The organism is Candidatus Hydrogenedentota bacterium (assembly GCA_016791475.1).
Taxonomy (GTDB): Bacteria; Hydrogenedentota; Hydrogenedentia; order Hydrogenedentales; family JAEUWI01; genus JAEUWI01.
In genome coordinates, this window is record JAEUWI010000015.1 from 1 (window position 1) to 57,671 (window position 57,671).

General features: G+C 61.4%; 39 protein-coding genes (1 of these 39 running past the window's edge). 14 read left to right on the top strand and 25 right to left on the bottom strand.

Annotated features, from left to right (window positions below; translation table 11 throughout):
- Positions 1 to 367 precede the first annotated feature (367 nt).
- The 4 genes from JNK74_09925 to JNK74_09940 form a co-directional block, all read right to left on the bottom strand.
- Complete coding sequence (locus JNK74_09925; GenBank protein MBL7646492.1) at positions 368 to 1,603, bottom strand: hypothetical protein; 1,236 nt, start codon at positions 1,601 to 1,603, stop codon at positions 368 to 370.
- Between the two features lie 109 nt (positions 1,604 to 1,712).
- On the bottom strand, positions 1,713 to 2,987 hold the full coding sequence (locus JNK74_09930) for a hypothetical protein (protein ID MBL7646493.1): 1,275 nt from the start codon (positions 2,985 to 2,987) through the stop codon (positions 1,713 to 1,715).
- The gene (locus JNK74_09935; GenBank protein MBL7646494.1) at positions 2,984 to 3,985 is read right to left on the bottom strand and encodes a hypothetical protein; all 1,002 of its coding nucleotides are present in this window, start codon (positions 3,983 to 3,985) and stop codon (positions 2,984 to 2,986) included. The genes JNK74_09930 and JNK74_09935 overlap by 4 nt, the downstream gene beginning before the upstream one ends.
- A gap of 122 nt (positions 3,986 to 4,107) precedes the next feature.
- On the bottom strand, positions 4,108 to 5,328 hold the full coding sequence (locus JNK74_09940) for a PQQ-binding-like beta-propeller repeat protein (GenBank protein MBL7646495.1): 1,221 nt from the start codon (positions 5,326 to 5,328) through the stop codon (positions 4,108 to 4,110).
- Positions 5,329 to 5,595: 267 nt separating this feature from the next.
- Here JNK74_09940 and ispG point away from each other — a divergent pair, with 267 nt between their 5' ends.
- Genes ispG through JNK74_09955 form a run of 3 tightly spaced genes read left to right on the top strand, consistent with a single transcriptional unit; the run spans position 5,596 to position 8,804 of the window.
- The gene (ispG, locus tag JNK74_09945; protein MBL7646496.1) at positions 5,596 to 6,822 is read left to right on the top strand and encodes a flavodoxin-dependent (E)-4-hydroxy-3-methylbut-2-enyl-diphosphate synthase; all 1,227 of its coding nucleotides are present in this window, start codon (positions 5,596 to 5,598) and stop codon (positions 6,820 to 6,822) included.
- A gap of 36 nt (positions 6,823 to 6,858) precedes the next feature.
- Entirely contained in the window at positions 6,859 to 7,857 is a 999-nt protein-coding gene (locus tag JNK74_09950) for a PmoA family protein (GenBank protein ID MBL7646497.1), read from the top strand.
- A 38-nt stretch (positions 7,858 to 7,895) separates the two neighbouring features.
- Positions 7,896 to 8,804 carry a PmoA family protein gene (locus JNK74_09955; protein MBL7646498.1) on the top strand — a complete coding sequence of 303 codons (909 nt, stop codon included), beginning with the start codon at positions 7,896 to 7,898 and terminating at the stop codon, positions 8,802 to 8,804.
- A gap of 39 nt (positions 8,805 to 8,843) precedes the next feature.
- Here the strand turns inward: JNK74_09955 and JNK74_09960 are convergent, their stop codons facing one another.
- The 11 genes from JNK74_09960 to JNK74_10010 all read right to left on the bottom strand — a co-directional run bounded on the left by JNK74_09960 (position 8,844) and on the right by JNK74_10010 (position 22,769).
- Positions 8,844 to 10,187 carry a Gfo/Idh/MocA family oxidoreductase gene (locus tag JNK74_09960; protein MBL7646499.1) on the bottom strand — a complete coding sequence of 448 codons (1,344 nt, stop codon included), beginning with the start codon at positions 10,185 to 10,187 and terminating at the stop codon, positions 8,844 to 8,846.
- A 33-nt stretch (positions 10,188 to 10,220) separates the two neighbouring features.
- The gene (locus JNK74_09965; protein ID MBL7646500.1) at positions 10,221 to 11,387 is read right to left on the bottom strand and encodes a mandelate racemase; all 1,167 of its coding nucleotides are present in this window, start codon (positions 11,385 to 11,387) and stop codon (positions 10,221 to 10,223) included.
- A 134-nt stretch (positions 11,388 to 11,521) separates the two neighbouring features.
- A complete protein-coding gene (locus tag JNK74_09970) occupies positions 11,522 to 12,382 on the bottom strand; it encodes an oxidoreductase (GenBank protein ID MBL7646501.1) in 861 nt (286 codons plus the stop codon).
- Entirely contained in the window at positions 12,379 to 12,585 is a 207-nt protein-coding gene (locus JNK74_09975) for a hypothetical protein (GenBank protein ID MBL7646502.1), read from the bottom strand. Before JNK74_09975 ends, JNK74_09970 begins: the two co-directional genes overlap by 4 nt.
- Positions 12,586 to 12,589: 4 nt before the next feature.
- Entirely contained in the window at positions 12,590 to 13,171 is a 582-nt protein-coding gene (locus JNK74_09980; protein ID MBL7646503.1) for an RnfABCDGE type electron transport complex subunit A, read from the bottom strand.
- Positions 13,161 to 13,805, bottom strand: a complete 645-nt coding sequence (locus tag JNK74_09985) for an electron transport complex subunit E (GenBank protein MBL7646504.1) — start codon at positions 13,803 to 13,805, stop codon at positions 13,161 to 13,163. Before JNK74_09985 ends, JNK74_09980 begins: the two co-directional genes overlap by 11 nt.
- Positions 13,802 to 14,509: an FMN-binding protein gene (locus tag JNK74_09990; GenBank protein ID MBL7646505.1), complete on the bottom strand. Its 708-nt coding sequence runs from the start codon at positions 14,507 to 14,509 to the stop codon at positions 13,802 to 13,804. Before JNK74_09990 ends, JNK74_09985 begins: the two co-directional genes overlap by 4 nt.
- Positions 14,502 to 15,554 carry an RnfABCDGE type electron transport complex subunit D gene (locus JNK74_09995; GenBank protein ID MBL7646506.1) on the bottom strand — a complete coding sequence of 351 codons (1,053 nt, stop codon included), beginning with the start codon at positions 15,552 to 15,554 and terminating at the stop codon, positions 14,502 to 14,504. Before JNK74_09995 ends, JNK74_09990 begins: the two co-directional genes overlap by 8 nt.
- Positions 15,551 to 16,894, bottom strand: coding sequence for an electron transport complex subunit RsxC (gene rsxC, locus JNK74_10000; GenBank protein ID MBL7646507.1), 1,344 nt, complete (start codon positions 16,892 to 16,894; stop codon positions 15,551 to 15,553). Before rsxC ends, JNK74_09995 begins: the two co-directional genes overlap by 4 nt.
- Before the next feature lie 34 nt (positions 16,895 to 16,928).
- Positions 16,929 to 21,803 (bottom strand): 2-oxoacid:acceptor oxidoreductase family protein, encoded by a 4,875-nt coding sequence (locus JNK74_10005; GenBank protein MBL7646508.1) that lies wholly within the window; start codon positions 21,801 to 21,803, stop codon positions 16,929 to 16,931.
- An 84-nt stretch (positions 21,804 to 21,887) separates the two neighbouring features.
- Positions 21,888 to 22,769, bottom strand: coding sequence for an RnfABCDGE type electron transport complex subunit B (locus JNK74_10010; protein ID MBL7646509.1), 882 nt, complete (start codon positions 22,767 to 22,769; stop codon positions 21,888 to 21,890).
- Between the two features lie 532 nt (positions 22,770 to 23,301).
- Here JNK74_10010 and JNK74_10015 point away from each other — a divergent pair.
- Entirely contained in the window at positions 23,302 to 23,910 is a 609-nt protein-coding gene (locus JNK74_10015; GenBank protein ID MBL7646510.1) for an isoprenylcysteine carboxylmethyltransferase family protein, read from the top strand.
- A gap of 12 nt (positions 23,911 to 23,922) precedes the next feature.
- On the opposite strand, the gene JNK74_10020 is transcribed toward JNK74_10015, so the two are convergent.
- The 4 genes from JNK74_10020 to JNK74_10035 all read right to left on the bottom strand — a co-directional run bounded on the left by JNK74_10020 (position 23,923) and on the right by JNK74_10035 (position 28,749).
- Positions 23,923 to 25,452, bottom strand: coding sequence for a DUF342 domain-containing protein (locus tag JNK74_10020; protein MBL7646511.1), 1,530 nt, complete (start codon positions 25,450 to 25,452; stop codon positions 23,923 to 23,925).
- A gap of 184 nt (positions 25,453 to 25,636) precedes the next feature.
- Positions 25,637 to 26,371: an NYN domain-containing protein gene (locus tag JNK74_10025; GenBank protein ID MBL7646512.1), complete on the bottom strand. Its 735-nt coding sequence runs from the start codon at positions 26,369 to 26,371 to the stop codon at positions 25,637 to 25,639.
- Positions 26,372 to 26,488: 117 nt separating this feature from the next.
- Positions 26,489 to 27,076, bottom strand: a complete 588-nt coding sequence (locus tag JNK74_10030; protein MBL7646513.1) for a hypothetical protein — start codon at positions 27,074 to 27,076, stop codon at positions 26,489 to 26,491.
- 17 nt (positions 27,077 to 27,093) lie between these two features.
- A complete protein-coding gene (locus JNK74_10035) occupies positions 27,094 to 28,749 on the bottom strand; it encodes a methyl-accepting chemotaxis protein (GenBank protein MBL7646514.1) in 1,656 nt (551 codons plus the stop codon).
- Between JNK74_10035 and JNK74_10040 the strand changes: the two genes are divergently transcribed.
- Positions 28,741 to 29,010, top strand: coding sequence for a hypothetical protein (locus tag JNK74_10040; GenBank protein MBL7646515.1), 270 nt, complete (start codon positions 28,741 to 28,743; stop codon positions 29,008 to 29,010). The genes JNK74_10035 and JNK74_10040 overlap by 9 nt on opposite strands.
- 155 nt (positions 29,011 to 29,165) lie before the next feature.
- Here JNK74_10040 and JNK74_10045 read toward each other — a convergent pair whose 3' ends face one another.
- Positions 29,166 to 30,686, bottom strand: coding sequence for an alginate export family protein (locus JNK74_10045; GenBank protein MBL7646516.1), 1,521 nt, complete (start codon positions 30,684 to 30,686; stop codon positions 29,166 to 29,168).
- 593 nt (positions 30,687 to 31,279) lie between these two features.
- Between JNK74_10045 and JNK74_10050 the strand changes: the two genes are divergently transcribed.
- The 9 genes from JNK74_10050 to JNK74_10090 all read left to right on the top strand — a co-directional run bounded on the left by JNK74_10050 (position 31,280) and on the right by JNK74_10090 (position 53,572).
- Positions 31,280 to 32,902 carry a PfaD family polyunsaturated fatty acid/polyketide biosynthesis protein gene (locus tag JNK74_10050; GenBank protein MBL7646517.1) on the top strand — a complete coding sequence of 541 codons (1,623 nt, stop codon included), beginning with the start codon at positions 31,280 to 31,282 and terminating at the stop codon, positions 32,900 to 32,902.
- A gap of 41 nt (positions 32,903 to 32,943) precedes the next feature.
- Positions 32,944 to 39,780 (top strand): KR domain-containing protein, encoded by a 6,837-nt coding sequence (locus JNK74_10055; protein MBL7646518.1) that lies wholly within the window; start codon positions 32,944 to 32,946, stop codon positions 39,778 to 39,780.
- Positions 39,781 to 40,061: 281 nt separating this feature from the next.
- Positions 40,062 to 46,967, top strand: a complete 6,906-nt coding sequence (locus JNK74_10060; GenBank protein ID MBL7646519.1) for an acyltransferase domain-containing protein — start codon at positions 40,062 to 40,064, stop codon at positions 46,965 to 46,967.
- Positions 46,968 to 47,254: 287 nt separating this feature from the next.
- Complete coding sequence (locus JNK74_10065) at positions 47,255 to 48,301, top strand: 3-oxoacyl-ACP synthase III (GenBank protein MBL7646520.1); 1,047 nt, start codon at positions 47,255 to 47,257, stop codon at positions 48,299 to 48,301.
- Between the two features lie 138 nt (positions 48,302 to 48,439).
- Positions 48,440 to 48,820 carry a GxxExxY protein gene (locus JNK74_10070; GenBank protein ID MBL7646521.1) on the top strand — a complete coding sequence of 127 codons (381 nt, stop codon included), beginning with the start codon at positions 48,440 to 48,442 and terminating at the stop codon, positions 48,818 to 48,820.
- Positions 48,821 to 48,936: 116 nt separating this feature from the next.
- A complete protein-coding gene (locus JNK74_10075; protein MBL7646522.1) occupies positions 48,937 to 49,821 on the top strand; it encodes an alpha/beta fold hydrolase in 885 nt (294 codons plus the stop codon).
- A 194-nt stretch (positions 49,822 to 50,015) separates the two neighbouring features.
- Entirely contained in the window at positions 50,016 to 51,683 is a 1,668-nt protein-coding gene (locus JNK74_10080; GenBank protein MBL7646523.1) for an AMP-binding protein, read from the top strand.
- Positions 51,683 to 52,687, top strand: coding sequence for an NAD-dependent epimerase/dehydratase family protein (locus JNK74_10085; GenBank protein ID MBL7646524.1), 1,005 nt, complete (start codon positions 51,683 to 51,685; stop codon positions 52,685 to 52,687). The genes JNK74_10080 and JNK74_10085 overlap by 1 nt, the downstream gene beginning before the upstream one ends.
- 78 nt (positions 52,688 to 52,765) lie before the next feature.
- Positions 52,766 to 53,572, top strand: a complete 807-nt coding sequence (locus JNK74_10090) for a 1-acyl-sn-glycerol-3-phosphate acyltransferase (protein ID MBL7646525.1) — start codon at positions 52,766 to 52,768, stop codon at positions 53,570 to 53,572.
- 6 nt (positions 53,573 to 53,578) lie between these two features.
- On the opposite strand, the gene JNK74_10095 is transcribed toward JNK74_10090, so the two are convergent.
- From JNK74_10095 to rplT, 5 genes are all read right to left on the bottom strand, one after another.
- Positions 53,579 to 54,793: a TlpA family protein disulfide reductase gene (locus tag JNK74_10095; GenBank protein MBL7646526.1), complete on the bottom strand. Its 1,215-nt coding sequence runs from the start codon at positions 54,791 to 54,793 to the stop codon at positions 53,579 to 53,581.
- A gap of 166 nt (positions 54,794 to 54,959) precedes the next feature.
- On the bottom strand, positions 54,960 to 55,802 hold the full coding sequence (locus JNK74_10100; GenBank protein ID MBL7646527.1) for a ChaN family lipoprotein: 843 nt from the start codon (positions 55,800 to 55,802) through the stop codon (positions 54,960 to 54,962).
- Positions 55,803 to 56,041: 239 nt separating this feature from the next.
- Positions 56,042 to 56,482, bottom strand: coding sequence for a universal stress protein (locus tag JNK74_10105; protein MBL7646528.1), 441 nt, complete (start codon positions 56,480 to 56,482; stop codon positions 56,042 to 56,044).
- 181 nt (positions 56,483 to 56,663) lie between these two features.
- Positions 56,664 to 57,389 (bottom strand): 1-(5-phosphoribosyl)-5-[(5-phosphoribosylamino)methylideneamino] imidazole-4-carboxamide isomerase, encoded by a 726-nt coding sequence (locus tag JNK74_10110; protein ID MBL7646529.1) that lies wholly within the window; start codon positions 57,387 to 57,389, stop codon positions 56,664 to 56,666.
- On the bottom strand, positions 57,389 to 57,671 hold the 3' portion of the coding sequence (rplT, locus tag JNK74_10115) for a 50S ribosomal protein L20 (GenBank protein ID MBL7646530.1). Its footprint extends 83 nt past the window's final position; only the last 283 of its 366 coding nucleotides appear in the window; the start codon falls outside the window, past its right edge — the gene reads right to left on this strand; its stop codon occupies positions 57,389 to 57,391. The genes JNK74_10110 and rplT overlap by 1 nt, the downstream gene beginning before the upstream one ends.

Consider the following 57,671-nt stretch of genomic DNA (forward strand, 5'->3'; position numbering starts at 1 on the left):
CCTCCAACGGCGCCCCCGGCTTTCCGCGCCCGCCCGGGGGGGGGGGCGGGCTTTTTCTTCACCCCCCCAGGACTCGCTTCGCTCGCGCCTGGGCTACGATATGCCGCTCCTTCGGAGCTAATACTGCGGAAGTATATACTGTCAACGGCGGTTAGCCTCCCGCATTATCGTCACAAAGATTGACGTTGGAACGGCGGGGCCTGATGAATTCTCACCGGCAAAGCCGGTGGTTTAGCTTGGATTAAGTCGTCATCAATGAGGTAGACCGCTCGAAAGAATTATCGACTCGAAATCCAGTTCCGCCTCTTTCAACATGGTCAACTTGGTCCACATAGTCCATTTGCCAACTCGGTCCAAGAAGCCCTTTTCACAGCCCCACATCAACCTTCACCGCTTCGGGATGCGCGTCCGTCACGGAGTGGGTATGGACATGAACCGCGCCGGTGGCGATATCCACAGACACGAGGCGCTGGGGCGAATCGCGGAGGGCATCCGAAATGTCGGGGTCCCCTTCGAGGTATTCGTGTCCGAAGATTAGAATGTTTTTCTCCATTTTCTTCACCGATTGAACATTCGTGAGCGGCAGGGCGGCTTCCCACTGCACCTTGCCCACCGGTCCCGTAACGCGGGCGAGCCGGAGTTTCCCGGCTTGCCCCAGACGCTCCCGGTGCAATACGAAAACGCTGGCGGGATCGGTGGCCCACAACGCGGGAAGCTGCTGCGCCTGGGAATACTCGCGGAGCAGACCCGCGTCCAGAAACTCGGGAGCTTCGGGCAATGGTTTGAGCTCGGTGTAATTGCGGTACATCGGGATCGTCTCGTCGGGCGTGTGCGCCTTGGCGCCCCACACACGCCGGCGGACTTCCGGCGTGAGTGCGGTCGGCCTGTTGCTGGTTTCGAGGACCTTGGCCTCCTCCTCCGTCAACAGGCCGATGTAACTATCCGTCAGTTCGACGCCGCGCACCAGATGGAGCCCCGAACCGCCGGGGGTGATGAATTCGGGCGGATACGCGCCCTCCTTCGGAGGCTGGGGAACGGACTCGACTGCGGTGACTTTGAAGGTGGCCGGATCGACCCGCCACTGGCGGGCATCCGCAGCCGTGATGCACAAGCCCCGGTGGTCGAATATGATATAGCGCGAATCCGTCGGCATCAGCCCCTTCAATTCCGGGTTCAGCGCCTCCACCTTACCCACCGGCGCGATTACCGAGCCGTCGGACGCGGCGAGCGCCACGAGTTTGTCATGGAGCAAGAGCCAGACCGCGTTCCCATCCACGCCGAGGAATTCGCGATCAATCATGCCGCCGCCCCGCTCGGTTTCCAACCGATTGCGCCAGATCGGCTGTGCCGTGGCCGCGTCCACCGCCCACATGTCGACGTAGAACTCGGTATATTCGTAGCCGGAACTGTGGCGGCCCGGCTGGCGGATCCTGCGCCATTGTCCCGTGAGGAGGTAGGCCCGCTCCCCTTCGGCGGTCTTCGCGAAGACAGGCGCGCCAAAAAGCCCGAAAGGACTGTAGCTGGCCTCGTTAAAGGACTTCGAGATCAAATAGATGGACAAAGGCAACAGGGCGGCGACGCATAAACCAACCAGGAAACGCAACCCGACACCGCCAGAATTTGCCTGGGAAAGAGGGTTGACTGCTGAAGATATTGGCGCGGGACTTGTCACGATGCTGTCTCCCTGTGGGGTAACTTACCAAGTAAACATTTCACAAGCCTGCATTGATTTTCGCCGCTTCCGGGTGGGTTTCCAGCGCGGAAAAGCTGAAGTGACGCACCGCGCCACTCGCGAGGTCGAGCGCCACGAGTCGCCGCGGCGAATCCCGTAAAGGATCGGTCACCTCGGGGTCGCCCTCGGTGTACTCAATCCCAAGAATCACCACCGTACTGTCCAGACGGCGCACCGACTGAACTTCCGTCAGGGGCAATTGGGTATCCCAGAGAACCCTGCCGTCGATCACCGACAAACGGGCCAGCCGGAGCTTTCCGGCTTGGCCCAGGCGCTCGCGGGAAAGGAGCAGCACGCTGTCGGGCTCGCCGATCCGTATGGCCGGCAACTGGGATGCCCTGTCGTATTCGCGGAGGAATTTACCCCCGAGATAATCCGCCGTACCGGGCACCGGCGAGACATCAACATAATCCGGCTGCTCGCCGAAGAACGTGGACTGCTTTACGATCCGCGCGCTCCATATTCTTCGACGGTCATCGTTATAGGAGTCGCCGAGGTTGTTGTGCTCCTCAAAGAACTTCGCTTCATTGTCGGTCATCATCCCAAGCCATCGCTCCGCCGTCTCAACGCCCCGGACCATGTGCAATTGCGTGCCATTCGGGGTGTAGTAGACGGGTGGATAGGCCCGCGGATCGGGTGGGGTGTCGGGGGCAACGGGGAGGGCTTTAAAGGTATCCGGGTCGATTCGCCACTGGCGCGCGTCCGCGGCCGTAATCAGGAGGCCGCGACCGTCGAAAGTGAAGTAGCGATCTTCCGTCGGCATGAGCCCCCTCAATTCCGCATTGCCTTCCTCCAACTTTCCCGACTTCAGCAGCACGGAGCCGTCCAGGGCCGAAACCGCCACGATGTGCCGCCTTATCTTCAGCCACACGGTGTTTCCGTGAACCCCCATGAGACTGCGATCACCATAGCCGCCACCGCGCTCCGATTCGAGGCGCTTTCGCCAAAGGGGCTTTGCCGTTGCGGCGTCGATGGCCCAGAGGTCGACGTGAAAGTAGGTGGTCATTCGTCCGCTGCGGCCCTGCCCCCTGGGGGTGTAGGTCCGCCACTGTCCGGTCAGCAGGTAGACCCGATCACCCTCCGCATATTTCGCCACCACCGGGGCGCCGAAATTGCCCAAGGGGGTGTAGCCGGCCTCGAAAAAGAAGCTGAGCGCGTAGTAGACGGCCATGGCAATGAGACACAGGGTGCCCAGTGTGTAGATTGCCTTGTGCGCGGCCCCACCGAAGCTCCGGCGTTTAGCGTCCGCACTCATGGCTTGGCGTCCATCATGGGAAAGCGATGTATGGCGTAGAGCGGCGGTGAATTGGAGATCGCGCCGGCATTGATCCGCACCGTTTCCGAAGATTCAAAAGACTTCAGGGTAAACTGCTCCCAGTTCGTGCGGTTCTTCTTGCGCTTCCAGTAGGTGGTCTCCTGTCGCTCTTTGACGAGGCCCGTGGACACATCCGCGTAGATCGAGCCGCGCTTGCCGCCTTTGTAGCTGGCCCAATCGGATTCCGGTGGCGGGGCAAACTCACCCGCCGTCTGGATATACCAGAGATCATCCCGCCGACTGATCAGGCGAATCGACTCCTTCGCAGGCAGATAGGGCCATGGTGAATCGGCTTGCGGCGCGGACCACATATCGCCGAGACGCACGGGGCCCTTCGGCAGGTATCCATAGGTCTCCAGCAAATGGCGCCGGATCGGCCGGTCGTCAATGTGCGCCATGAACACACGCCGCCAGGCGTGCCGCAAAACCGGATCCAGTTTCGCGAATTGAAGATCGCTGCGCGAAACGACGGCCGCCACTGAATTCTCCAGCGCCGTCAATCCGTCAATGTGACAGATACCGCCGTCCGCATTTACGGTGAACGTGAACGGATGAAGCAGAATCGCCTGCTCGAGGTCCTTGAAGAGGGACTCCATTTCGGGAGGACGGAGGCGATCACCTCGGGGCGTCACCACCCAGTCGTCCATGGCGTAGATTCGGGGAGTGACGGAGAACTCCGTGTCCCCCGCGCGGCTGCGCTGGAGGCTGCGCAATTCATAGACGAAGCGGGTGAAGCCCTCAATGCGGATCTCTTCCCCCATGAACCCGTAACGCCCGGTACTGCGCCGGGATGCTTCCACCCAGTGGGGGGTGTTCGACGGCACATTCAAGCGCAACGAAAGGGGCTCGCCCTTGCGCAGGGGCACCTGCTCCGCTGTTCGGCAGGCGGAGAGGCCCGCGACGGAGAAAATCAGGAGGGTGGCCAGTGCTGCTTTCAATCGGGTTTTCCTCGGGGCCAAGTGCCAGGGCAACACTACCCAAGGGCAGGCGCGCGGATCAAGCCGGGGGTGACCGTCGGATGGAGCCGTACCTGGCAAAATGGGTATGCCAGGCGTGACGCCTACTTTGCGTCCTTCACGTCGTAGGCAATCAACACGTCGCCGTGGCGGATATAGAGCCGACCATCCGCGATGGAAGGGTGGGCCCAGTGGACACCTTCCCCCAGCTCCACCTCAAACTCGCTTATCGCCTGGAAGCGATCCGGCGACATGCGGGCAAGTCCGAGGGTTCCCTTCTCGCTGTAGCAATAGGCGAGACCGTCGGCCACCGTGATAGAGCCTTTGCCCACGCCGCGCTCTTCCCACTTCACCACGCCGTCCGAAGCAGACAGACACACCCACCGGCCGTTCATGGTCGAGCCGTACAGATGGCCACCCTGAAATATCACTCCACCATGATGATTGTTGAGGGTCTCGTCGGCCCAGCGCTGCGTAATTGATTTGCCATCCGCGGAAAGCTCATACATGACACCGCCTTTACGGTGGCCACTGGTGGCATAGAGAAAACCATCCGCATAGACGGGCGCCACCGCATGGTTCTGCAGCTCCTCCGTCTCGTCAAAGGGCGTCCGCCACACCACCGCGCCCGTCTCCGGATCCAGCCCGGCGAGGGTTGTCGTCACCAGCGTAACAATCAGGCGGGTCCCCCCGCGTTCGATGAGAATGGGCGAACAGTAGGCCGATTGATCACTGAGTCCCTTGCTGGCCCAAATCGTCTCGCCGTTCGATTTGTTCAGCGCGACCACACTCGCATCCGGGCCGCCCGGCGTCACGATCAAGCGATCACCGTCGAGCAGGAGCGACTCGGCGAAGCCCATGGCCGGCGCCGTGCCTCCGAAATCCTTTGCCACATCACGCTGCCAGAGCAAGGCGCCCGTTTCCGCGTCAAAGGAGCACACCACGCCATGACTGCTGATGAGATAGGCCCGGCCCTCATTGATGGTGGGCGTGTAGCGGGTACCGGGATAGGTCTTCTCCCATTCCGGACCATAGGGCGTGGACCAGAGTTTCTTCCCGTCCAGATCGAAAGCGTGAAGATGGCCCTGCTTGTCACTGCCGAGCATGCCGGTGAGGTAAATCCTCTCTCCCGCGATCACCGCCGACGAGTAGCCCTCGCCCAATCCCTCGGCAACCCAGCGCGGCTTCAGTCCCTCAGGGGGCCACGCTGTCAGAAGGCCTGTATCGGGCGAAATTCCATTGCGATCTGGTCCGCGAAACTGGGGCCACTCTCCCCCATGGGCGCTCGCGCCGATAACCAATAACAGGCCTGTCAGTAAACTCATGGAACTACCATACCACTGCAACGGATTAACCTCCTTTGTGAACCCGGCCCTGCGGTCACTACCGCGCCCAACCGCAAACGGCAGACGCCCATCATAACGGGAGCACTTTCAATACGCAACGTGACTCCCGGCTTGCGCGGTTCTCGGGCGGGGGCGTATCATTCCCCGTCACCATTTTGCGGGTGCTGCGGGAAAATGAGGTTCCCGAAGGGCCGCCGCAACGAAGCACTTCTTTCAACATTCACCCTCACAATGAGTTTACATCGAATGACATTGCAGGCAAGAAAAAACACCATCGGCGTCAATGTGGGTGGTGTACAGGTCGGCGGAGGAGCCCCCGTCGTCGTCCAGTCCATGACCAACACCGACACGGAGGACGCCCCCTCCACTGCCCGGCAAATCGTGGAATTGGCCGAGGCCGGGTCCGAGCTGGTCCGCATTACGGTCAACACGCCCAAAGCCGCCGCAAGCGTTCCTGAAATCATGGAGCGCGTTCGGGATGCCGGGGTGAGTGTTCCCGTGATTGGCGACTTCCACTACAACGGTCACCGGCTCCTTACAGCCCACCCGGCCTGCGCGGAAGCTCTGGCGAAATACCGGATTAATCCCGGCAACGTTGGCAAAGGTGACAAACGGGACGAGCAGTTCGCAACCATCTGCAAAATCGCCAGAGACAACGACAAACCGGTACGAATCGGCGTAAACATGGGCTCGTTGAACCAGGAACTGGTGATCGAGCAGATGCAGATCAATACCGATGAAAACCTCGGCAAGTCATCGGAAGACATTATTAACGACTGCATGATTCTCTCCGCGATACAGTCCACCGACCTCGCGCTGGAGGCCGGATTGCGCGAGAACCAGATCATCATCTCCTGTAAGACCAGCGTCCCGGTATACCTCATCGAGCTTTACCGTAAGCTCAGTGCCCAGACCCGACAGCCCCTCCACCTCGGCCTCACCGAAGCCGGCATGGGCATGAAGGGCCAGATCTGGTCCGCCGCCTCCATGGGCCTCCTGCTTGGAGAAGGCATCGGAGATACCATCCGTGTCTCCCTCACCCCCCAGCCGGGTGGCGATCGACGCGAAGAAGTCTACGCGGCGCAAGAGATATTGCAGTCCCTCAACATCCGCCAGTTCGCCCCCAGTATCACCGCATGCCCGGGCTGCGGGCGGACCACCAGCACGACGTTTCAGGAGCTGGCCGCCGAGACACAGGATTATGTCCGCCTTCGCATGCCCGCCTGGCGCAACGAGTTTGAGGGCGTCGAAACCCTCAAGGTGGCGGTCATGGGTTGCATCGTGAACGGCCCCGGCGAATCGAAGGCCGCCAATATTGGAATCAGCCTGCCCGGCAACGGAGAAGACCCCGTCTGCCCGGTCTTTGTAGACGGTGAGAAGTATGCCAGCTACTCGGGGACGAAAGACGAACTGGCAAACCAGTTCCGGCTGCTGCTGGAAGAATATGTGGGGCGGACCTACAGCAGGAAGTGACGGACGCGACAGCACGTGCTTCCAGGGAGACGTTGGATGAACAGCATCGTACCAGCCAATCAGACTTTCGCTCGCCCCAGGACGATCAGGATTCGGCTGATTATTTCCGCACTGGCGCTCACCTGTTGCGTGGTCTTTCGTACGGACGCTGCGGGCTTCACGCTGGAGGAGTCCGATCGCCAGCTTACCATTCTGGAAGCTGGCAAGCCGGTTTTGACGTACAACTTCGGTCGCGTCGATCCACCCGCAGGCGTGGACGTGGAACGCTACTGGCGCTCCAGCTACATTCATCCCCTTTACGGTCTCGATGGCGAGATCATGACGGACGATTTTCCCGAAGATCACTATCACCATCGGGGCGTTTTCTGGACCTGGCCTGAGACCATGGTGGGCGAACGCAAGATAGACGTTTGGACCATCGTCGGCGCCCACCAATTGTTTCAGCGCTGGCTGAAGAAAGAAGCCTCACCGGATCGCGTCGAAGTCGGCGTGGAAAACGGCTGGTTCTTCGATGGCGATCCGAAGCCGAGGGTACTGGAGACCATATTCTTCACCGCCCACCCCGCACAGGATACGTTTCGCGCCCTGGACTTCCACCTCAAGTTCACGAATGTGTGCGAAGAGAACGTTACGTTCGAGGGAGCCAAGGACAAAGGCTACGGCGGCTTTTCTTTCCGTCCCAATGCGGACAACAAGCCTTTCTCCTTTCTGACCGCCAAGGGGATCGTGCCGGAGGACGCGCTGAGCTTTGAAACGCCCTGGGCCAGCATAAGCTGGAAGCAAAAAGACGGTGCGGGTACTTCCGGAATCGCCATGATGCAGCACCCGTCCAATCCAGGGTTCCCCCACCCTGGCTGGATTTTTCGGCACTATGGCTTCCTCGGTGTCTGCTGGCCCCACGAGCAGACCCACGTCCTAAAGCCGGGCGAATCCTTTGAATTGAAGTACCGCCTGCTGGTGCAGCACAACCTCGACGGTGAAAATGCGCTAAGCGACTTGTTCAAACAGTATTTGGACGAATCCACAAAGCATTGACGCGTCTGCGTGCCGCCTTTTCACCGAAGGAGTATCCCATGGAGCACATCGGTCGCTCGATCCTGTTTGCGGCGCTTCTTAGCTTACCGATGCTTCCCGGCGTCTTTGCAGTTGAATTAAAGCTTCAGGCCCGTGCTGGTCAAGATCAAATTGAGGTCATTACCGGCGCTGAACTGATCACCGCGTACAAATACGCGCCCGCACAGAAGTATCCCTATCTTTTTCCCGTAAACGGGCCCGTATCCGGGCAATCCGTCACTACGGAAAGCGCCGATCCCTATCCGCACCATCACTCCCTCTTCTTCGCCTGTGATCGCGTTAACGGCGGCAACTACTGGCAGGAAGGCAACGAGCGCGGACAGATTCTTTCACAGGGACCGGTGATCGAAGTGGCTGAAGGCGCGCGCGTCGTTATTGTGGATGAATGCCTTTGGAAATTGCCGGAGGAAGACGCGGTCATGAAAGACCGGCGGCGCATTTCCGTGTCCGCCCCCTCCGAATCGCTCCGGCTGATTGATTTCGAAATTGCTCTGGAACCGCTGGTGGATATCACCATCGAAAAAACCAACCACTCCCTTTTCGCAGCGCGGATGACACCCGAACTGAGCGTTCAGTCCGGCGGGGTACTGGTTAACGCGCAGGGCGATGTTGCGGAGGCTGGCACGTTCGGCGTGGCGTCACCCTGGTGTGATTACTCTGGCTCCCGAAACGACATCCGGGAAGGGCTTGCCATTCTCCAGCACCCCTCCAACCGATGGTATCCCGCCAAGTGGTTCACCCGGGATTATGGCTTCTTTTCACCCACGCCCATGTACTGGCCCGAGGGCGATGCAATCATGCTGCCGAAGGGCGAAGTGGTAACCTTGCGCTATCGCGTCATCGTGCATTCAGGCGAGCTGTCGAAAGCAGACCTTGCCTCCATGCACCAGCGCTATGCCGCCGAGTAGCAACGCAGCCTGGCAATCAGGTTCAGCCTGAGCCGGGTGCTACGTTTCGTAGCCCCTGCGCTGGGCGCGCTTGAGATAGGCATTGGCCTCGGGATCGTTAACAAACTCTTCCTTCTCCGGGTCCCAGGCAAGTTTCCGACCGGTCCAGCGCGCGATGTTACCCAGGTGGCAAACAGTGGTTGAACGGTGGCCCGTTTCCATTTCGGCCGAGGGCCATTCGCGGGTGCGAACGCACTCCAGCCAGTTCCTCAGGTGTTCCAGCGTGTCATCGCGACCTTTGGGCTCGTCCACGCGCGTTTTTTCCGCGTCGCCATCGCGCTTGATTTCGTATACGCCCCGGGAGATGCTCATGGCGCCCTTTGTTCCCACGAAAAACCCGCCCCCGGCCGGCCCCTTACCGTCCATGTGCACGGTGACGCCGTTTGCGTAGCGGAAGACCACGGGACAGGCCAGTTTCGCGGCTTCGGGCCATGGGTGTTCGCCCTTGAGGGGAGTACCTTGAAAAGATAGTTGTCCCGGACCGAAAGGCTCTGGCCAAATTTCCACCGGGCCGCTGTCCCCCATGCCCAGTCCCCATTGGATCATGTCCAGGCTGTGAGCGCCCCAGCCGGTCATCTCACCACCCGAATAGGGGCGATAGGAAATCCAGCCGTAGGGACGTCCATCTTCGTAGGTCTTGCCATCGCCGCGCGGCGCAAACAGCAGCGGATGAAATGGGCGTACTTCCGCCTGTCCGCACCAGCGGTCCCAGTCCAATCCCGCGGGCGCGTCTTCCCCGCCCAGTTCACATTCCCAGGGACTCGGCAGATTCGCCGTATGCACTTCCGTGATCTCGCCGATCTCGCCATCGTGAAGCCGCCGCATACCCTCCCGGCAGGCGACCATGGTACGTTGCTGGCTGCCGGTCTGGGCAATGCACCCATGCTTACGCACGGCGCGCACCATTTGCCTGCCTTCATCGATGGTGAGGGTCAGCGGTTTTTCGCAGTAGACGTCCTTGCCCGCGCGGCACGCGTCAATCACCGGTCTTGCGTGCCAGTGATCCGGCGTCGCGATAACCACGGCGTCGATTTCGGGTGAATCCAGAAGTTCACGATAGTCATCGTAGAGTGCCGCACCCGGAAAGCGCTTCCCCACTTCTTCGAGACGCGGACGGTAGAGGTCGCAGAGCGCCACAAGCTTTCCCTCTTCCGGAAGTCCGTATAGACTGTTCGCGCGCCGTCCGCAGCCGATGTAGCCCACGCGAATGGGACCGCTCGCGGGCAGGCGACGCGTGGGAGTGGTCGCGCAGGAAGTGAGAAGCGTGGGCGCGGCGGAGAGCGCCAATGCCGCGCCGGATTGCTTGAGGAATGTGCGGCGTGGGATGGATACGGGACTTTTCATGGCGTCAACCTCGCTGGTTGCGAATGCGTAGCCCTATTGAACCTTGGACTGGTCCATCAGAGCCCGCAGTTTTTCTTCATCGACCTCGATACCCAGTCCCGGCCCCTGCGGAATGGGCACCTTGCCCCCCTGGGGAACAAAAGGCTCTTTGATCACGCTTGCCCCGAGAAACTGCGGACCATTCAGTGCCGCCGGATACTTGAGACCATAGGCCCCATACAGAATCAGCGACGCGGCTAGCGAAACGTCGGGATCGGTCAGGCCGCTGCCGAGGAAGAGCAGTCCCTCGTTTTCAAGGATTTCCACCTGTTGAGAGGCCGAAACGAGACCTCCGCAGCGGGCAGGCTTCAGGGCCGCGCCATTGCAGCAGCCCAGCTTGACGAATTCAATCAGATCCGTTGGCGAGACGACGCCCTCATCCAGAATAATCGGCAGCGCGCCTTGCCGTATCAGTTCCTGGTATCCGGTCAAGCGGTTGGAGGGCAGCGGCTGCTCCAGAACGGCGACACCGGCATCAGCCAGGCGCGGCGCGGCGTCCAACGCGGTCGCCAGATCATATCCACCATTGGCATCGGCCCAGAGAAAGCCCTCGGGCACCAGACGCTTCAGCGTGCGGCACATTTCGATGTCAAACTTGATGTCAGGCGCCACCTTGACGTTGAAGTTCTCGAAGCCCCGCTCCCGGCCCTTCTCAATCAGAGGCTCCAGCTCGTCCAGCGTCTTGGGATTCAGGGTCCAGCTCAGCACGAGCTCCTTCCCCGCCTCGCGACCCCAGAGTTGGGCGATGTTCAACCCGGACGCCTTTCCGATCAGGTCATGAAGCGCCATATCGATACCGCTCTTGGTGATGGGCGCGCCCGTGGAAAAGGAATTCGCCACTTCCCGGTTCATGGCATCGTGGGCGCCCTTGAGATCGAAGGGATCGCGCCCGAGGAGTACCGGGGTAAGGTAGCGCTCGATAGTACTGACCGCGCTTTCCAGCGTCTCGTAGCTCCAGCGGGGCACGGGCACGCTCTCCCCCCAGCCCACCGTGCCGTCGTCCGCCGTAATTTTGACCAGTACCGAGGGACGCCCCGTGCCCGTTGGGCCTTCGAAGAACTTGAAGCGCATTACGGTGGGATAGATGACCGGGAAGGTTTCAATACGCTCAATGCGCAGGACCCGCCCCCCCACCGCCAATACGTTTTCGCTCAGTGCCATGCCAGCAACTCCAAACAGCCCCGCCCCGAGAAAGCTCCGGCGACTCCAGGCGCGCTGTTTTCCGCGTTCCGACTGCATGTCCTTACCCTGTCCGAGGGTTGCGTTTCCACGTCGTGGCAAACAGGTTTCACCTGTCAGTATATCAGCTCCGCCCAGCGACCGCTTGATTCGAGGCCCTGCCGGATGGCCGACCAGGCCGCTTCGGAATCCGCGATCTTTATCATGGTCTTGTTGAAGCTCTCCAGCGCGGGTTCGAGCCCGGCGATGTAGACGTAGGTATTGGGATCCTGCATGAGGTTCCATACCTCTTCGCCGTAGTCGTTCATGTGGGCTTCCCAGGTAACGGGCGCCTGGAGATGCGGGCGGGGACTCACGGCCTCGAATGCCTTGAAGCTGTCGTCGTCGTAGTACAGATTGAAGTCGTTGACGACGTCGTTCATGTAGAGCAATTCCAGACCATGATTCGCGCCGTAGAAAAGCCTCACCTGGCCGCGCCAGTAGCCCTTATCGTGGAAGATGCGCTTCACAAAGGCACGGAAGGGCGCGATACCGGTTCCAACGCCGACCATGATCATGTTGGCGTCGGGCGAGCTCGGCATGGTGAAGTGGTTACCATAAGGACCCGTAATCGTGATGGCGTCGCCGGGTTTACGATCGCAGAGGTAGTTGGAGGCCACCCCCGGATACTCTTCGCCGTTTACCTCGTCGATATAGGAGCAGCGCCGCACGCAAATGGCGATTTCGGTGCCCTTGCCGTCTTCACCCAGCCGGGTGCTCGCGATGGAGTAGAGCCGCAAATGGTGCGGGTTGCCAAACTCGTTCTCATGAGAGATCAGCACGCCGATGCTCTGTCCTTCGACAAAGGAAAGGCTCCCACCCGGTACGAGCAGGGTGATGTGGCGCACTTCCACCGGCGATTCTTCCGGTGTTATGCGGCGGGTATCCTTGACGACGGCCGTATGGGGATGGTTGGTGTCATAGTAGGAAAGCTTCATGACTTGATCTCCTGATTCGTGCGCCGTGCCGGCGCCGGTTGTGCGGTGTGGCACGCCCCCGACGAGGGGCAATACCGGCAGCCTTGACCGTCTGTATCGGGTGTGCCGGGCCCGTGCTCGTGCGGGGTCGCGCCGCAGCGATGCAGCACGGCCAGCGCCGCAGCGACGGCGAGCCAGGCAACGAGTAACTTCAACATAATCATCGTATCAATTCCCCAATCCGGCAAAGCCCATGAAGGCGAGGGATAGAATGCCCGCAACCATGAGCGCCAGCCCGGAGCCCCGGGCGATACCGGGGAGATTGTTCAGCGCCAGTTGCTCGCGCAACCCCGCCATGATCACGAGCGCGAGGGTGAATCCCGCACCGGAACCCAGGGCGTAGGCGATGCACTGGAGGAGGTTGTAACCCTTGAACGTCTGGAAAAGGGCAAGTCCGAGAATCGCGCAATTGGTGGTGATAAGCGGCAGGTAGATACCCAGCGCGCGAAAGAGTCCCGGGCTGTGTTTCCGCAACGCCATTTCAACGAGCTGCACCGCCGAAGCAATGACGGCGATGTAGCAGATCAGGCGGAGATATTCCATCCCGACGCTGACCAGCAGCGCGTTAATGGCGTAGGCGCAGACCGAGGTAACCACCATGACAAACACGACCGCGAGCCCCATGCGGCTTGCAGTCTCGAATTTTCCCGATACGCCAAGAAAGGGACAGATACCGAGAAAGGCGCTCAGCACGAAGTTGTTGATGATGCAGGAATTCAACAGAATGAAGGTCAGTGAATCATCCGACATGACGGGTTGCCTCCGAGGTCGCCCGCCGCGCGCCGCGCGCCTTGAACCACGCGAAGAGCAGGAGCCAGGCCCCCAACACAAAAAAGCCGCCTGGGGGCAGGGCCATGATGGCCATGGGCTCGAATTGGGGGCCGAACAGGTCATGGCCCATGAGGGAGCCGTTCCCCAGGAGTTCCCGCACCGAACCAAGGCACAGAAGTGCGAAAGTGAAACCCGCGCCCATTCCCAATGCGTCCAGGAGCGCGAGACCGACGCCGTTCTTCGATGCGAAAGCCTCCGCCCGGCCAAGTATGATGCAATTCACCACAATCAACTGGATAAAGGGACCAAGGGCGAGATAGATGTCGAGGCTGATGGCCTGAATGACATAGTCCACCACGGTCACGAACGTCGCGATGATTATGACATAGGTGGCCATTCGGACTTGTGTTGGTATCACGTGCCGCAACAGCGACACAAGCAGGCTGGACATGACCAGCACGACAAGGGTTGCCAGGCCCATCGCGAGGGCGTTTACCACGGAATTTGTCACCGCCAGCGTGGGACACAGACCGAGTTGAATGACGAAAACCGGATTCTCACGCCACAGCCCCTTAATGAAGGTGTCAACTGAGTTGCTCGATTGCGTGTTCATCGCGCAGCCTTTCGAATCACGTCCAGCTCGGGCCGTACACGGGGAAGGGCGTCGCGCAGGCTCCGGTCCATCATGACCGCTACGGCCTTGGAGCCGATGGTGGCCCCGGAAATTCCGTCCACCTCCCAGGGTTGCGACTTCGTACCGTGTTTCACCGCCGTTATTGCGTTCACGAGTGTGTTATTCGCCGGGTCCACCGTGGCGTCCAGTGCCAGAAAGTTCTCCAGGAAAGCCGGGTCCTTCCCAATCTTGTCGCCCAGCCCCGGGGTCTCTTTTGACTCGATTACCGTCATGCCCGTGACGATCTGACGATCGGGATCATAACCGTAGAGTATCCGCACCACGTCCTGGTAACCTTGTCCCGACGCCTCAAGGGCCAGCCCTTTCAACGCCCCACCTTCGTCGTAAACCGCATAGAATCGAGCACCGAAGGCCGCATGTGCGGGATCGGGATTGACTCCGGCCTCGCCAAAGGCGAACTCGCGTTTCGTCGCGCCGCCGGGCACCACCTTGAAGATGGCCCGGTCAATCCGCGCCGTGCGGTTGGCCTCAATGTAGGGCGCGGTCACCTGGAAAGCCCCCACAATGAGGAGGCCGGAAAGGGCCGAAATCAGCGTAAGCGCCCTCACCATTCGGCCGGTGTTCACGGGGGCGACCGCCGATGCTTTTTCATCCTGTACCGATGCTACGGGAGCGTCAGCCATGACTCGCCTTCCGCTCGCCGAATACACGCGGCTGGGTCCACTGGTCAATGAGGGGGCTCAGGGCATTACCGAGCAGTATCGCGTACATGACGCCCTCGGGGAGGCCGCCTTTCACTCGGATTACAATTGTCAGGGAACCAATGAAAGCGCCGTAGATCCAGATTCCGCGCGGTGTCACCGGTGAACCGACCATATCCGAAGCCATGAAGAATGCACCCAGCATAAGGCCGCCGGAGAAAAGCATGAAAAAGGGTCCGGGGCAGGCGGTGGAATCGTATAGATGGAAGGCCGTGCTCATCAGGAAGGCCGAGCCGAGTACGGCGACCGGGATTCGCCAGTTTACGATTCTGCGTACGACGAGAAAGGCCCCGGCGACTGCGATGAGCAGGGCGCTGGTTTCCCCCGCCGATCCGGCCGTCGTCCCGAGGAGCAGATCCCAGAGGCCCGTGCCAACCTGGCTGAATTTCTGCAAAGACAAGGGCGTGGCGCCACTGAAACCGTCCACGGCGTGTTCCAGAACCCAGGCGTCGACCGCGGGCGGAGAGCAGAAGGGCGGCGCGAGGGACGACGGGATGAAGGTTGCGAATCGCCCCGATGCGAAGGCGGGCGACCAGGTGGTGAGCGCAACGGGGTAGGAAGCCTGAAGGAAGGCTCGCCCCACGAGCGCGGGATTGAATACATTGGCGCCCAGGCCTCCGAAGAGCGCCTTGCCCAGTCCGATGGAAATTGCGCCGCCGAGCGCCGCCATCCAGAGCGGCAGGCCCGGTGGCAGCGTCAGGGCCAGTAGCAGTCCGGTGATGGCGGCGCTGCCATCGGAAAGGCTTGAGGGCCTGCCCGAGAACACATTGAAGAGCGCCTCGGCCAGGAGGCAGGCCACCGTACTTGTGACGATCAGGGCGAGCGCACTCAGGCCAAACTGCCAGACACTGAAGGCGCAGAGGGGCAGCAGCGCGAGAATCACTTGATACATGATCGCGTCGACACCCGCTTTCCGGTGTACGTGGGGCGCGGCCTGAAGCTCCAGCAGATGCCCGTTGGCGCTCATGAAACCGCCTTTCGTTCCCGAACGATCTGCTTGCCGATCCGGAAGTACTGAACCAGCGGTATGTCCGACGGACACACATAGGAGCAGCAGCCGCACTCGAAGCAATCCATCAGGTGATACTGCGACGCCATGCGATCATAGTCCCGGACCCTGGCGAGCTGCCCCAGGTAACAGGGATTCAAATGAATCGGGCAAACTTCGAGACAGGCGCCACACTTGATGCAGGGGCGCTCCGCCCTCGCGGCGGCACCGTCTTCGCCGGGCAGAACCACAATACCGGATAGGCCCTTGGTAACGGGCGTATCCCAGGAACTGACGGCCGTGCCCATCATCGGTCCGCCGAAGACCACCCGTGCATTCCCCGGTTTCAATCCGACGCAGGCCAGAACATGCCGGACTGGCGTCCCCAGCGGAACCAGATAGTTGCCGGGCTTCTCGATCCCCTCTCCCGTCACCGTTATAACCCGCTCGATGAGGCCCTGCCGCTGCGGAAGCAACTCGCCGATTTGGGCAAGGGTGGCCACATTGAAAACCGCCGCCCCAACATCGGAAGGCAGTCCGCCGGCGGGCACCTCGCGCTTTAGCAGGGACTTGATGAGGATTTTTTCGGCCCCCTGTGGATAGCGCGTCGCTACGGTGCGAAGTTCCACCTCGTCCCGATCACGCATGGCCTTGGTCAAGGCCGCCACGGCGTCCGGCTTGTTCGCTTCAACGCCGATCACGGCCCGAGCCGCACCCAACGCCTTTCGAACTACCGCCAGGCCCCGAAGTACGGCATCCGGCTGCTCAACCATGAGGCGGTGATCGGTTGTGAGGCGGGGCTCGCACTCGCATCCGTTTGCGATAACCGTATCCACCGTGCACCCATCCGGAACCCTCAGCTTCACGTGGGTCGGAAACGCCGCGCCACCAAGGCCGACCACGCCGGTCTCCTGAACCGCGCCGACCAGCGCCTCGGGCGACATGGTCGATATATCCTGTTCGAAGCCGTACAAAACCGACTGGCTCGCGCTCGGATAGACGTCGATGATGATCGTAGGCACCCGGGCCCCGCGGGGCGTGGTCAGGTCCATTATCGCCCGAACACGTCCCGTTGCGGGGGCGTGCATGGGAACCGACATGAAGCCAGACGCGCTGGCTATCGGCTCGCCGCGAACCACTTCCTGTCCCGGATGGACCAGGGCGATGGCGGGCGTGCCGACATGCTGCGAAAGGGGTACGTAGACCACTTCCGGAAAGGGCAGGCGAACCACCGCCTTGTGAGCCGTGAGCTCCTTGTGCTCAGGTGGATATAGCCCTTCCGGGGACTTGTCCCACCATTCTCGCAACAGGTTCAGCATAGTTCGCGTGCCTTCGTTGACCGATACATGACGCTCAAGAGAATTTCTTCGCCCGCTTCAGCAGCTTGTCAAGGTCCTTTTCCTTCGGGTCCGCCGGGGTTCCGGGATGGATAACCTGCGCCGTGCACTTCTCCGCGGCGCGCACCAGATCCTTAAAGGGACCGCCCAGCGGATCTTTCACATAGGCCTTCTTATTCTCATTGTAGGCGAAGATTTTTGGATTGATCTGAATGCATTCGTTGCACGCGGTGCAGCCGGCGGAGTCGATATAGCCCGGCGTATGACCACCCGAGCTGCCATTGTTTGAAGCGACCGGTGCGGCGGCCGGCGCACTGACGGAGGCGGCCGCCTCGATCAGGGCCGTGCCACCCCCTCCCACCATCTGCAGCAACTGGGCCGCGAGATTCTGGGCCATTTCTGCCCGAACCTCGGTTGCAATCGATTCCCGATCCGGCATCTGCGCCGGCAGAGCGATGGCGCGGAGCATGGTCCAGAACTGGATCCGGTCCTCCGCCGCCTTGACGATGGGCTCGGCGGGAATGACGCGCATGAGTTCGTTCTTCTTGCCCACCATCCAGATGTAGGGAAAAAGACCCTTGCGGTCATCGGCGGGCATTTTGATATAGTCCGCCAACGGAACCATTTTGTCGTTCCACGTGTCGCGCGGGGCCTTGCGGAACTGCTTCCGGAAGCGCCCTTCGGTCACGGCGAAGTCGGCGAAGGTCAGGGGCGCCTCCATGGATTCCGGCGCGCCTTCCTCATTGGTGTAATTAATCGTGTAGACCGGCCAGTCCGATTCCATCGCGGGATTGCCGTCCAGGTCGAAGCACTCTTGAGGCGTCGGGCCCAGGTCGGGGTTGTACCGGAAAATGGGATAGGCCCGCGACTCGACGGCCAGTTTGCTCTGCAGGCTCGCCACGTCATCCGCGATGCCGTGCTCCGGCATGCAGGGCGCATACACATTGAAAAGGGCCGGGCGGCGGATGTTGAGGCCGTCGATGAAGCCTTCGAGGAGGTGCGTCACATTGGAGACGCTGCCCTGCAGGCAGTAGGTCGTGCGGTGCGCCATGGCAATGAGGCCGATTTCCTTGCGGATTTCTTCCTTGCCCTGGAAGGCCTTGCCGTACTGGGCCATGTCCGACACCTGGCCGGTGAAACCGGAGGTGCAGGCCTGGCCGCCCGTGTTGGAGTACACCTGCGTATCCAGAATCATGACCTTGATTGGCTTGCCCGACATCATCAGCCGCGACAGGTTCTGGAAGCCGATATCGTACATGGCGCCGTCGCCACCCACCGAGACTACGGGCGGGCACAGCAGGAATTCTTCATCGGAGAAATCCCGCCAGTTGAAGTAGGTGAGACTCTTCTCGTGCTCGCGCCAGGGAAGGTCGCCCGTCAGGGCCAGTTCCGCCATGCGAATCGCCTTGAAGCCCTCGGCCATCCTGGACATGTGTCCCTCGAAAATACCCATGGCCATGCTGGGCGAATCTTGAAACAAATGATTGGTCCACGGGAAGGGATACGGGTTGAAGGGGAAGGTGGAACCCCACACCGAAGTGCAGCCGGTGGAATTGATGATACCCATGCTGGACCGGCCCTGGTGGTTGGCTCCGGTCGTATATTTCCAGTGCAGGCGCTTCAATTCGGCCATCAGCCCGGTCACCCACTTGAGCCAGTCCGGATCCAGGGGTTCCTGCGCGTGGGACGCGTCCAACCCTTCGGAAAGCCGGCCCAGGGTCAGGTCGGAGTTGCCCGCGCCCTCAATGGCGTGCTGGAGCGCGGTCGGATTGCTGAGATCAATCGTACTGGCCAACTTGAGGCGTACATGCTGCTCCAGTCGACCGATGAGATTCTCCAAGTGTTCGAGGTGCTTCTTCACGCGGCGCTGCATCAAAGCCTCAACCGTCGCCGTGAAGAGGTGGATGATGGTTTTCTCGCCGCAGCCGAGGCAGGCGCCGTCGCCGCCGCTCATGGTGAAGTAGGCGCGCTTGTCGAGCAGCAGAGTCTCCAGAGCGCCGATCTTCTCTTCCAGATCATCAATACGGATGTATTCCTGCGAGGTGGTGGGCAGCGCACGCCAGACTTCCCAGTCGCTGCGCAGCTTCTGGAGGCTTTCCGGACGCTGAGGAACGGAGCGGAGCGCGTCGTCGTTACAAACCTTGACGCACTCCATGCAGCCTTTGCAGGCATAGGGGTTCACGGTAATGGAGAGGAGACCGCCGCTGCCCGGCTTTTCCTTCTCCTTCTGGACGAAATAGGGCTTGGTGATGGAGAACTGAAAGTCGCCCAGCGCTTCGCTGAACCATTGGGCCTCTTCTTCGAGACGCGGGCGCTCGTCTTCGGGCAGCACCGCAACGGCGACAACGTCTTCGAGTACCTCGGCCAGAATCGCGCGTGGATTGGCTGCTTCGCCTTCGGTATTGAGTCGGCCACGCAAGCGATTCTCCACGGGAATCAGGGCTTTGCGCAAGTGCCGCGTCGGCCCGTGGGCCTGTTCCGCCCGCTTCGTTGCTGTGTCAAAGATTTCGTTGAGCGAATGCACAAGGCCCGGAATCGCGCTGTCGGGACAAATCGTGTAGCACGAACCGCAGGCCGTGCAATTCTCCGGCACCCAGAGGGGATGGTCGAAGCGGATCTGACTCATGTCCCGAAAGACGCCCGTGCTTGCCGGCACCACGCTCAGCCCGATAAAGGGATCCACGATGTTGTCATTGCCGCGCCCGGTCATATAGAACTCGCCGGTCTGTTCCCAGAAGCGATGGATATCGTTGAGACTCACATCTCCCCGGGGAATGTCCCGCATCATGACGGGCAGGGCAAGCTCGTGGCGAAGGATCGGCTCGGCCACCGTGGAAATCGCTTTATCCGTGACTTCCCGGACTTCGTCAAATCCACGGGCCACAACCCGGACGTTGTCTTCTACCACCCGCGCACCCTTGCCGCCGAATTTGTGCTGCAACTGCTTCCGGATGGCTTCGAAGAGCGTTTCTTCGGTGAGACCCTGTGCCGCCATCACGGGCGAAGCCTTGAAGAAGGCGCCCTGGAAGGCGTTACCCTGCATTCGGAACTGCAATTCGGGGTCGGCCGCCTCGTCGCGGGCAATTTTGAAGGCGTCGAGGTAATAGAGGCGGATCTTATGGTCGATGATGATTTTCTGGTAGGTCTTTGGGATGCTCTTCCAGACGGCGTCGGCGTCATCGAGATCAGACTGGATAATGAAGACGCCGCCATCTTTCAGGCCGGCGAGGGCATTGCTGTGATTGAATACATTCGGGTCCGGGGAAAGAACCACATCCACATAGATATATTCACAATTGATTCGAATCGGCTCGGGTGCCGCGGAAAGGTAGTAGGTCGTCGGCTGCCCCTTCTTCTCTGAGCCGTACTTGGGATTCGCCTTTATGTGGTATCCCAGGAGGTCAAACAGGGTGATGGCGAGGTTCTTGCCCGTGGTGATGGCGCCCCAGCCGCCCACCGAATGGAAGCGCACCGTGATGGCGTCCTTCGGCATCAGGTTGGGGTTCTCGCTGCCGCGGATCGCCAGTTTCCGAATGTCGGGGTAGGCGGCTTCAATCTCCTGCTGCTGAATCTGCTGTTTGGGCGTATAGGCCTTGTCGTGCAGAAAGTCGACGGAAAGGTAGAAGAAGCGCTTCTTTTCGCCGTCGGGCAGCATGTTCTCAACCGCCGCAATAAGCCCCTCGGGCTGAAGGTCGCGGCTGCCGAGACCAAAGGATCCAGAATAGAGCAGCGGCGCTTCTTCCGCGTTCTTATAAGCTTCGATACCGGGATAGGGCTGGGGACCCTTGCCGGCGCGCCCGTTTTCGAGCGCCTTGCCGATTGCGCCGCGGACTTCCTTCATGAGCGGAAGATCGGAGGCGAGGGGCTGGTCCACGCGTTCGAGAATAACGACGCCCTTGCGGCCCTTGAGCAGCTTGCTGATCAAGTCGTTCGGGAAGGGGCGGAACATGATGAGATTCACTACACCGATCTTGATCTTGCGGGTCTCGCGCAGATAGTCCGCGACGGTTTCCGCGGAACTGACCACACTGCCCTGGCCGAAGATAATATAGTCCGCGTCCTCACAGCGATACGTATTGACCCTCGCATACCCGCGACCGGTCAAGGCCTCGAACTCGGCAAAACACTGATCCGAGAGCGCCTGGATATGGTCAAAAAAGAAGGGGCGTTGCGCGGCCACGCTCTGCATGTACGCATCCTGATTCTGAACCGTTCCGATTTGCATCGGATTGTCCACGGTCCAGAGTTCGGGAATCCGACGACGGGTCTCGCCAAACATCATCTTTTGCGCCGGGGTCGGCGTGGGGATGATATCGTCGGGCCGCCCCAGATACTCCGCGATGAGCTCGCGCTCCGGCAGGAGGATGGATTCGATGAGGTGTGTCGTCAGGAACCCGTCCTGGCCGACAATACCCGGGGTGAGGGAAAGCTCCGCAATCTTGTGGGCGATGATGTTGAGATCGCACACTTCCTGAGCGCTCTTTCCGAAAACCTGGAAGAAGCCCGTATCGTCCACCGCGTGGTAGTCGTCGTGACCCGCGTGCACGTTCAAGCTCGACTTCGTCATGGCGCGGCAGCCCATATTCAACACATAGGTCAGGCGCTTGCCCACGGCCGCGTAGAGCGACTCGTGCATGTAGGCGATACCCTGGCCCGAGGAGAAGTTGGTGGCGCGGAGCCCCGTCATGGACAGGCCGGCCGTAACGGCCGCCGCCGCGTGCTCCCCTTCCGGCTCCACAAAGATCAGCGGTCGATTGGATATGTTGATATGACCTTTGGCCGTCTCTTCCGCCCAATACTCGCCCATCTGGGTCGATGGCGTGATCGGATAGGCGCCGGCCGCGTCGCTGGACTCGCGCTCGCACATGATTACCGCGCTGTTTCCGTCCATCGCCTGGCGCACCCCGGGGTACTTGGCTGTCTTTGTAATTTTGCTCATGGCAGACACCTTGAATCCGTTGTATTCTCTGTTGTCTCAGGGTCTATCGATCGTCATCACCGGAAGCGGCGACCGCCGGATGACGGGAGGAGACGCCGCACCCTTTTCCACCGAACCATTATCACCAATCCAGACAATGGCCCCGGTCGGGCATCGCTGGATAATCTCTCGTGAAAAAACCGCGTTGCGGTTATAATCCACCACCGGGAGCGCGCCCACCATGGCGACTCCGCCCCGCTCCGCGTCCGCCGCGCAACGGGCGCAACCCGTGCAAGCCACCGCGCACTCGGCCAGGGCCGCATCGCCTTCGTCGAGACTCTTGCAAGCCACCCAGAGGTGGTGGCTGGTGGGATGAATGGAAAAAAGATCTTTGGGGCACACTTCGACGCAGTCGTTGCAGGCCGTGCACCGGGCTTCGTCCACCACCGGCAGGTTGTGTTCATTCATCCGGATAGCGCCGAAACCACAAACCGCCTCGCAGTCCCCCAACCCCAGACAACCCCAGACGCATCCCTTGCCACCCCCGGCAATCAGGGCTGCGGCGCGGCAACTCGTCACATTCTGGTAGACCGCCCGGTTCCGGGCCACGTTGCTCCCGCCGGCACAGGCGAGTCGTGCAACCCGCCGCGTCGTGGCGCCCGCCTCCACCCCCAGAACCTTCGCCAGCGCCTTGAGTCCCGCCGGACCACTCACCGTGCATGCCGCTGGCGCGCTCAGGCCCGCGAGAACCGACTCCGCAAAGGCGCGACAGCCGGGGCGACCGCAAGCGCCGCAATTGGTTCCGGGGAGCATACCCGCGATTCGATCAATGCGGGGGTCAAATTCAACATACAGGCGCCGGTCGGCCAGGGCCAAGCCCAGGGAGAGCAGCACACCAAGTCCCGACATCAATAATAGAGCTATCAGCAGGTCCGACATATCACTACCTCAAATCGCGCTTCGGTGTCCACGCGCGTTCACTACGCAGCTATAAGCAAGAGAAGTGCCAACATAAACATCTGAAAAAACACCAAAAAACAGGGCTTTCTTGTGATTCGAAACCACCCCGTTCTGATGTGGCGCGCCCGATTCGATGACCAATGAACAGTTCTGCTCACGCCAGGCACCCCTGTTACACTCTTGGAACAACCTGCGCAAATCGTTGAACACTTAAAGACTTTCCGTCTCCGACACGGCGGAGCAATGGGTTCGTGAACACCGCCAGCGACGACGGGAGTTGAGGTTTCCTCATCGCACCGCACGTGATTCGCTAATGATCGGGACGCTTTCCCAAGGTTAATCGGCGCCATTTCGGGCATTGAACACAATCGCCCCTGTCATTTGTGTTCAGATCGGCGAAGACAGGACTGGAATGGGGCCGGTATTTTCCCGGGCCTGATGAATACCCGTCTTGATAGCGATACTGATTCCCCGAATGCGGGAGCCGTCTCTTCGGGGGTATACTCTGTCCATGTCCAGAGACCTTGAATATCGCATCGCCCTGATTCTCATCGCCGCAGTGCACCTGGCGATCAGCCAGCGCCAACTCCGCCGCGCGGGGGCTGGAGCGTCCGCGGCAGGGCCGAGAGCCGAAGGATTCTGGCTGGCGGCGGGGACGGGCCTGTTCTTCCTCACGTTTTGCGCAACCGCAGCGCTCCGCCTGATTGCGCCAGACTGGCTTCCCTGGCTTGAGCTGCCCCTGAGCGGCCCGTTGCGCTGGCTCGGTTTGGCGCTTATGTCTCTGGGCGCGGCGCTACACCTCTGGGGCGCCAGGCATCTGGGCCGCAACCTGACGGTCACGATCAGCACGATTGAAGGCCACCAACTGGTGACCACGGGCCCCTATCGGTGGATACGCCATCCTCTTTACACGGGCGGGATGCTGGAGTCGCTCGGCGCTTGCCTGCTCCTCGCCAGCGGAATCGTCGGCGCAAGCGCCCTCGCCTTCTGGATCCTGATCGTGGTCCGGACACCGCGCGAAGAGGCCCGGCTCCTGGAAACCTTCGGGGCGGACTATACCCGCTACGCGAAGCAGGTCGGGCGCTTTCTCCCCCGGCGTATCCCCCCGCGAATCGTATAAATCCCGGATTGCTCAATGGCTGTCGTGATGGAGGAGAAATCCGGTCACGGGGTCAAGGGACTGCTGGATATGCTGCATGTGCGTGGCCGCAAGGCGAAGCCGCCTCTCCACCAGTATGGGCCTCACCGGACCGGGCACTTCCTCCCGCACATGAAGGGTCTCCTGCTGAATGCGCAACCTGGATTCGGGATACAGCCGCAATCGAACGAGAATCACGGGGCGAGCGAGGGCGTGGGATTCCGCATAGGCATCCGTGATCGCCTCTTTCAAATCCACCACGGCGGCCTCCATCGCGGGCAGGTTGCCGAGCAAGGTCCTCAGGGCGGTTTTCGATTTCTCCGGTAGATTCGCAATCTTCCCCCGAAGTGCCGCCAGGGTGTTGTGGACCCGGTCCACGTTCTCCGTGGCGAGGCGCAACTTATTTCTGAGAATGGCGATCTGACCTTCGATACTGTGATCTTCTCCGGCTATCACCATCGTCGGGACTGAGGCCGGCGAGCCGATCTGGCCGACATCCACGCCGCCGAGCGCATTTATCTCCCCCCCGACGATGCGCCCCCTGGGAACATAGAAGGCGCCGCGCGTACTGACGGTGGAGTGCACGACCTCGCTTTCCACGGTGACGTCGCCCCCGGCCAGAATATGGGCATCCAGGATAAAACGCGCCTGAACGCCGCAGGCCGCCACAATCCGGGTATGCTCGTTTCCCGTGATGCCCCCGTGGACGTGCAGCGCGCCACCCGTTTGCACCTGCGCCCCATCAATTGTGCCCATCACTTCTATATCTCCGACGGCCTCAAGTCGGCTGCCGGGAAGAATATCGCCATGAACCAGCACCGCGCCTTCATGAGAGATGTCCCCCGTTTCAAGTCCCACGTCTCCCTGAATTTCGAAGGTGAGATCGACGGACAGAACCTCTTTGTGCCAGCGAATTCGGCCCGCCACGGTGGCGAAGTAGTTCAGGCCGGCCGCATCGGCCTCCACGTTCTCCCCCGCCCGGATCTTGCAGCGGCGGGGCTTCCGCACCCGCACCACGCTGCCTTGAAGGTCGACGCCATTCGTCCCGCTTACCGGTTCGACCACCGTCGCCAGCAGTTGACCTTCCGCCACGTTCCGATTCCCGATGCGCCGCCGAAAATTGATGCGCCCCGTGGCTTCGTCGAGCTCGAAGCCGGGATTGAAGAAATCGGCACTCCACTCGATCCGCCCGTCCACCGGGGGACGGGGAAGAGTACCGCTGAGAATTTCAACGCCGACGAACTGTGGCGTGCGCGACGCCGCCTCGTGGATGGACGCCTGGAGCTTTTCGATGGAGGGGGGCTTGGAAAGGTGGAAGCGGGAAAGACGCGCCAGTACGGCGGCGGCCAGTTCATCGAGATTCCGGCCCTGGGTGTCGCAGTCGAGCGTCACCTGCATACGGTCCTTGGACATCATGAGCCGAAATCCATCGGACTCCTCCCCCGCCTCCAGCGCGGAATCTTCCGTGATCTCCGCCGGTGCGCGTGGCGCTTCGCTGTGCTCGGGAGACTGCCCAGGTACCATACGCTCTCCTCTTTTCGCTTCTCCCGCGCCGTGCCTCGGGATGCGAAGCACCCGAAGCCCGGCCAGGAAGACTTTCCGTCTCCCCGGAAGGCGCAAAACACCCGCGCGCAAAGCCGCGACCGGGCCTGTCCCGATTGTAACATGATTCTGCGCGAAACACGGCGCGGAAATTCCGAGCTGGAGTCTATTTCTGCTTCAGATACATTGCGCTGTTGTTGTTTCGCATCTCGATGTCAAAAAGGCCCGTCTCGCGAATCAGATCGCTCAGTCGCTTGTAACCGTAGTTGATCGATGAAAAGGAGGTGTTGTTGTTGATGTAGTTGATCACCTGGGAAAAATTCGCCCAGCCGTCATTCTCGTCCGCTTTCTCATCCACGGCGTTGCGCAGCATTTTCACCAACGTCGTATCTTGCCGCAATTCCTTGCGGGTCTTTTTCTTCAACGTTGAGGCTTCCGCTCCATCATCCTCCACCGCATTCTTCTCGGCGATCAGTTTATCCGTGTTGATGAACCGCGAGCAGGCATTTACCAGCGACTCGGGAGTCTTGGTGGCGCCGAAGCCGTACACCTTCAGGCCGCTGGTCTTTAGCCGCATGACAAGTGGGGTGAAGTCGCTGTCGCTGGTCATCAGCGCGATGCCGTCCAGCTTCTGGCCGTAGAGGAGGTCCATGGCGTCGATGATCATGGCCGCATCGGTGGCGTTTTTCCCTTTGGTGTAGGCGAACTGTTGAATGGGCTGAATTGCGAAGGGATGAAGGGTCTCTTCCCAGCCCTTGAGCTCCGAATTCTTCCAGTTGCCATAGGCCCGGCGAATATTCACCACCCCGTGGTTTGCAAGTTCGTTGAGCACACCGTCTATCGCCTGGTGGCTGACGTTGTCGCAATCGATCAGCAACGCTATCCTGGCCTCTTTCTCCATAAACTTCCTTCCCGGACCACAAAGGGCCCTCGAAATGAAACCTGCGCCCTGATTCCGTCGCGGCGCTTTGCCGCGCCGGGCTTCGGGCGCAGGGATCGTCATCCAACCAATACGGGGTCAATCCACCGCGGTAACGACCCTCGGCTTTCGCGGATCGTTTACATCCACGACCAGGTCGGCCCCGGTCATGGGGCCGTACTCGGCGAAATAGTGGGCGAAGCCGGGCGCGGCGAGGGCTTCGAGGCCCTCCGCCTTGGCGCCCGTTGCCATGCGTCCGGCCAGAACATCGGGTGCCACGTCAAGATACACACGCAGGTCAAAGATGTCGGCCAAAGCACCGGTGTATAGAAATGTACCGTCGGCGACGACAATATCCCCGCCTTCCGCCAGCTCCTGAAGGGTCCGCCGCGCGAGGGCGAAGTCGATGCTTTCCTCGCCGTACTGTTGCACCAGTTCGGGCGTAACGCCGCCCTTCAGTGCGCCCAGAATCCTCTGGCGCACTTCGGCGTCCGCGCAGTTTTCCAGATGAAAAGCGGCCACATCCCGGCCCGCTCCGGCGAGATGGGTTTTCAATCCTTTGGCGACGGCGGCGTTTACCGCGCCGTCCGGGCCGTTGACCCCGACCACGATCGCCCGCCCTTCCAACTCCAGATCCGCGCAACGCCGCGCCACCTGCTCACAAATCAGATTCAACTCTTTAGACACTCAACTACGCTCCTGAACTACACGATAAACTGTTCCACCAGATGCTTCTGCCTGGACGCAAGTCCAGACAGCTCATCGGCACTGCTCCGGGTGCCCGAAGCACTCTGGGAGGTTTCGTCCGCCGCCCTGCTGATGGCCGCAACGTTTCGGGCGATCTCGTTCATGCCGAGATCGGCCTCGCCGGCGTTGCGCGCGATCTCCTGCGCCGCATTGGCAAGTTCGCTCATGTGGCGGGTAATTTCAGAGACATCCATCAACGCGCTGCCGAGATTCGCGGACACTTCCATGGTGCCCCGCGCGGTTTCCTCCACGCGCCGGCTGATTTCGCCCGCTCCCTGCGCCACCTCGCCAATGTTGCTGGAGATATTGTTGGTGGCCTGGGTCTGCTCTTCCACCCGGCTGGCGATGTTGCCCGCAATGCCGTCGATGGTGCCTATGATACCACTAATGGCATCTATCGCCGCCACTGTCTCCTGTGTGCTGTGCTGCATGCTCTGCACCTGCGTCCGGATTTCCTCCGTCGCCCGCGCCGTGCGCTTCGCCAGCTCCTTCACTTCGCTGGCCACCACGGCGAAGCCCTTGCCCATCTCGCCCGCCGAGGCCGCCTCTATGGTTGCATTCAAGGCGAGGAGATTCGTCTGGCTGGCGATACTCGAGATGACGCCCACCACGTTTCCGATTTCCTCCGCCGACTTGCCCAGGCCCCGCACGGTTTCGATGGTGCGACTCGCCATTTTCGCCGCGTCGGAGGTCACCTTCGCCGCCTCGCTTGAGCTGGAGGAAACGTCCTGCAGCGTTGCGGACATCTCTTCGATGGCCGCGGCCACGCTTTCGATGGAGGTGGACATCTGAGTCACGGCGGACGCGATGGTGTTCATATTGGCCGAGGTTTCTTCGACCGATCCGCCAATGTTGTTGAGGTTGTTCGATATACTGTCCGAGGATTCGGCCACGGTGCTCGCGCTGGAGCTGATTTCGGTTATCGCCGAGGCGACGCTCTTCACGTTGGCCGAAGCCTCTTCGGTAGCGGCGGCCGAGGCCGAGGATTGCGACTTGGTGGACTCGGCCGTATGCGATAGCGCCGTCGCGGTGTTGGAAAGGGTCACGGTCGCGTGGGAAAGAGTCTCCGCGTTCGACGCGATGTCCCGAATGATGCCCTGAAGTTTCTCCACGAAAATGTTGAACCAGCGCGCCAATTCGGCGAACTCGTCGCCGCCCGAATCATTCAGACGGCGGGTGAGGTCGCCCTCGCCCTGAGCGATATCCTTCAGCAGGGCCACGGTCCTGCCCAGGGAGCGGGTGATGGCGAGGGCGATTACGTAGCCGAACAGCACCGTGGCGACGCAGGCGCCCAGTCCCGCCAGAACAAAGGCTTGGCGAGCCCGCGCCGCACTTGTCTGTGCTTCCCCAGCCATCGTAGTGGCCGCTTCCTGGTCAGTCTTTATCTTTTCTTCAATCGCCGCGATGCGTTTGTCTAGAGATTCCTGCATAACATTTAAGAAATCGTCCCGCATCACGTCGAACGTTTCAATAGAAGTACGCGCCATTTCCTGTCCTGCAGCGCGATTCATAGCTTCGTCGGCGATATTGTAGATCTCCGCTTTCCACGACGCGAACACCTTAACAAACTCGGTGTTTAACTCGTCCACTTCGGGAGCGCTTCCTTGCAGCATGATGATTGCCTCTCGAAGCCTAGGCTCTGCGTCCTCGAGGATATTCTTGTCTATCTTGGCCCTTTGTGCGGCGCGTTCTTCTTGCGTCACGGCTTCCTGAATGGCTTGTTCGGCGATGTATGCCTGGTGAAGATCGCGGTCAGCCTCCAACATATTCTTGATGCTTGCCCGCATCGTATTGATCGACGCAAAATCCACTTCAATCAATGGTGTGAATCGTTGCGTGACAAGATTATCAGCCGTAGAGCTGAGCACCCCTAGCGAGTGCCAGCCGTACCCGATCAACACGAGAAGGGTGAGAACTGGAATTCCCAGCATAATTCCGATCTTAGTCCTGATCCGCATTGCCCAACCCTTTGCTCTTGCAATTGAGAGCCGGCTCCGGGGCACGAACCCGGAGCCGACTCGGACTCGCCTCAGAACTTTATGCCAAACATCGTTTCGATATAGTCGGCGTCATCATCGTCGCTGCCCTGGAAGAATCCCAGACCATAGCGATCCGTGAAATTCCCGTCGGAAATGGCATCCCCGGTGAACAGGTGCTCCCATCGAAAGCGGATCCAGAAATCCTCGGTCATGTAGTAACGGCCCCAGATGGAGGTCTGCAGCCCGAGATCGTCATCGGACTCTCTGGTCCAGAAGCTGAGAAAGGGCAGCCCCAGCGCGGGGCGGTCAAAAGTCTCATCCACCCAGAACTGTTCCAGTTCAAAGGCCAACTCGGTCTTCTCCGTGGGAGCCAGCTCAAGCCCGAGGCGTATGGCCTGGAAGTTTGTAAGAGTCTGGCCACTGTCCAGAATGAAGGAGTACTTGCCCGAAGTGTGGGCAAAAAGGCGATTGAAGGAAACGCTGGCCTCGGGCTGGTAAAGCGGGTTTAAGAACTCGAGTACCGAGATATCCCGGTTGTCTTCTCCCTCGTACCACGCGCCGCCAAGATAGACGCGGGGCGAAAAGCGCGTGTCGAAGGTATAGCCCATTTCGAGATCGGTGCCAAAGGTTCCGAACTCGGCGTCGTCGTCGCCATAGGTGCCGCCCACGGGCTTAAATCCGAAGCCCTGCTGGCCGGCATCGCCGAACTGGTAGGCCAGCTCCCAATCGAAGTCGAAGGCCCCCCAGCCGCCGAAAAGCCGCGTGCCGATGGTATGGAGCTCCGTCGCGCCGTAGTCGTCCAGACCGCGCAGGTCCTCAAACCATTCGCCGGCCGGGCTGAAGGTCGTGTCGTTCAGCGGGCTCGCATCCCGCAGAAACATCCAGTACAGGGACGCGCTAACGGACTCGTAACCCTCGTAGGTGCCATAGACGCCGTAGAAATCGACATCGTCGTCACTGCTGAAGGATTCGGCCAGCTTGCTCCACCAGGCGTCTACCGTGAAGTCGTTTTCATCGTAGGTCACGCGAATTCCATCAAAGGACTGGGCCGTCAGGGTCGAATGGTATTCCGCCACCAGCCAGCCCTTGCCAAAATTCATGATCTGGCGCCCGAGCCGTACCCGAAGGGGCGTGCCGAAAGCATGGTCGACTTCAACGTACGATTGGAGCAACTTCACGTCTGAACCGGCGCCGATCGCGTCCACACCGGTCACGTAATTGGAGCGGAAATCTTCGCCCCACACGTCATAGGATTCAAACTCGATCAGAGTCAGCACGTCGTCCGTGAAACGCGAGGTGACGTGAAGTCGGGTCTGCATTTCCCCGTAGTACCGGTCTTCGCCATCGTCGTCGAAGCGAAAGCGACTTCCGAGACCCAACGGTCCGATGGGACGTCGCCAGACTTGAGAATTGGGGATCAGGACCCGGGCGGGCTCGCCTGCGGTATTCTGATAGTTCAGGTTCCCCCGGATTCGGATCTTCAGTTCCCCCCCCACTTCCACACTTTGCAGCTCGGCCGAGGCCGACGCGCCCGCCCCTATTAACACAAACAAAGCCAACCATTTGAACATCTTGCTGTCTCCTTCCTTCCAGGCGGCATGCCCATTACCTCTATGCACAAAGTGTCCTGAAACGGCGCTCTTATTCCATGGACCCTACCCGAAACTCAGTATAAGGCGTCCCATGACTTTAGACAAGATAATAATTTCAATAATGATCACCCGCACCGTCGGAACCTACGGAAGCCAATAATGTTTTTTCGCAGTATTATGAATTAGGCGCTCGAGCACCTTCCGGAATTCAACCCCCGCGCGACAAAGGACCGCACGAGGGGAGCGCCACGCTTCACGGGGGCTGGACTCTGCCCCTGCCGCCATTACGCCGGACTTGGTGCGCCCCGCCCGTGAATCGCACCCCACGCACCGCCGCAAGTGGCGTTTTTGCAGCGGTTAGTGCTATGATGAGCCGCTTATTGAGAACCCCTGCGCGCTGGCGTAGACCCCGCACAAGCGGGGCGGGCCCAGGGGCGACGGGTTGCCGATCAGCCACCTTGGACCTCGGACCGCGCGCCAGCTTAAATCAAACCGCCGCTTTACGTTAGCGCTTTGCGCGCCCTTGGCGAATTTTCAGGATCACCGGAATGTCGTTGGGTATACAGCAATCCATGAGTACGGCAGCCCCCCCCTGGGGATGGGTGGGGTTGGATGCCGCGCTCCAGCCCCTCGCCGATCCCCGCTTCGCGACCGTGCTTCACCATACCGAATTGCCCTTCTCCGTGGTCCGGGATCCTCAGGGCGAACTCGCCGCCACCACGTCCTTGCCCGAGCGCAACGTGTCTTCGGGCCTCCCCGCCCTGGCCCTGGGCCTCCCGTGCCGGGCGAGCCAACTGGGCGACCCCACATTTCGTCGGGACCACCGTGTACGATACGCCTTCTATGCGGGCGCGATGGCCAACGGCATCGCCTCGGAAGAATTGGTGGAGGCCCTGGCCAAAGAGGGCCTACTGAGCATTTTCGGCGCGGCGGGTTTGTCTATCGAGCGCGTCAGGGAAGCCGTTGAACGCCTTCAGGCCAATCTGGGCGACCGCCCCTTCGGCTGCAATTTGATCCACAGCCCCAACGAGCAGGACCTGGAAGCCGCCGTGGCGCAGCTCTTTATCGAGCGCGGCGTGACCTTGGTGGAGGCCTCGGCCTATCTTGATCTGACGCCTTCGGTGGTGCGCTATCGCGTCCACGGCATACACGAAGACGGCGAAGGCAACATTGTCACGCCCAACCGAGTAATCGCGAAGATTTCGCGCGTCGAAGTGGCCACGAAATTCCTTTCGCCCCCGCCCGCGAAATTCCTGGAGAGGCTCGTGGCCGATGGCCACATCACGGCGGCCCAGGCGGCCCTGGCCTCGAGGATTCCCATGGCGGACGATATCACCGCCGAGGCGGATTCCGGCGGCCACACCGACAACCGCCCCGCCCTCGCGCTCCTGCCCGCGATCATCGCCCTGCGGGATCGAATTCAGGCCGAACAACAGTATGCTGGAGCCCCGCGCGTGGGCCTGGCCGGCGGCATCTCCACCCCGGCCGCGGCGGCGGCGGCCTTCGCCATGGGCGCGGCCTATATCGTAACGGGCACGGTCAATCAGGCCTGTGTCGAAAGCGGTTCCTCAGATATTGTTCGTCAGATGCTCGCGGAAGCGGAGCAGGCGGACACGGCCATGGCCCCGGCCGCGGATATGTTTGAGATGGGCGTGGAGGTGCAGGTGTTGAAGCGCGGCACGATGTTCAGCATGCGGGGCGCGCGGCTCTACGAGCTGTATCGCCAGTATGCCAGCATCGACGAGATCCCCGCAGTGGAGCGGGAAAAGCTGGAAAAGACGATATTCCGCGCGACCCTCTCGCAGGTGTGGGAAGACACCAAAGCCTTTTTCCAGAAGCGCGACCCAAAGCAGATTGCCCGCGCGGAGCAGGACCCTAAACACAAGATGGCGCTGATTTTTCGTTCCTACCTGGGTCAGGCCTCCATCTGGGCCAACCGGGGTGAGACGTCGCGTAAGATCGACTTTCAAATCTGGTGCGGCCCCGCCATGGGCGCCTTCAACGAGTGGGTGCGCGGCACCTTCCTCGATGACCCCAAGCGGCGCGAGGCGGCACTGGTCAATCTGAATATTCTGCACGGCGCGGCGGTAGTACACCGGTGCACCAGTCTGGCCAGCCAGGGTATCCCCGTCCCGCCCGCGTGCATGCGGTATCGCCCGCTGGAGCGCGTCCAACTGGAGGAGTTCATCCGGTGAATAAGCCATCGACTACGCCCGCCGATATCGCTATCGTCGGCATGGGTTGCCTTTTTCCCAAGGCGAATCACCTGGGCGCCTATTGGGCGAATATCAAACATGGTATTGACGCCATTATCGAGACGCCCGAGAGCCACTGGCGTCCGGAAGACTATTACGACGCGAACCCGAAGCGCCCCGACTTCACCTACGGCAAGCGCGGCGGCTTTCTGGAGGCTATTGACTTCAATCCGCTGGCCTATGGCATGCCGCCGAACGCGCTGGAAGCCACGGACACGGCCCAGTTGCTTGGCATGGTGGCGGCGGAGCACGCCCTGCGCGATGCGGGCATTGGCCACGACACCGAATTCGACCGCGACCGCGTCAGCGTAGTCCTGGGCGTCACGGGAGCGCTGGAGCTGGTCATCCCCCTGGGCGCACGCCTTGGCCACCCGAAGTGGCGCGAGGCCATGGCCGACGCGGGTCTGGATGCCGCCACGATTGACGACGTGCTAGAACGCATGGGCCAGCACTATGTGCCGTGGCAGGAAGCCTCCTTTCCCGGCTTGCTGGGCAACGTGGTGGCGGGCCGCATTACGAAGCACCTGAACCTCGGCGGCACCAACTGCGTGGTGGACGCGGCCTGCGCCAGTTCCCTGAGCGCGGTGCACCTGGCGGCGCTGGAGTTGCAGGCGGGCAAGAGCGATCTGGTGATCACGGGTGGCGTGGACACCTTTAACGACATTTTCATGTTCATGTGCTTCAGCAAGACCCCGGCCCTCTCCCCGACCGGCAATGCGAAACCCTTTGACGCGAGCGGCGACGGCACGATCCTCGGTGAAGGCCTGGGCATGATCGCCCTGAAACGCCTGAGCGACGCCGAACGCGACAATGACCGCATCTATGCCGTCATCAAGGGCATAGGCGCATCGAGCGATGGCAAAGGCGATGCAATTTATGCGCCCAGCGCGCCGGGCCAGGTGAAAGCCCTGAACCGCGCCTACGAACAGGCCGGCATCGATCCGCGCACGATTGAACTTGTGGAAGCCCACGGCACGGGCACAGCCAAAGGCGACGCGGTAGAGATCAGCGCACTCTCGACGGTCTATGGCAGTGCGGAGAACGGTCCGTGGTGCGCCATCGGCTCGGTGAAGTCCCAGATCGGCCACACCAAGGCGGCGGCGGGATCGGCTGCCCTTATCAAAGCGGCCATGGCCCTGTACACGAAGACGCTCCCCCCCACCATCAAGGTGAAGGAACCCCTGGGCCCGCTGCGGAACACGGATACGCCCTTCTATGTGAATACCCAACTTCGCCCCTGGCTGCCCCGCGCGGAACACCCGCGCCGCGCCGGAGTGAGTGCCCTGGGCTTTGGCGGCAGCAATTTTCATTGTGTGCTGGAAGAGTACGAAGCCACGAAAGCCACCCCGGACTGGGACGGCGATGTGGAGATTCTTGCCTTCTCGGGGGCGAATACTGCCGCGATCGTTTCCGCGCTGGACTCGTTCCCCGTTGCGGAAAAATGGAGCGCACAGCGCGTTGCCGCAGATACCCTTCGCGACGCTTTCGACGCGAAAGCCCCCTGCCGCTTGGCGCTCGTGGTGCGAAATGGCGAGACCGATGTCCCGAAGCTCATCGCACAGGCGAAGAGCACGTTGACGTCCAAGGGCACGACCACTTCCTGGAGCATCCCCACCGGCATCTACTTCGGTGCGGGTGAAGCCCCCGGCAATCTCGCTTTTCTCTTCCCCGGACAGGGAACCCAGTATCCCGGCATGTTGCGGGACCTCGCGTGCCAGTTCCCGGAATTCCTGAACGTACTCGCCGAGGCCAACGCAATCTATGACGCCGCCCCCGGAACACCCCGCCTCACGGATCGTATCTATCCACACCCCGCCTTTACGCCCGAGGCCGAGACCGACCACCAGCGGCAATTGACCGCGACGGTGGTCGCGCCATCCGCCATTGGCGCGGTGAGCGCCGGCGCCCTTCGTGTCGTGGAACGATTTGGTATCACACCCGACGCCATGGCGGGGCACAGTTATGGGGAAATCGTGGGACTGCTCGCTTCGGGCAAGGTGAGCGAAGCCGACTTCCATCTCCTTTCCAAGTTGCGCGGGTCGCTCATGGGCCAGGGCCAGGGCGACAAGGGCACCATGATGGCCGTGCGCGCGCCCGAAGACCGCGTGCAGGAGCTTATCGATTCGTCCGGCTTGAAGGTCATCATAGCGAACAAGAACGCGCCGGAGCAGATGGTGCTGGCGGGCGGGACGGAAGCCATGGCCGAGGCCGAAGCTGCCTTCAGTAAACTTGGCATTCAAGCAAAGATGCTGCCAGTGGCGGCGGCCTTCCACAGCGAGTATGTGTCCCATGTGCGCGATCCCTTCCTGCAAGCGTTGCAGGGAATGGAAATCGGCGCGGGAACCGTGCCGCTTTATGCCAACACCAACGCAGAGCCTTATCCGGATAACCAGGACACCGTGCGGGTCTTAATCGCCGAGCAACTCGCCAGGCCCGTGGAGTTTGTTCGTCAAATCCAGCGCATGTACGCCGATGGGGTACGGACTTTCCTGGAAATCGGTCCCGGCTCGCGCATGTCGGGCCTTGTGGACGCCATCCTGGGCGACGCGCCCCACAACGCCGTGGCCATCGACGGATCGAACGGCAAGCGTGATGGCATCGTCGATCTGGCCCGCGCGCTCGCGGAAATTGCGGTGCTGGGCTATGCCGTCAATCTTGACGCGTGGAACGACGGAGCCCCGGTCGATCCGGAGTCGCTGAAACCCAAAGCCAAGATGACCGTGCCCATCTGCGGCGCCAATTACGTGACCCCGCGCGAAAAGAAACCCAAGTCCGCGCCCCGCCCCGTGGCGGTGGCCCAACCGGCCCAGGCCGTGAATTCGACCATGACGCTTACACCATCCACACCCGCCGCGCCCGCGCAGCACGCGAGTCCCCAGCCCGTTGCCATGCCGAACGCCGCACTCCAGGCCACGGAACATCACCTGATCGCGCTGCAGCGCATGCAGCAGCAAACCGCCGATCTGCACCGCCAGTTCCTGGAAGGACAGCAGGCCGCGCTGGAAACCTTCCGCGCATTGCTCGGCCAGCAGCAGGGCTTGATGAGCGGACAGCCTGTGGCGGCTTTCGCGCCCGTGGCGACCGCGCAGGTTACACCGCAAGCGCCTGTAGTTTATCGGACCGATCAGACGGATCGGACCGATTCGGTTGTGGCATCACCGGCGATTGTGGCGGTATCCACGCCCCTGGCGACTCCCACTGCCCGAAACACCTCGGGCATTGAAGCCGCACTTTTGGCCACGATTTCCGAAAAGACCGGCTACCCCACCGAGATGCTGGAACTGGGGATGTCCCTCGATGCCGATCTGGGCATCGATTCCATCAAGCGCGTGGAAATCCTTTCCGGCTTGAAAGAGCGCCTCCCCGAGGCGCCCGAATTTGGCCCCGACCAACTGGGCACCTTCCACACGCTTGGCGATATCGTGAACTACATCGCGGCGAACAGCACACATCGATCAGATCGGTCTGATCCGTCGGATCGGTCCGATGACCGCGCGACGAAAACTGTAGTCAGCACCACGGCCATCGAAACGGCGCTCCTCGCGACCATCGCGGAAAAGACCGGCTACCCCACCGAGATGCTGGAACTGGGGATGTCCCTCGATGCCGATCTGGGCATCGATTCCATCAAGCGCGTGGAAATCCTTTCCGGCCTGAAAGATCGCCTGCCCGATGCGCCCGAGTTTGGCCCTGACCAACTGGGCACCTTTCACACCCTCGGCGACATCGTGAACTACATCGCGGCGAACAGCGCACATCGATCAGATCGGTCTGATCCGTCGGATCGGTCCGATGGCCCCGCGACGAATACGGCGGTCGGCACCGCGGCCATCGAGACGGCCTTACTCGCGACCATCGCCGAGAAAACCGGTTATCCCACCGAGATGCTCGAGCTCGGCATGTCCCTCGATGCCGACCTCGGCATCGATTCCATCAAGCGGGTGGAGATTCTCTCCGGCCTGAAAGATCGCCTGCCCGATGCGCCCGAGTTTGGCCCCGACCAACTGGGCACCTTCCACACCCTCGGCGACATCGTGAACTACATCGCGGCGAACAGCGCACATCGATCAGATCGGCCTGATCCGTCGGATCGGTCCGATGGCCCCGCGACGAAAACTGTGGTCAGCACCACGGCCATCGAAACGGCCCTGCTCGCGACCATCGCGGAAAAGACCGGCTATCCCACGGACATGCTCGAACTCAACATGGCGCTGGACGCGGACTTGGGTATTGATTCCATCAAGCGCGTGGAAATTCTCTCCGCCTTGAAAGATCGCCTGCCGGAAACGCCCGAGTTTGGCCCCGACCAGTTGGGACAATTCCATACGCTGGGCGACATCGTGGCGTTCATTGCGGCTTCCGGTGCAAATCGGACCGATCAGACGGATTCGACTGATCGGACACCGAAGATGCTTTCCACGCCCGAAGCCACGCCCGGCGATCCCCTTTCCATTCGTGCGGTCACCGCCGTTCCCACGGCGCTTGACGCGGGCGACCCACTTGCCCTTGGCGGCGGCACGCTGGTCGTGGTGTCCACGGGCAATCCGCTCGGCGGCGCCCTGGCCGCCTTGCTGAGAGAGCGCGGTCTCGACGTTAAAGCCAGTTTCTGGAATGACTCGCCAGCGACCTTGCCCGACTCGCTTGCAGGGTTGATTCTGGTTGCGCCGGAGGGCCCAAGCCCCCACGACCTCATGGAAAACGCCTTTGCCTGGATCCAGCAGGCGGGCGCGCGCATGAAGGCCAACAACGCGGGCTTGATTGCGAGTATTACTCAACTCGACGGAGCGTTTGGCACCGTCGCCATCAAAGGCGATGCCCTGATGGGTGGTCTTGCGGGACTGGTGAAGACTGCCGCCCACGAGTGGCCCGCGATCACGTGCAAGGCTATAGATATTGCTCCCGATGCGCCATCGCCGGTAAATCAGGTAATCGACGTGCTCTTGCAGAAGAGCGCCACCGAGATTGGCATTACGGTCGACGGCCTGGTCACCCTGTGCCTGGTGCCGAATGAATTGGCAGGATCGTCAGCAGCACCCATTACCCCCGGCGATGTCGTCGTCGTAACCGGCGGTGCGCGGGGCGTCACAGCCGATGTCGCCCTCGCCATGGCGAAGGCGTGGAAGCCCACGCTGCTCCTGCTGGGTCGCAGTGCCCCTCCAACCGCGGAAGCTTCCTGGCTCGCGCCGCTGGCGACAGAAGCAGAAATACGGCAAGCCCTGCTGGCCCGGGCCAACGGCGCGCTGAAGCCTAAAGAACTGCGCGAGGCGCTTGATACCGTACTCCGGAACCGGGAAGGCTTGCGCAATATCGAGGCCATGGTGGCGGCGGGCGCCGAGGTGCAGTACCACGGCACGGATATCCGCGACGCCAATGCAGTCGCTACGCTATTGGACGAAATCCGTGCGTCACGCGGTCCGATCCGTGGCATCGTCCACGGCGCGGGCGTGCTGGCGGACCGACTGATCGAAGACAAGACTCTGGAGCAATTCAATCAGGTCTACGGCACGAAGGTGGACGGGCTGAACGCGCTCCTCGCGGGCGTGGGCGGTGATGATCTGAAGTTCATCGCGCTCTTCTCGTCCTCCACGGGACGCTTTGGTCGCAAGGGACAGATCGATTATGCCGCGTCCAACGAGATTCTCAACAAGATCGCTCAGCGCGAGGCCAAAGCCCGGCCGAATTGCCGCGTGGTTTCCGTTAATTGGGGCCCCTGGGCGGGCGGAATGGTCAATGCGGATCTCGCGAAACTATTCAAATCCGAGGGCGTCGGTCTCATTGGCCTGAATGATGGTGCGGAGTTCCTGGTGGAGGAATTGAGCCAGCCGACGCCACGCCCGGTAGAAATTGTCGTGATGGGCGGTGAAATTCCGGCGTTCAATGTTTCGCCCGTGCCCGTCGCGCCGGCGCGAAAAGCTTCCGGCGCCGCGTTCCGTACCGCGCTCGAAATCGATTTGAGCGCCGACGCGTTCCCCTTTCTGAAATCACACGTACTTGCGGGTAAAGCGGTGCTTCCCGTCGCCATGATCAGCGAGTGGTTCGCCCACACGGCCCTCCACACCCACCCGGGCCTGCGCTTCCATGGCTTTGATGACCTGCGGGTCTTCAAGGGCGTTACGCTGGACGCGGAAGAAGTCCAAACGCTTCAGCTTTGTACCGGAGACGTGGAGCAATCGCGCGGTGGTGCGGCGATTCCCGTCGAGCTGCGCAGTCATGCGGTCGGCGGCAAGGAGGTGCTCCATGCGGCCGCCCTGGTCCATCTCGCAGAGACGCTGCCCTCGGGCGAGGCCCGGATCAAGGCGCGCGATCTCCAGGCGAAGGCTTACAACAATGGCGGCCTCTATGAAGGCGGCCACCTCTTCCACGGACCGGCCTTTCAGGGCCTGCATTCGGTGGATGGTGCGGGCAATGACCTGATCGCCGCCCTCGTGGGCAAGGCGCCCGCGCCGAAAGACTGGATTCTCGCGCCCATGCGAAATACCTGGCTCGCGGATCCGCTCATCCTGGACAGCAGTTTCCAGATGATGATCTTGTGGTCCTTCCGCCAGTATGGCGTGGGCAGCCTGCCGAGTTTTCTGCGCGAGTACCGGCAGTTTACCGGCCGATTCCCGAATGACGGTGCGCGCATCGTGATCCAGGTGACGGAGCACAACAAGCGAAAAGCGACTGCGGACATCGAATTTGTGGATCCGAAGTCAGGTGCATTGATCGCGCGCATTAGCGGCTATGAATGCACGCTGGGCTCGTTTCTAAACAAGGCCTTTCAGAATAACAAACTTGAAATGCGCAGCGCCGCAGGGACTGACGCGGACACGCGATGATGACCGCGCTCGCGATTTCCGCCCTTCTGCGAACGGCGGTAACGCCAACGTCCGGATCAGTTCTGAGAAACGCCGCGGCGGCGGGACCAGAACGTCGACTTGGTCTTTGTTAGTCCGGGAGCTTACCCCCCTGCCCCCCCGCAAGCGGGGGGAACCATACTTGTCGAACTGAACCTCTTGGTTCCCCCCGCTTGCGGGGGGCCAGGGGGGTAAAACCTAGATCGTGTATCGCCCCTTTTTGGGTGGCGCGAAGCGTCATGAATGACGCTCCCTGGAACACTATGAAACAACCAGCTATAGCAATCGTGGGCATGGGCGGGATCTTTCCCGACGCCCCCGATCTCGATACCTTCTGGCGTAACATACTGTCGGGCAAGGCCTCGGCCAAGGAAGCCCCGGCGGATCGCTGGCTGCTGCCTGTCGACGAGGCCTACGACCCCGAACAGGGCAAGGCGGATCACGTTTATTCAAAGCGCGGCTGCTTTATCGACGGGGCCGTCCCGCTGAAACTCGACGCGCTGGATCTCGACGCCGAACTCGTATGCCAGCTCGACCCCATGTATCACCTGCTTCTCCATGCCGGTACGACCGCGATGGCGGATGCTGGCGCCCGCCAGTGGGATCACAGCACGACCGGCGTTATCGTTGGCAATCTTGCCCTGCCTACGGAGCAATCTTCGGCGCTGGCCCGCGCAATTCTCGGGCGCACCTTCGAGGAAAAAGTGTTGGGCGAAAGTCCCGACACCCCCATGCCCCATCCCCTGAACCGCTACGTCACCGGCCTCCCCGCCGCTGTGCTGGCGAAGGCCCTCGGCCTCGGCGGCACGGCCTACACGCTGGACGCCGCCTGCGCTTCCTCCCTCTATGCCATCAAGTTGGCTGTCGACGAGCTCCAGGCGGGCCGGGCCGATGTGATGCTCGCGGGCGGTGTTTCCCGCCCCGATCCGCTCTATACCCAGATGGGCTTCGCCCAGTTGCGCGCACTGTCTCCAACAGGCACGTGTTCACCTTTTGATAAGGCCGGCAACGGCCTCGTGGTCGGCGAAGGCGCGGGCGTCTTTGTGCTCAAGCGCCTCGACGATGCCATCGCCGATGGCAATACCATTCACGGCGTAATTCGCGGCATTGGTCTCTCCAACGATGTCGGCGGACGCTTGCTCGCCCCCACGTCTGAAGGCCAGCTCCGGGCCATGCGCGCCGCTTATGCCGCCGCAGGCTGGAAGCCCGAATCGGTTGGACTCGTCGAGTGTCACGCCACGGGCACCGCCGTGGGCGACGCCATCGAAGTGGATAGCCTGAAGCAACTCTGGGCGGAGGCCCCTTGGGCACCCGGCCAGTGCACGCTGGGCTCGGTGAAGTCGAACATCGGTCACACGCTCACCGCCGCAGGTTCCGCCGCTATGCTGAAAGCGCTCCTCGCGCTGAAGCACGGGCAGCTCCCCCCCACCGCGAGCTACCGGCAATCGCCGGAGTCCTGGAAACTGGGTGAAAGTCCCTTTGTGGTGCGCAGCGCTCCCGAAGCGTGGAATTCAGAATCTCCGCGCCGTGCCGCGGTCAGCGCCTTCGGTTTTGGCGGCATCAATGCCCACGTCCTCGTCGAAGAATGGATCGCACCGGACCGTGTCGCCCCGACCACCGTGGAGCCCCTCGAAGGGCCGGAGTGCCCCATCGCCATCGTCGGCATGGATGCTCATTTTGGCCCGTGGCAGGGACTCCATGCGGTGCGCCAACGCCTCCTCGGTGGCGGCGCGGAGGTGGCCCCCCAATCTCCCACCCACTGGCACGGCGTGGAACAGAGCGCCTGGTACCGCCGGACGGGGCTGAGCCGCAATGCCTTTAAGGGCTACTGGCTCGGCGAGATCGCCACGCGCCTGGATCGCTTCCGCATTCCGCCCAAAGAACTCGAAGAGATGCTGCCCCAGCAGTTGCTCATGCTCCAGGTCGCTGTGAACGCCTGGGAACATGCGGGCCACGCCGACTATGGCGATGAAGCCACCGGCGTCTACATTGGCGTGGGGCTGGACCTGAACACGACCAATTTCAACGTCCGCTGGTCGTTGCAGAAACAGGCGAAGGCATGGCTCAAGGCCCAGGGCGGCGATACATCGCCCGAAGCGGTCGAACAGTACCTTGCGACCTTGCGCGATGCCCTCACGCCCGCCCTCACGGCCAACCGGACCATGGGCGGACTTGCGAGTGTTGCGGCCAGCCGCATCGCCCGGGAACTCCGCTGCGGCGGACCCAGCTTCACCCTTTCGGGCGAGGAAAGCTCCGGCATCCACGCTTTGGAAGCCGCCACGCGCGCACTGCAGCGGGGTGAAATCAACCAGGCTATCGTGGGCGCTGTGGATCTCGCGGGCGATGTGCGCGCGGTGCTCGGCAGCCACCATCACAGCCCCTTCTCCCCCACGGGCGAGGGCGTGGGCCTGGATGCGTCTTCTGACGGCGCAATCATCGGCGAAGGGGCCGTGGCGTTTGTGCTGAAACGCCTGGAAGATGCCGAGGCCGATGGGGATCGCGTGATCGCCATCATCAAAGGCATGGGCAGCGCGGCCGGGGGCGGTGTGGATAGCGCCCGATCAGTGACGGCCTATCAGGATGCCGTGCAACGGGCCGCCCAGGACGGACACATCGATTTGGGCTCGGTGGAGTATGTCGAAGCCCACGGCAGTGGCGTTGCGAGCGAGGACGCCGTGGAGGCGGAAGCGCTGGCGGCCCTATATACCCATGATGACGCCACGACGGACCTCCAGCATTGCCTGGTCGGCACGGCGATGAACGATATTGGCCACACCGGCGCCGCAGCCGGCCTCGCGGGCGTGCTTAAGGCCGCCCTGTGCCTGCATCATGAAATTCTGCCGCCGCTGCGCCGGGTGACCGCGCCCATCGATGCCCTCACGAAAGGCACAAGCCGCCTGTGGGCGCCCGATGCGCCCCAGTACTGGCTCCACGACAAGGCGGCGGGCCCGCGACGCGCGGGAGCCAGCAGCATGACGCCGGGTGGCGGGCACACCCACGTGATCCTTGAAGGCGCCCCCATGGGCGCTTCCACGATTGCGCAGCCCCTGGGCCAACGTGAGGAGGCCCTGTTTATCCTGACCGGCGATAGTGCCGCGTCGCTGCTCGCCGGGCTGGAGCGCCTCAAGCAACTCGCACACCGCAACGGCGAAATGGGCATGGAATCTCTTGCCCGCGCATGGTGGCAACAGCACCCCGTGGCCCACCCCGCCCGCGCTATCGCCCTGGTGGCCCGGTCGGTGTCGGAATTGCTGGAACAGATCGAAGGCCTTCGTCAAGCCCTCACAAGCCAGCCCGAACAGGGCATCGGCGGACGCTTTCAGCCGCCCCGGGATCCGGCCGCGCGCGACCGCGTCTTCTATTCGCCGGATCCCCTCGGCGTAACGGGCAAGATCGCCTTCGTCTTCCCCGGTTCGGGCAATCACTACGCCGGGATGGGCCGCGATCTTTTCGCCCAGTGGCCCGCCATCCTTCGTGCGCAAGACACCTCGAACAACTTCCTCCGCCAGCAATATCAGCCGGACGTTTTCTGGCGCGACACACGTGACTTTAACCAGAACCATAAGGCCATGATCTTCGGCCAGGTATCCCTCGGCACGGCGGTGAGCGATCTCGTACGGAGTTTCGGCATCGAGCCCCAGGTGGCCATCGGTTACAGTCTGGGCGAAACCGCAAGCCTATTCTCGCTGGGTGCCTGGCGTGACCGCGATTTGATGCTGGACCGCATCGCCCATTCGCGCCTCTTCACCGACGAGCTCGCGGGCGACTGCAACGCCGCCCGGCGCGCCTGGCAGTTGCCCGGACAAGAGGCGGTGGACTGGGTGCTGGGCGTTATCGACCGCCCCATGAAGGTGGCGAAGCAGGCCCTGAAGCAGCGCAAGAAGGTCTATCCCCTGATTGCGAACACCTTCCAGGAATCCGTCATCGGCGGTAACCGCAAGGCGGTCGAGAAGCTCATCGCCAAGTTGGAGTGCCAGTTCATTCCCCTCGAAGGCGTGACCACCGTGCACTGCGATGTGGTGAAAGAGGTGGAAAAAGAATACCGCGACCTGCACCTCTTCAACACCACGCCGCCGAAGGGCATACAGTTTTTCAGCGGCGCCTGGGGCAAGAGCTATACGGTTAGCCGCGAAAGCGCGGCCGATTCCGTGCTGGCGCAGGCCATCGACGGCGTGGACTTCCCGGCCGTGATCGAAGGGGCCTACGCCCAGGGGGCCCGTTTCTTTATCGAAATGGGACCGGGCAATTCGTGCAGCCGCATGATCAGCCGTATCCTCGCGGACAAGCCCCACCTGGCGCGTTCGGTATGTTACGACGGCCACAGCGCGGTGTCGCTCGTATTGCGCACACTGGGCCAACTCGTCGTGGAGGGCATCCCCGTGAATCTCGATGCACTCTACGGCCATGGCGAGCCCGAAATCATTGCCGAGACCGACCGGCCGATGGTCCGTATCGCCGTGGGCGGCGGGCCCTATGTGGCGCCGCCGGTGCCGAAGGTGGAGCCCGTATACGCGCAGGCGAAGGCCCTCGCACAGGCGAGAATGAACAATAGGACGGATACGACCGATAGGACGGATAAGGAAAACACGGTCAATCGGTCCGATCAGTCGAATCGGTCAGATTGGGCACCCGCCGCCAGCGCGGGCCTCTCCCCCGCGCTGCTGGAAAGCGTCGCGCTGGCGGAATCCGCCGCGGCCTCGGCCCACGCCCAGTACCTCCATTTCGCGGACACCATGCAGCAGGTCATGGCGGGCGGAATCGCGTGGCAGATGCAACTGCTCACCCAACCCGGTGTAACGATCGCACCCCTCGCAGTGGAAGCACCGGTGCGCGCCGACGTAGTCTTCGACCGCGATCAGTGCATGGAATTCGCCATCGGCTCCATCGCAAAAATGCTCGGACCCCGCTTCGCGGAGGTGGACACCCATCCCACGCGGGTGCGCTTGCCCGATGAGCCCCTTATGCTGGTCGATCGCATCACCGCGCTGGAGGGCGAGCCCTGCTCCATGGGCTCGGGCCGCGTGGTCACCGAGCACGACGTGCTGCACAACGGCTGGTACCTCGACGGCGGCCACATTCCCACATGCGTCGCGGTGGAAGCGGGTCAGGCCGACTTGTTCCTTTCCGGCTATCTCGGCATCGATTTCGAGACGAAGGGTAAGGCCATGTATCGCCTGCTCGACGCCGAAGTGACCTTCCTCGATCACACGCCGGTGGCGGGCCAGATCATCCGCTACGACATTCACATCGACCACTTCTTCCGCCATGGCAATCCGTGGTTCTTCAAATTCTGGTTCGACGCCACGGTGGACGGAAAACCGTTGATGACCATGCGCAACGGTTGCGCGGGCTTCTTCACCGAAGAGGATCTCGCGGCGGGCCAGGGCGTGGTGGATTCGCGGCTGGCGCTGCAGAATGATCGCGGCACGCTGCCGGTCGACTGGCGCGAACTCGTGCCCATGGCCCCCGCATCGTACAACGACGCTCAGGTCAACGCGCTCCGCGTGGGCAATCTGGCCGGGTGCTTCGGCGATGCTTTCGCCGCGCTGCCGCTGCAGAATCCCGTTCGGATTCCCGATGGCAGGATGAATCTCGTCCATCGCGTGCTCGAACTCACGCCCGGTGGTGGCCGCTATGGTCTCGGCAGAATTGTGGCCGAGGCGGACATCCATCCCGACGACTGGTTCATCACGTGCCACTTCGTGGATGATCGCGTCATGCCCGGCACGCTGATGTTTGAGTGCTGCCTTCACACGCTGCGTATTTACCTCATGCGCATGGGCTGGGTGGCCGAGGCCGAGGCCGCCTATTGGGAGCCGCGCCTTGGAGTCACCGGAAAGCTCAAATGCCGCGGTCAAGTGCTGGAAACGACAAAGAAGGTGACTTACGAGGTCAACATCAAAGAACTGGGCTACGGTCCTCAGCCCTACGCCGTGGCCGATGCACGCATGTACGCCGACGGCAAGGCCATCGTGGATATCGGCGGCATGTCGATCCAGTTGCAGGGCCAGACCCGCGAGGGGCTTGAGTCGCTGTGGGCCAACGTTCGAAACAACGACGGCACGCCGCGTCCGGCGCTCTACACCTACGAACAGATTCTCGCTTTTTCGTCGGGCAAGCCGTCCGAGGCCTTTGGGGCGCCCTACGCGATTTTCGATCCGGGCCAACCCCGAAAGATCGCCCGCCTGCCCCGACCGCCCTATCAATTCCTGGATCGCGTCGTAGCGGTTACCGGCACGCCCTTCGTACTCGAAGCCGGGCCCACGGTGGAGGCGCAATACGACATTCCGGCGAACGAGTGGTATTTCGGCGCGAATCGCCAGACCGACATGCCCTTTGCCGTGCTGCTGGAGATCGCGTTGCAGCCCTGCGGCTGGCTCGCGGCCTATTGCGGCTCCGCACTCACCAGCGATATCGATCTGAAATTCCGCAACCTCGGCGGCAAGGCGATCCAGCACCAGGTGGTAACGGCGGCGACCGGTACCCTCACCGTGAAAGTGAAGATGACGGCGGTGTCGAATTCCGGCGGCATGATTATCCAGCACTACCATATGGCGGTACATGGCGCGACGGGGTGCCTCTACGAAGGCACGACCTACTTCGGTTTCTTCTCCCAGGCGGCCTTGGCCGATCAGGTGGGCATCCGCGAGGCCGTGCGCTATCAACCGACCGCTCAGGACATCGCCGCAAATGCGCCTCTCCCCTATCCAGTGGAAGCCCCCTTCCCCGACGACCAATGGCGTACGCTGGACCAGGTCACAGTCTATTCGCCCGAGGGCGGACCTGCGGGATTGGGCTTTATTCAAGGCACCCTGAAGGTCCGGCCCGACACGTGGTTTTTCCAGGCACACTTTTTTGAAGATCCGGTGTGCCCCGGCTCGCTCGGCCTGGAATCCTTCCTGCAACTACTCAAATATTTCGCAGTGCAACGCTGGGGTGCGGATGCTTCCACCCACTTCGAGACGATAGCCGTGGGCGAAGAGCACGAGTGGATCTATCGAGGTCAAATTATCCCCACGGACAATGAAGTGACGGTGGAGGCGGTGATCACAGGCATCGATGATGATCGGAGATTGATTCATGCCGATGGCTTTTTGGTCGTCGATGGCCGCGTGATTTATCAGATGAAGAAACTCAGTCTGCGCGTAGGGACAGCGTCGGACCCGTGACGTTGGCAGCAATAGAGCACTACTTAACCATCGCAAATCGACCGAGCGCGGTGAGCCACAACGTCCGGGGCTGTCCTGTCGTAAGGGAAGCGCACGGGACACGAAAGACGTTCTCAATCCGCGACATTGCCCCTGTATGCGGGCGCTGTTGTTGTTTAGCGTGCGCCTGGGCCACGACAGGACAGCCGCGCCGGTTGCGATTTCTTGCCCTCGTGCGAATTTAAATGTATCACCAGTAGATTGATTCGCGGACCGCAGACCTGTGGCGCCGCTGTCCCTGAGGTATCATGAAATACACCAAATCCTATATCGACACCATCGGCTACGAGCTTGCGCCCGTGGTGGTGAGTTCCGACGAAATCGAGGAGTCGCTTGCGCCACTCTATGAGAAGCTCCACATCCCCTTCGGGCAATTGGAGTCGCTCACGGGTATCCACGAGCGCCGGTGGTGGCCTGCGGGCTATGCCCTGAGCGATGGCGCCATCGCCGCAGGGCGCAAAGCCCTCGCGCAATCCGCCGTCACACCCGCCGACATCGGCGCGGTGGTGTATTGCGGCGTCGGGCGCGACAACTTCGAGCCGGCGACGGCCTGTCGCGTCGCGGCGGAGCTGGGCATCAGCGGCAATACCGCCATTTTCGACATCAGTAACGCATGCCTCGGTGTTATCAACGGGATCATGGACGTCTCCAACCGCATCGAGCTCGGCCAGATCCGCGCGGGGCTTGTGGTGTCGGCGGAAACGGCCCGGGATATTGTCGAAGAGACCATACAGAAAATGCTCGCGAACCCCACCATGCCCTATTACATCGAATGCCTGGCCACCATGACCGGTGGTTCGGGCGCGGTGGCGGTGCTGGTGACCGATGGATCGTTCCGCCCAGAGGAAGAGCAACACCAAGTCCTTGGTGGCGTGGCCCTCGCCGCGCCGGAGCACCACGGTCTCTGCACCTGGGGCCTGGAGCGCGTGGACGGTCCCCTGCGCAGGCAATTCATGAGTACGGACGCGGTTTCGGTTTTGAAGCATGGCGTGTCGCTAGGACTGGCGACGTGGGAGGCGCTGCTGGCGGAGATGGGCTGGACCCGCAATGAAGTGGACAAGGTGATCTGCCACCAGGTGGGCCATGCGAACAAAGACGCAATCCTGAAGTCGATACAGATCGCGCCGCAGAAAGACTTCGCGACCTTCGGCTACCTCGGCAACATGGGGACGGTGTCATTGCCCATCACGGCGGCGATTGCAAGCGAGCGCGGGCATTTGGTCGCGGGAGACCGGGTGGCCTTTCTGGGAATTGGCAGTGGTTTGAACTGCATGATGCTGGGACTGCGCTGGTAGTATCGAAGAGACCAACCACAAATGGACACGAATTCACACGAATAAGAGCATCGACGACACGACGCCAAGCCAGCGATTTCCCTGCGGTTCAAGCAACCGAAGCAAATGCGAATAAAGGAAAATAGGAGGGCAAATGGTATGAGCGAATCCGGCAAGATAGTTCGTGGAAAGGAAGTTTACGAAATAATTGGTTGTGCGATGGAGGTGATTAACTCCGTAGGGCATGGCTACCACGAGAAGCCTTATGAAAATGCATTAGTCGTTGAGTTCGGACTCCGTGGCATTCCGTTTCAACAGCAGCCGAAATTCGAAATCGTGTATAAGGAAGTACCCGTGGGAATCTACATTCCCGATCTCATAGCCTATGGCGATATCATTATCGACACAAAAGTAATCGACAGAATTACCGACCGCGAGCGCGGACAGATTTTGAACTACATGCGAACCGCTCGCTGCCGCGTCGGGCTCATAATCAATTTCCGATATGCAGAACTCGAATGGGAACGGTTGGTGCTGTGAAGCCAATAGGTGCTGCGAGAGAAAAACCCTCTTATTCGTGTATTTTCGTGTCCATTCGTGGTTGAATTTTTCTTCCAAATACTTCGGTGATTGTTCACCTGTGGATTGAAAACTAGATGTCCGTTCAGAATTTCCCCTTCAAACCAAAACACATCAACCGCAACGGCCTCAAATACAACTATGTCGACGAAGGCCAGGGCGATCCCGTGGTCATGGTCCACGGCAATCCGTCGTGGTCCTTTTATTACCGCAACCTCATCGACGCGCTGAAGGGCCAATACCGCTGCATCGCGCCGGACCACATTGGCTGCGGGTTGTCGGATAAGCCGGGCGATGACCAGTACACCTACACGCTCAAGAACCGCGTGGATGACCTGGAGGCGCTCCTCGATCATCTGGATGTCACGAAGAACGTCACGCTTGTCGTCCACGATTGGGGCGGCATGATCGGCATGGCCTGGGCCACGCGCCATCCGGAGCGGGTGAAGCAGATCGTGGTGTTGAACACTTCGGCCTTTCACCTCCCCGACACAAAGCGCTTTCCATTGGGCCTCTGGATCTGCCGGAACACCTGGTTGGGCACCGTCCTCGTGCGCGGCTTCAACGCTTTCGCCCGCGGTGCGGCGTGGGTCGGTTGCAAGCGCAATCCCATGCCGAAGGAACTGCGCGACGCCTATTGCGCGCCCTACGACTCGTGGGACAACCGCATCGCCACGCTCCGCTTCGTGCAGGATATCCCCCTGCGTGGCGAAGACCCGGCCTACCCCATCGTGACGGAGGTGGAACTGAAGGCGAAGCAATTCGCCGACCGTCCCATGCTCATCTGCTGGGGTCTGCTCGATTTCGTATTCGACAAGCATTTTCTCAAACTCTGGACCGACCAATTCCCCCAGGCCGAGGTGCATCGCTTTACCGATTGCGGGCATTATATTCTGGAAGATGCGAAGGACGAGGTGATTGGGCTTGTACAGCGCTTTCTGGCGCGAAGTCTGCCGACGTGACAAGGTAGACATCGCCAAGCGGGAGCGCGGGTTTTCTTACCCGCGTTTCGTGTGCCAAAGGCACACGAAACTTACACGGACTGGAAAGTCCGTGCTCCCGCTTTCGCATCAAACCTCGAATAGAACACGCCACTTTGCGGTATCATGAGGGAATACAGCAGGCGCCATCCGGGGCAACGCATGAGGAATAGACCATGACCACCGAAACACCAACCCTACCGGGCAACATCGCGGCCCATCTGCCGCGGATGGCCGCGCTCCATCCCGATCACCTTGCGGTAAGCGTTCAGCTTCCCGGTGGGAGCACGGGCCGCCACAAGTATGCCTCATACACGCTGAAGCAGCTCGACGACCAGAGCGATCGCATCGCCCACGGACTGGACCGTATCGGTATTTCGCGCGGCGTGCGGACGGTGCTCATGGTGAAGCCGAGCCTGGAATTTTTCGCGCTGACCTTTGCCCTGTTCAAAGTGGGCGCGGTTCCCGTGCTGGTCGATCCCGGCATGGGCATGAAGAATCTCAAGACCTGCCTGGCCGAAGCGGAGCCGGCGGCTTTCATCGGCATTCCCAAGGCCCATGCGGCCCGGCAATTACTCGGTTGGGGCAAGCCAACCATCAAGACCCTGGTGACCGTGGGTCGCAAGCTCACCTGGGGCGGCTACACCCTGGACGGCATCACGCTGAAGGACAGCAAGTCCTTCGCACCCGTGGAGCCGAAGCCCAATGAAACCGCCGCGATCCTCTTCACCAGCGGCAGCACGGGCGTGCCCAAGGGCGCGGTGTACACCCATGAAGTCTTCAACGCGCAGGTCGAAATCCTGCGTGAGAACTATGGCATCACCCCCGGTGAAAAAGATCTGGCCACTTTCCCCCTCTTTGCCCTTTTCGGCCCGCCGCTGGGCATGGCCGCGATTATCCCCGATATGGACGCGAGCCAGCCCGCCGCATCAAATCCGCAGCATATCAGCGACGCGATCCACGATCACCAGGCCACGAATCTCTTCGCCTCCCCCGCGCTTATCGAGCTCGTGGGGCAGCACGGCATCGCGAACGGCGTCCTGCTGCCCAGTTTGAAGCGGGTCATCTCCGCAGGTGCCCCCGCATCCAATCCGTCCCTGGCGCGCTTCTGCAAGCTGCTGGCGGACGGCGTGGAGATTTTCCCGTCCTATGGTGCGACGGAGGCCCTGCCCGTGGCCTATATCGGCACGAACGAACTGCTCAGCGAGACGGTCGAAGCCACCGACAACGGCGCGGGCGTCTGCGTGGGCCGCTCCGTGCGCGGCGTGGAGGTGTCCATCATCCAGATCACCGACGACCCCATCCAGCATTGGTCGGACAAGCTTCACTGCGCGCAGGGCGAGATCGGCGAGATCACCGTCACGGGACCCGTGGTCACCAAGGCCTATTTCAACCGACCCGAATCGACCAACCTCGCGAAAATCAAGCACCCGGACCTCGGCATCATCTATCACCGCATGGGCGATGTGGGCTACTTCGATGAGAAAGGGCGCCTCTGGATGTGCGGGCGCAAGGCCCACCGCGTTGTGACGCCGGAAGGCACGCTGTTCACCATTCCCGTGGAGCGTATTTTCAATACCCACCCGGCGGTAAAGCGCACGGCGCTGGTCGGCGTGGTGAAAGGCGGAATCACTATCCCCATACTTTGTGTGGAAAAATCCGGCAACACCGGTGGCCTCGACGACGAAGCCCTGCTTGCGGCGCTCAAGGAGATCGGCGGAAAACACGATATTACGCGCCCCATCCACCATTTTCTGTTTCACCCCAGCTTTCCGGTGGACGTGCGCCACAACGCAAAGATCTTCCGTGAGGCACTGGCCGAGTGGGCCAAGGATAAGATTTGATGAAGGTATTGGTAACGGGCGGCGGCGGCTTTCTCGGCGGCGCGATCATTGACAAATTGTTGGCGCGCGGCGTCGAAGTGCGCAGTATTTCGCGCGGAAAGTATCCCGTGCTGGAAGCCAAAGGCGTGGAATGCATCCAGGCGGATCTCTCCGACGCGGAGGCGGTGACCGCCGCGACCACCGACTGTGTCGCCGTGATCCACACGGCGGCCAAGGCGGGCGTCTGGGGCGACTACCAAGACTACTTCGACGCGAACGTGACCGGCACGCGCAATGTCATCCTCGCGTGCAAGGCCCACGCCGTGCCGAAGCTGGTCTACACCAGCACGCCGAGCGTGACCTTCGCCGGTGAGGACGAAGACGGCGTGGACGAGTCCATGCCCTATGCGGAGAATTTCCTCTGCCACTACGCGGAAACCAAGGCCCAGGCCGAGCGCGATGTCCTCGCGGCGAACGGCGGCACCCTCAGCACCGTGGCGTTGCGCCCCCACCTCATCTGGGGACCCGGCGATCACCACCTGGTGCCTCGCGTCATCGCGCGGGCAAGAGCGGGTAAGCTCAAGCTCGTGGGTAGCGGAAAAAACCGTGTCGATGCGACGTATATCGACAACGCCGCCGATGCGCACCTTTGCGCGCTGGATACCCTCAGCCCCGAGGCCGCATGCGCGGGCAAGGCCTACTACATTTCCAACGACGAGCCCATCCCCATGGGTGCGCTCATCAACAAAATTCTGAAGGCGGGCGGCCTGCCCCCCGTCACCCGGAGGGTCCCTCCGGCCATGGCCTACTTCGTCGGCGCGTCCCTGGAAAAAATCTACGGAGCGATGGGCAAAGACGAGGAACCCATCATGACCCGCTTCGTCGCCCGCCAACTGGCGACCGCCCACTGGTTCAATATATCCGGAGCAAAGCGCGACCTGGGCTATCGGCCTTCCGTGAATATGGACGAAGGCATGCGGCGACTGGAAAATTGGTTGAAGTTGAATCCGCATGAACCGGATTGAGCGTTTCGTGATTTCACCCGCGGCTCGTCGCCGCGCTATACTCAAGTGCCCTGGCCAAGGCAACTGGAAAATCAGGAAGTGAAGGTAGAAACCCAAGAGCAAGAAATAACGGTGTCCCGTGCCCATTCCAGCCGACTGCGCACCCTCCTGCGTATAACCAACATGTTGCTGGCGACGGCGCGGGTGGTGCCCCCCTACTATGTCGGCCAGTTTCGCTACCGTAGCGAGGCGGACCGTGTGCGCCTGCTTTATCGGGGCACCCAGGACTGGCTCACGGCCATGGGGCGCGCCGCCGGGATTCGCTCCGTCACCGTGGAGGGCGCCCCACCCGAAAAAGGCTCCTTCATCGCGCCGAACCACATCACCTATGCGGACATTTGCGCCCTGAGCACCGCCACGCGCATGTGGTATGTATCCAAGGCCGACGTGCTCAATTGGCCCCTCTTCAACCGCCTCTTTCGCTTCTCGCGCAACCTCACCGTGGATCGCGACAATATCCGTTGCCTCTCCGCAACCAACGAGAGCATCGCCCGGCGAATTCAGGAGGGCTACAACGTCTGCGTCTTCCTGGAAGGCACCACAGGCGGCGGAGACGTCATCCTTCCCTTCCGCGGCCCCTTGCTCCAGCCCGCACTGGACGGCGGCGTGGACATTGTACCCGTGTGCATCAAGTGGCGCGCGGACGATCCCGCCATCGACGTCACCCAGGACATCGCCTACTGGCGCGGCACGCCCATGGGGCCCCATGTCATGCGCTTCCTCGGCTTCAACGGCGTCCACGCCACGGTCCGCTTCGGCACACCGATCAAGGCGGAGGGTGATCGCAAAGTCCTGGCCGAAACCGTGCGCGACGCTGTCGTGGCCATGCATGAAGAGATGAGTTAAGCACCGCTACTTGTCGAGTGCTTTCGCGACCGCGGGTCTGATACTTTCACCCCGCAGATCCGTGGCCGCAATCTTGCCATCGGGCCCTATGAGAATGATGTGCGGAATCCCCCGCACGCCATAGTCGTCGGGAAGGGTCGCGTTGGACCAATCTCCCAGAAAACCCTGGGACCACCCGAGTCCCTCCTTCTCCACGAACTTCTTCACCGTTTCCGCCTCGCCATCAAGACTCAAAGCGACCATGGCAAAGTCGGGGTTATCCTTGAACTCGTCGTAGACCGCCTTCATATTGGGAATTTCACCCACACAGGGTCCGCACCAGGTGGCCCAGAAATCGAGCAACACATGCTTACCCGCCAGATCCGAAAGCTTGAGCGACTTTCCGTCGAGCGTGGAAACCTCGAAGGATGGCGCAATGTCGCCCACCTTCAGACGCTTGTATATTTTGACATCCAGGGTACCCAGATCAATCGGCTCCTCCCCATCGCCTTCGGGTACGATTACCTGGCGGGTCGCCTGTCCGATGCCCATGCCGAAATCCGTGGCGTTTGCGTCGCCCACTTCAATCCACAGGCCATAGTCTCCCGGTGGCACGTCCGATAGGGAAAAACGACCGTCCTCCTCCACATCCGCGACAATCATCGTCGCCGCGGCCCGAAGGGCCTTTCCTTCATCCGACTCCTGGAAAGTCCCCCACCACGCCTGCATCTCCTCCCGCTCCAGATTCGCCGGTGGGTTCGGCCACTTCACATTGCTGTGGAGGAAGCGACTGCTCCCACCCTGCCAGCCTACCTCGATATCCGTTTCGCCCTTGGCGGCCATTTTCCCGACAATTTTTCGGCCGCCCTTGCCGATCTCGACCTGCAGGGTTTCGCCGGGCTTCGGGAATAACGTCTTCGTGTGGCTCGTCATACTGGCGGTGGTGCTTTTCTCTTTCACCTTCTGAATGATGGTCACGAAGCGCCCCACCGTGACCTCCTCCGGATGGACAGACTCGAAGACAAACTTCCCGTCACTGCCCGCCTGGACGGTATTGGCCTTTTCATTGAGATCGTGGGACTTCTGATAGTTCAGAATGATCTCACCCGGGGCCGGTTTTCCATCCTTGTAGTGGACGCCCTCAATTCGGGCCATCTCCTCGGCCACAGCCCCGCCCATCAAGAACAGTACAGAAGCGGCCAGACCGCGTCCAAATAAGATTCCCCAACGATTCGTACCCATGACACGCCCTCGTGCTGGTTGAGAGGGGTCTCGATGCCGTCGTAGAAGCCGGACCCCTCGATCGGTGCGTTACTGCCGAAAGCGTCCACATGAAACAGGCGAACGCCTATTCCTTAATACGCCCGAAGGGTACGATCTGTCAACAAAAAAACACGAGGACCGTGCGTCACTTACCCGCTGGAGGCCGATACACCACAAGATCCGCCCGGCCACTGTCCCCCTCCCTCAAGGTGGTCGACTCCGCCTTATCCAGGCTGATGGTGAGAATCTTTGCCTCCGGCGCCGCCGCCTTCATCCGCAGGAGGAGCCCGCCGCCGTGATCCGTGTGGAACTGGCCCACCATCAACATCGCCCTGCCATGGGTGCGCCACGCCTTGACCACCGAGTCCGCCATGGTCGCATCCCACACCTGCTGCGCCCGGAACATGCCCGCGAGTTGTTCTTCGGTAAACTCGGGCATGGTGTGCGCGTTCCCCCCCTGCCCTTTGGCCGGCGGCGCGCTGTGGTGACTCATCGTCGCCTTGAATCGCTCATAATAGGCCGATTGCTCGATTGGGGCGGGCACCACGAACTGTTCCGGGTAAGCCTCTGCGAAAGTCGCAAGCGCATCGAAACTCTCCAGGCGCCCGAGACGTGTGAATCGCCGGGGGGCATTGGCCGCAATTACAGGAGACCCATTTTCTCTGGCCGCGTCCACAATGGGCTGGTAAAACTCGTCCCACTTGCCCTTGGCCCCCCAGTCTCTCGACTCGGTAATGTCCACCAGAGTCTTCTGGGAGATACGGCCCGCCAGGTAGGCGTCCACCAGCGCCTGCTCGTCCCGCTCAAACATTTCCATGCACACGGCCACCCGGCCCCGCGCCGCCAGGATCCCGCTGAGGGCCGCCTGGAAACGGTGCGCCTGCGGATCGTCGTGTTGCTCCGCCAGCACAACGATATCGGCCGCGCCCGCCCGCGCCACAAGATCGTCCCACGTCACAACCGCATTGTCCGCACCTAACACGATCATCTGTTCTGGCTTTACTTCGGGCGGAGAGTCCCCGGGATCGCGGGAACCGTGAGGTCCGCCGGTTGTCGCACACCCGCTGGCAAAGCCAAGAAAGGACGCTAACAGCAGGAAGAGATATCTGGAGAAGGCTGAATTCATGGCGGGTTCCTGCTGGATCGGCAGAGCGATATACGAACAATACTTTTGTATAGCCATCATAACAAAACCAACTTCATCAATCAATCGCTGTGCGGGGCGGCTTAACTCCGCCGCGCGGGAACCACCAGAACCGGACAGGTGGCGCGGGACAAGACCCCCTCGCTCACGCTGCCCACCAGCAGGTTGTAGACCGCGCCGTGGCCGTGAGAGCCTACGACAATGAGGTCCGCGCCAAGCTTGCCCGCCTCTTCCAGAATCTTTTCGACGACGGGCCCTTGAAGCACACGTCCGTGGGCATCAATGCCCTCTTCGCGAAGTTTTCCGCACAGGCTGTTCTCCTCCTTGAAGTGCTGGACCGCGTCCCGGGCCACCTGATCGCGAACATGCTGCGGTCCCGCGCCGTAGCCGACGAAATCGGGCTCAGGAGGCTCGACATGAAGGAGATAGAGGGTCGCACCGCAGGCGCGGGCCATCTCCCCGGCCCTGTCCACGAGACCTTCGGTGACGTCTGAAAAATCTATGGCGGCCAGAATGGTCTTCATCCTTCGATTCCTTCCGATGATTCACGCGACAGGGCGGCCGCGCGGTACACCCGGGCTTCGCACGACGCGTTGCTACAGTCTACAAATCCCCGGGGGGTGTTACAAGCGCGGGGGAGGGCCAACAAGAAAGGGCCCCAGCAACGCGGCTGGAGCCCTCTACAAAACACATTCTGGTTCAGCGTTACGCGGCGGCGGTTGCGACCGCTTCCTGGACACTGAACTTCTCCAGATAGAGTGCGCGACCGATGATGACCTCATCGATCCCATCGCTCTCCAACGGGCGGATTGCGCGAACGTCGTCCAGGCTGGACATTCCGCCGGAAATGGTCACCGGGATGGAAATGGCCAGAGCCAGCTCTCGAGTCGCCTCGATATTGGGCCCCTTCATCATGCCGTCACTCAAAATGTCGGTATAAATAATCCGAGCGGCGCCGGCGGCCTCGACCTCGCGGGCAAAGGCAATTGCGTCGCGCTCCGTGTCTTCCAGCCAGCCGCTCAGCGAGAGCTTGCCCGCGCGCGCGTCAATACCCACGGCGATCTTTCCGGGGTGCGCTTCGCAGGCCTCCCGCAGGAGCGCCGGATCGCGATAGGCCGCCGTACCAAGTATGACCCGGCTCGCACCGGCCTCAAGAATCGCCTCGATCGTCTCGCGGTTGCGGATGCCCCCGCCAACTTCATAGGGGATGCCCGCCGCCTTGAGCGCCCGAAGCTCGGACTCCACACAACAGCGACCCGCTTTGGCGCCGTCCAGATCGACGATATGGATCAGCCCTTCACCGAGAGCGTCCCACCAGGTCTGGGCCTGGGCGACGGGATTCTCGGAAAAGACGGTCTCCTGATCGTAGTCACCCTGAACCAGGTTGACACAGAGTCCGCCACGGATATCGACCGCGGGAACAATGCGCATCAGGAAGCGGCTTCCATCGACGCTTTGACGGTCTCGCAGAGCTGCGCGAAGGCGGCTTCGTCGTGGACCGCCAGATCGGCGAGGACCTTGCGGTCGAGGTCGATGTTGGCGATCTTCAGCCCGCTGATGAAGCGGCTGTAGGTGATGCCGTTGGCGCGGGCGCCTGCATTGATGCGGGCGATCCACAGTTTGCGGAACTCGCGCTTCCGTACCTTGCGGTCGCGGTAGGAATATACGCCGGCGTGCTCGACGGCCTGGATGGCGGTCTTAATGAGGCGGTGA

Coding starts and splice junctions, on each gene's coding strand:
- JNK74_09940 (MBL7646495.1), bottom strand. CDS start 5,328: ATGAGTTTACTGACAGGCCTGTTATTGGTTATCGGCGCGAGCGCCCAT.
- JNK74_09975 (MBL7646502.1), bottom strand. CDS start 12,585: ATGATTATGTTGAAGTTACTCGTTGCCTGGCTCGCCGTCGCTGCGGCG.
- JNK74_10060 (MBL7646519.1), top strand. CDS start 40,062: ATGAAACAACCAGCTATAGCAATCGTGGGCATGGGCGGGATCTTTCCC.
- JNK74_10045 (MBL7646516.1), bottom strand. CDS start 30,686: ATGTTCAAATGGTTGGCTTTGTTTGTGTTAATAGGGGCGGGCGCGTCG.
- JNK74_10105 (MBL7646528.1), bottom strand. CDS start 56,482: ATGAAGACCATTCTGGCCGCCATAGATTTTTCAGACGTCACCGAAGGT.
- JNK74_09965 (MBL7646500.1), bottom strand. CDS start 11,387: ATGGCACTGAGCGAAAACGTATTGGCGGTGGGGGGGCGGGTCCTGCGC.
- JNK74_10020 (MBL7646511.1), bottom strand. CDS start 25,452: ATGGTACCTGGGCAGTCTCCCGAGCACAGCGAAGCGCCACGCGCACCG.
- ispG (MBL7646496.1), top strand. CDS start 5,596: ATGACATTGCAGGCAAGAAAAAACACCATCGGCGTCAATGTGGGTGGT.
- JNK74_10055 (MBL7646518.1), top strand. CDS start 32,944: ATGGGTTGCCTTTTTCCCAAGGCGAATCACCTGGGCGCCTATTGGGCG.
- JNK74_09950 (MBL7646497.1), top strand. CDS start 6,859: ATGAACAGCATCGTACCAGCCAATCAGACTTTCGCTCGCCCCAGGACG.
- rsxC (MBL7646507.1), bottom strand. CDS start 16,894: ATGCTGAACCTGTTGCGAGAATGGTGGGACAAGTCCCCGGAAGGGCTA.
- JNK74_10035 (MBL7646514.1), bottom strand. CDS start 28,749: ATGCTGCAAGGAAGCGCTCCCGAAGTGGACGAGTTAAACACCGAGTTT.
- JNK74_10015 (MBL7646510.1), top strand. CDS start 23,302: ATGTCCAGAGACCTTGAATATCGCATCGCCCTGATTCTCATCGCCGCA.
- JNK74_09980 (MBL7646503.1), bottom strand. CDS start 13,171: ATGTCGGATGATTCACTGACCTTCATTCTGTTGAATTCCTGCATCATC.
- JNK74_09930 (MBL7646493.1), bottom strand. CDS start 2,987: ATGAGTGCGGACGCTAAACGCCGGAGCTTCGGTGGGGCCGCGCACAAG.
- JNK74_10010 (MBL7646509.1), bottom strand. CDS start 22,769: ATGTCGGACCTGCTGATAGCTCTATTATTGATGTCGGGACTTGGTGTG.
- JNK74_10050 (MBL7646517.1), top strand. CDS start 31,280: ATGAGTACGGCAGCCCCCCCCTGGGGATGGGTGGGGTTGGATGCCGCG.
- JNK74_10065 (MBL7646520.1), top strand. CDS start 47,255: ATGAAATACACCAAATCCTATATCGACACCATCGGCTACGAGCTTGCG.
- JNK74_10070 (MBL7646521.1), top strand. CDS start 48,440: ATGAGCGAATCCGGCAAGATAGTTCGTGGAAAGGAAGTTTACGAAATA.
- JNK74_10110 (MBL7646529.1), bottom strand. CDS start 57,389: ATGCGCATTGTTCCCGCGGTCGATATCCGTGGCGGACTCTGTGTCAAC.
- JNK74_10100 (MBL7646527.1), bottom strand. CDS start 55,802: ATGATCGTGTTAGGTGCGGACAATGCGGTTGTGACGTGGGACGATCTT.
- JNK74_09960 (MBL7646499.1), bottom strand. CDS start 10,187: ATGAAAAGTCCCGTATCCATCCCACGCCGCACATTCCTCAAGCAATCC.
- JNK74_09970 (MBL7646501.1), bottom strand. CDS start 12,382: ATGAAGCTTTCCTACTATGACACCAACCATCCCCATACGGCCGTCGTC.
- JNK74_10075 (MBL7646522.1), top strand. CDS start 48,937: ATGTCCGTTCAGAATTTCCCCTTCAAACCAAAACACATCAACCGCAAC.
- JNK74_10080 (MBL7646523.1), top strand. CDS start 50,016: ATGACCACCGAAACACCAACCCTACCGGGCAACATCGCGGCCCATCTG.
- JNK74_10095 (MBL7646526.1), bottom strand. CDS start 54,793: ATGGGTACGAATCGTTGGGGAATCTTATTTGGACGCGGTCTGGCCGCT.
- JNK74_10025 (MBL7646512.1), bottom strand. CDS start 26,371: ATGGAGAAAGAGGCCAGGATAGCGTTGCTGATCGATTGCGACAACGTC.
- JNK74_09955 (MBL7646498.1), top strand. CDS start 7,896: ATGGAGCACATCGGTCGCTCGATCCTGTTTGCGGCGCTTCTTAGCTTA.
- JNK74_10005 (MBL7646508.1), bottom strand. CDS start 21,803: ATGGACGGAAACAGCGCGGTAATCATGTGCGAGCGCGAGTCCAGCGAC.
- JNK74_09995 (MBL7646506.1), bottom strand. CDS start 15,554: ATGAGCGCCAACGGGCATCTGCTGGAGCTTCAGGCCGCGCCCCACGTA.
- JNK74_10085 (MBL7646524.1), top strand. CDS start 51,683: ATGAAGGTATTGGTAACGGGCGGCGGCGGCTTTCTCGGCGGCGCGATC.
- JNK74_09985 (MBL7646504.1), bottom strand. CDS start 13,805: ATGAACACGCAATCGAGCAACTCAGTTGACACCTTCATTAAGGGGCTG.
- JNK74_09990 (MBL7646505.1), bottom strand. CDS start 14,509: ATGGCTGACGCTCCCGTAGCATCGGTACAGGATGAAAAAGCATCGGCG.